The organism is Microcella humidisoli (assembly GCF_024362325.1).
Taxonomy (GTDB): domain Bacteria; phylum Actinomycetota; class Actinomycetes; order Actinomycetales; family Microbacteriaceae; genus Microcella; species Microcella humidisoli.
Genome location: NZ_CP101497.1, coordinates 227,265 through 283,923, shown reverse-complemented (window position 1 = coordinate 283,923; position 56,659 = coordinate 227,265). Strand labels below are relative to the sequence as shown.

General features: G+C 71.3%; 54 protein-coding genes and 1 tRNA gene (2 of these 55 only partly in view). 43 read left to right on the top strand and 12 right to left on the bottom strand.

Translation table 11 applies throughout. The annotated features are described in order from the left end of the window. From hydA to NNL39_RS01215, 16 genes are all read left to right on the top strand, one after another. Positions 1–994: the 3' portion of a dihydropyrimidinase gene (gene hydA, locus NNL39_RS01290; RefSeq protein ID WP_255159913.1), read on the top strand. Its footprint begins 470 nt before the window's first position; only the last 994 of its 1,464 coding nucleotides appear in the window; the start codon falls outside the window, past its left edge; it ends in the stop codon at positions 992–994. A gap of 28 nt (positions 995–1,022) precedes the next feature. After that, on the top strand, positions 1,023–2,039 hold the full coding sequence (locus NNL39_RS01285) for a TIGR03842 family LLM class F420-dependent oxidoreductase (protein WP_255159912.1): 1,017 nt from the start codon (positions 1,023–1,025) through the stop codon (positions 2,037–2,039). Further along, entirely contained in the window at positions 2,036–2,959 is a 924-nt protein-coding gene (locus NNL39_RS01280; RefSeq protein WP_255159911.1) for an ABC transporter permease, read from the top strand. The genes NNL39_RS01285 and NNL39_RS01280 overlap by 4 nt, the downstream gene beginning before the upstream one ends. Further along, positions 2,956–3,762 (top strand): ABC transporter ATP-binding protein, encoded by an 807-nt coding sequence (locus NNL39_RS01275; protein WP_255159910.1) that lies wholly within the window; start codon positions 2,956–2,958, stop codon positions 3,760–3,762. The genes NNL39_RS01280 and NNL39_RS01275 overlap by 4 nt, the downstream gene beginning before the upstream one ends. After that, positions 3,762–4,589, top strand: a complete 828-nt coding sequence (locus NNL39_RS01270) for an ABC transporter permease (protein WP_255159909.1) — start codon at positions 3,762–3,764, stop codon at positions 4,587–4,589. The genes NNL39_RS01275 and NNL39_RS01270 overlap by 1 nt, the downstream gene beginning before the upstream one ends. 85 nt (positions 4,590–4,674) lie before the next feature. Beyond that, positions 4,675–5,817, top strand: a complete 1,143-nt coding sequence (locus tag NNL39_RS01265; protein ID WP_255159908.1) for an ABC transporter substrate-binding protein — start codon at positions 4,675–4,677, stop codon at positions 5,815–5,817. Between the two features lie 89 nt (positions 5,818–5,906). Next, positions 5,907–7,142 (top strand): FAD-binding domain-containing protein, encoded by a 1,236-nt coding sequence (locus NNL39_RS01260; protein WP_255159907.1) that lies wholly within the window; start codon positions 5,907–5,909, stop codon positions 7,140–7,142. A gap of 59 nt (positions 7,143–7,201) precedes the next feature. Continuing rightward, positions 7,202–8,569, top strand: coding sequence for an aspartate aminotransferase family protein (locus NNL39_RS01255; RefSeq protein ID WP_255159906.1), 1,368 nt, complete (start codon positions 7,202–7,204; stop codon positions 8,567–8,569). 157 nt (positions 8,570–8,726) lie between these two features. Continuing rightward, positions 8,727–9,257: a YceD family protein gene (locus tag NNL39_RS01250; protein WP_255159905.1), complete on the top strand. Its 531-nt coding sequence runs from the start codon at positions 8,727–8,729 to the stop codon at positions 9,255–9,257. Positions 9,258–9,323: 66 nt separating this feature from the next. After that, positions 9,324–9,527: a 50S ribosomal protein L32 gene (gene rpmF / locus NNL39_RS01245; RefSeq protein WP_255159904.1), complete on the top strand. Its 204-nt coding sequence runs from the start codon at positions 9,324–9,326 to the stop codon at positions 9,525–9,527. Positions 9,528–9,540: 13 nt separating this feature from the next. Then, positions 9,541–10,233: a ribonuclease III gene (rnc, locus tag NNL39_RS01240; RefSeq protein ID WP_255159903.1), complete on the top strand. Its 693-nt coding sequence runs from the start codon at positions 9,541–9,543 to the stop codon at positions 10,231–10,233. A gap of 16 nt (positions 10,234–10,249) precedes the next feature. After that, complete coding sequence (gene mutM / locus NNL39_RS01235; RefSeq protein ID WP_255159902.1) at positions 10,250–11,215, top strand: bifunctional DNA-formamidopyrimidine glycosylase/DNA-(apurinic or apyrimidinic site) lyase; 966 nt, start codon at positions 10,250–10,252, stop codon at positions 11,213–11,215. After that, entirely contained in the window at positions 11,212–12,954 is a 1,743-nt protein-coding gene (locus NNL39_RS01230; protein WP_255159901.1) for a LuxR C-terminal-related transcriptional regulator, read from the top strand. Before mutM ends, NNL39_RS01230 begins: the two co-directional genes overlap by 4 nt. A 48-nt stretch (positions 12,955–13,002) precedes the next feature. Next, positions 13,003–13,530, top strand: a complete 528-nt coding sequence (locus tag NNL39_RS01225; protein ID WP_255159900.1) for a hypothetical protein — start codon at positions 13,003–13,005, stop codon at positions 13,528–13,530. A 3-nt stretch (positions 13,531–13,533) separates the two neighbouring features. Next, positions 13,534–16,914 carry a hypothetical protein gene (locus NNL39_RS01220; protein WP_255159899.1) on the top strand — a complete coding sequence of 1,127 codons (3,381 nt, stop codon included), beginning with the start codon at positions 13,534–13,536 and terminating at the stop codon, positions 16,912–16,914. Next, entirely contained in the window at positions 16,911–17,846 is a 936-nt protein-coding gene (locus tag NNL39_RS01215) for a hypothetical protein (protein WP_255159898.1), read from the top strand. The genes NNL39_RS01220 and NNL39_RS01215 overlap by 4 nt, the downstream gene beginning before the upstream one ends. Here the strand turns inward: NNL39_RS01215 and NNL39_RS01210 are convergent. Continuing rightward, positions 17,843–18,928 (bottom strand): GNAT family N-acetyltransferase, encoded by a 1,086-nt coding sequence (locus tag NNL39_RS01210; protein ID WP_255159897.1) that lies wholly within the window; start codon positions 18,926–18,928, stop codon positions 17,843–17,845. The two genes, NNL39_RS01215 and NNL39_RS01210, sit on opposite strands and share 4 nt — an antisense overlap. 124 nt (positions 18,929–19,052) lie before the next feature. Between NNL39_RS01210 and NNL39_RS01205 the strand changes: the two genes are divergently transcribed. Beyond that, positions 19,053–22,823 (top strand): chromosome segregation SMC family protein, encoded by a 3,771-nt coding sequence (locus NNL39_RS01205; protein WP_255159896.1) that lies wholly within the window; start codon positions 19,053–19,055, stop codon positions 22,821–22,823. Between the two features lie 6 nt (positions 22,824–22,829). Here the strand turns inward: NNL39_RS01205 and NNL39_RS01200 are convergent, their stop codons facing one another. After that, positions 22,830–24,110 carry a nicotinate phosphoribosyltransferase gene (locus NNL39_RS01200; protein ID WP_407665158.1) on the bottom strand — a complete coding sequence of 427 codons (1,281 nt, stop codon included), beginning with the start codon at positions 24,108–24,110 and terminating at the stop codon, positions 22,830–22,832. Between the two features lie 111 nt (positions 24,111–24,221). Between NNL39_RS01200 and NNL39_RS01195 the strand changes: the two genes are divergently transcribed. From NNL39_RS01195 to NNL39_RS01165, 7 genes are all read left to right on the top strand, one after another. Further along, positions 24,222–24,719, top strand: coding sequence for a hypothetical protein (locus tag NNL39_RS01195; RefSeq protein WP_255159894.1), 498 nt, complete (start codon positions 24,222–24,224; stop codon positions 24,717–24,719). 74 nt (positions 24,720–24,793) lie between these two features. Next, positions 24,794–26,287 carry a cryptochrome/photolyase family protein gene (locus tag NNL39_RS01190; protein ID WP_255159893.1) on the top strand — a complete coding sequence of 498 codons (1,494 nt, stop codon included), beginning with the start codon at positions 24,794–24,796 and terminating at the stop codon, positions 26,285–26,287. A 40-nt stretch (positions 26,288–26,327) separates the two neighbouring features. Then, positions 26,328–27,173, top strand: a complete 846-nt coding sequence (gene murI / locus NNL39_RS01185; RefSeq protein ID WP_255159892.1) for a glutamate racemase — start codon at positions 26,328–26,330, stop codon at positions 27,171–27,173. Continuing rightward, on the top strand, positions 27,170–27,919 hold the full coding sequence (rph, locus tag NNL39_RS01180; protein ID WP_322972921.1) for a ribonuclease PH: 750 nt from the start codon (positions 27,170–27,172) through the stop codon (positions 27,917–27,919). The genes murI and rph overlap by 4 nt, the downstream gene beginning before the upstream one ends. Before the next feature lie 2 nt (positions 27,920–27,921). Then, positions 27,922–28,515 (top strand): RdgB/HAM1 family non-canonical purine NTP pyrophosphatase, encoded by a 594-nt coding sequence (gene rdgB / locus NNL39_RS01175; RefSeq protein WP_255159891.1) that lies wholly within the window; start codon positions 27,922–27,924, stop codon positions 28,513–28,515. Between the two features lie 23 nt (positions 28,516–28,538). Continuing rightward, complete coding sequence (locus NNL39_RS01170; protein WP_255159890.1) at positions 28,539–29,243, top strand: metal-dependent transcriptional regulator; 705 nt, start codon at positions 28,539–28,541, stop codon at positions 29,241–29,243. Between the two features lie 105 nt (positions 29,244–29,348). Then, positions 29,349–30,542: an Nramp family divalent metal transporter gene (locus tag NNL39_RS01165; RefSeq protein ID WP_255160851.1), complete on the top strand. Its 1,194-nt coding sequence runs from the start codon at positions 29,349–29,351 to the stop codon at positions 30,540–30,542. 20 nt (positions 30,543–30,562) lie between these two features. Here NNL39_RS01165 and NNL39_RS01160 read toward each other — a convergent pair whose 3' ends face one another. From NNL39_RS01160 to NNL39_RS01150, 3 genes are all read right to left on the bottom strand, one after another. Then, positions 30,563–31,357, bottom strand: coding sequence for a DedA family protein (locus NNL39_RS01160; RefSeq protein ID WP_255159889.1), 795 nt, complete (start codon positions 31,355–31,357; stop codon positions 30,563–30,565). A 55-nt stretch (positions 31,358–31,412) separates the two neighbouring features. Beyond that, a tRNA-Leu gene (locus NNL39_RS01155) sits at positions 31,413–31,493 on the bottom strand. A 27-nt stretch (positions 31,494–31,520) separates the two neighbouring features. Further along, the gene (locus NNL39_RS01150; protein ID WP_255159888.1) at positions 31,521–32,654 is read right to left on the bottom strand and encodes a PucR family transcriptional regulator; all 1,134 of its coding nucleotides are present in this window, start codon (positions 32,652–32,654) and stop codon (positions 31,521–31,523) included. Between the two features lie 140 nt (positions 32,655–32,794). On the opposite strand from NNL39_RS01150, the gene gabT reads away from it, so the two are divergent. Both gabT and NNL39_RS01140 read left to right on the top strand, forming a co-directional pair. Continuing rightward, positions 32,795–34,147, top strand: coding sequence for a 4-aminobutyrate--2-oxoglutarate transaminase (gene gabT / locus NNL39_RS01145; RefSeq protein ID WP_255159887.1), 1,353 nt, complete (start codon positions 32,795–32,797; stop codon positions 34,145–34,147). 72 nt (positions 34,148–34,219) lie between these two features. Beyond that, complete coding sequence (locus tag NNL39_RS01140; RefSeq protein ID WP_255159886.1) at positions 34,220–35,680, top strand: NAD-dependent succinate-semialdehyde dehydrogenase; 1,461 nt, start codon at positions 34,220–34,222, stop codon at positions 35,678–35,680. A 90-nt stretch (positions 35,681–35,770) separates the two neighbouring features. On the opposite strand, the gene NNL39_RS01135 is transcribed toward NNL39_RS01140, so the two are convergent. Next, a complete protein-coding gene (locus tag NNL39_RS01135; protein WP_255159885.1) occupies positions 35,771–36,547 on the bottom strand; it encodes a ZIP family metal transporter in 777 nt (258 codons plus the stop codon). A 248-nt stretch (positions 36,548–36,795) separates the two neighbouring features. Between NNL39_RS01135 and NNL39_RS01130 the strand changes: the two genes are divergently transcribed. The 4 genes from NNL39_RS01130 (at position 36,796) to NNL39_RS01115 (ending at position 41,175) form a co-directional block, all read left to right on the top strand. Next, complete coding sequence (locus NNL39_RS01130; RefSeq protein ID WP_255159884.1) at positions 36,796–37,791, top strand: hypothetical protein; 996 nt, start codon at positions 36,796–36,798, stop codon at positions 37,789–37,791. Positions 37,792–38,078: 287 nt separating this feature from the next. Continuing rightward, on the top strand, positions 38,079–39,383 hold the full coding sequence (locus NNL39_RS01125) for a CpaF family protein (RefSeq protein WP_255159883.1): 1,305 nt from the start codon (positions 38,079–38,081) through the stop codon (positions 39,381–39,383). Next, the gene (locus tag NNL39_RS01120; RefSeq protein WP_255159882.1) at positions 39,380–40,240 is read left to right on the top strand and encodes a type II secretion system F family protein; all 861 of its coding nucleotides are present in this window, start codon (positions 39,380–39,382) and stop codon (positions 40,238–40,240) included. Before NNL39_RS01125 ends, NNL39_RS01120 begins: the two co-directional genes overlap by 4 nt. Further along, positions 40,237–41,175 (top strand): type II secretion system F family protein, encoded by a 939-nt coding sequence (locus tag NNL39_RS01115; RefSeq protein WP_255159881.1) that lies wholly within the window; start codon positions 40,237–40,239, stop codon positions 41,173–41,175. The genes NNL39_RS01120 and NNL39_RS01115 overlap by 4 nt, the downstream gene beginning before the upstream one ends. On the opposite strand, the gene NNL39_RS01110 is transcribed toward NNL39_RS01115, so the two are convergent. From NNL39_RS01110 to NNL39_RS01100, 3 genes are all read right to left on the bottom strand, one after another. Further along, positions 41,172–41,489, bottom strand: a complete 318-nt coding sequence (locus NNL39_RS01110) for a hypothetical protein (RefSeq protein ID WP_255159880.1) — start codon at positions 41,487–41,489, stop codon at positions 41,172–41,174. The two genes, NNL39_RS01115 and NNL39_RS01110, sit on opposite strands and share 4 nt — an antisense overlap. A gap of 289 nt (positions 41,490–41,778) precedes the next feature. Next, entirely contained in the window at positions 41,779–43,395 is a 1,617-nt protein-coding gene (locus NNL39_RS01105; RefSeq protein WP_255159879.1) for a GTPase family protein, read from the bottom strand. Beyond that, on the bottom strand, positions 43,392–45,146 hold the full coding sequence (locus NNL39_RS01100) for a dynamin family protein (protein ID WP_255159878.1): 1,755 nt from the start codon (positions 45,144–45,146) through the stop codon (positions 43,392–43,394). The genes NNL39_RS01105 and NNL39_RS01100 overlap by 4 nt, the downstream gene beginning before the upstream one ends. Before the next feature lie 106 nt (positions 45,147–45,252). Here NNL39_RS01100 and NNL39_RS01095 point away from each other — a divergent pair, with 106 nt between their 5' ends. The 8 genes from NNL39_RS01095 to NNL39_RS01060 all read left to right on the top strand — a co-directional run bounded on the left by NNL39_RS01095 (position 45,253) and on the right by NNL39_RS01060 (position 50,301). Next, positions 45,253–45,426, top strand: a complete 174-nt coding sequence (locus tag NNL39_RS01095; protein ID WP_255159877.1) for a hypothetical protein — start codon at positions 45,253–45,255, stop codon at positions 45,424–45,426. A 15-nt stretch (positions 45,427–45,441) separates the two neighbouring features. Further along, entirely contained in the window at positions 45,442–45,840 is a 399-nt protein-coding gene (locus tag NNL39_RS01090; protein ID WP_255159876.1) for a TadE/TadG family type IV pilus assembly protein, read from the top strand. Next, entirely contained in the window at positions 45,815–46,294 is a 480-nt protein-coding gene (locus NNL39_RS01085; protein WP_255159875.1) for a hypothetical protein, read from the top strand. Before NNL39_RS01090 ends, NNL39_RS01085 begins: the two co-directional genes overlap by 26 nt. Then, entirely contained in the window at positions 46,294–46,761 is a 468-nt protein-coding gene (locus NNL39_RS01080; protein ID WP_255160850.1) for a pilus assembly protein TadG-related protein, read from the top strand. Before NNL39_RS01085 ends, NNL39_RS01080 begins: the two co-directional genes overlap by 1 nt. A gap of 30 nt (positions 46,762–46,791) precedes the next feature. Further along, the gene (locus NNL39_RS01075) at positions 46,792–47,379 is read left to right on the top strand and encodes a 3'-5' exonuclease (protein WP_255159874.1); all 588 of its coding nucleotides are present in this window, start codon (positions 46,792–46,794) and stop codon (positions 47,377–47,379) included. Between the two features lie 25 nt (positions 47,380–47,404). Beyond that, positions 47,405–48,736, top strand: coding sequence for a hypothetical protein (locus NNL39_RS01070; protein ID WP_255159873.1), 1,332 nt, complete (start codon positions 47,405–47,407; stop codon positions 48,734–48,736). After that, a complete protein-coding gene (locus NNL39_RS01065; protein WP_255159872.1) occupies positions 48,733–49,497 on the top strand; it encodes a type 1 glutamine amidotransferase in 765 nt (254 codons plus the stop codon). The genes NNL39_RS01070 and NNL39_RS01065 overlap by 4 nt, the downstream gene beginning before the upstream one ends. Positions 49,498–49,578: 81 nt before the next feature. Then, the gene (locus tag NNL39_RS01060; protein ID WP_255159871.1) at positions 49,579–50,301 is read left to right on the top strand and encodes an SDR family NAD(P)-dependent oxidoreductase; all 723 of its coding nucleotides are present in this window, start codon (positions 49,579–49,581) and stop codon (positions 50,299–50,301) included. Here NNL39_RS01060 and NNL39_RS13000 read toward each other — a convergent pair. The 3 genes from NNL39_RS13000 to NNL39_RS01045 form a co-directional block, all read right to left on the bottom strand. Further along, positions 50,298–50,822 (bottom strand): collagen-like domain-containing protein, encoded by a 525-nt coding sequence (locus NNL39_RS13000; RefSeq protein ID WP_322972920.1) that lies wholly within the window; start codon positions 50,820–50,822, stop codon positions 50,298–50,300. The two genes, NNL39_RS01060 and NNL39_RS13000, sit on opposite strands and share 4 nt — an antisense overlap. Positions 50,823–50,909: 87 nt before the next feature. Continuing rightward, positions 50,910–51,977 (bottom strand): glycosyltransferase, encoded by a 1,068-nt coding sequence (locus tag NNL39_RS01050; protein WP_255159870.1) that lies wholly within the window; start codon positions 51,975–51,977, stop codon positions 50,910–50,912. Then, positions 51,974–52,903, bottom strand: coding sequence for a hypothetical protein (locus NNL39_RS01045; protein WP_255159869.1), 930 nt, complete (start codon positions 52,901–52,903; stop codon positions 51,974–51,976). The genes NNL39_RS01050 and NNL39_RS01045 overlap by 4 nt, the downstream gene beginning before the upstream one ends. Positions 52,904–52,995: 92 nt before the next feature. On the opposite strand from NNL39_RS01045, the gene prfB reads away from it, so the two are divergent. The 5 genes from prfB to NNL39_RS01020 all read left to right on the top strand — a co-directional run. Beyond that, positions 52,996–54,105 carry a peptide chain release factor 2 gene (gene prfB, locus NNL39_RS01040; RefSeq protein ID WP_255159868.1) on the top strand — a complete coding sequence of 370 codons (1,110 nt, stop codon included), beginning with the start codon at positions 52,996–52,998 and terminating at the stop codon, positions 54,103–54,105. A gap of 28 nt (positions 54,106–54,133) precedes the next feature. Continuing rightward, positions 54,134–54,508, top strand: coding sequence for a VOC family protein (locus tag NNL39_RS01035; RefSeq protein ID WP_255159867.1), 375 nt, complete (start codon positions 54,134–54,136; stop codon positions 54,506–54,508). A gap of 75 nt (positions 54,509–54,583) precedes the next feature. Then, positions 54,584–55,354 carry a cell division ATP-binding protein FtsE gene (ftsE, locus tag NNL39_RS01030; protein ID WP_255159866.1) on the top strand — a complete coding sequence of 257 codons (771 nt, stop codon included), beginning with the start codon at positions 54,584–54,586 and terminating at the stop codon, positions 55,352–55,354. Beyond that, entirely contained in the window at positions 55,351–56,265 is a 915-nt protein-coding gene (gene ftsX, locus NNL39_RS01025) for a permease-like cell division protein FtsX (RefSeq protein ID WP_255159865.1), read from the top strand. The genes ftsE and ftsX overlap by 4 nt, the downstream gene beginning before the upstream one ends. A gap of 79 nt (positions 56,266–56,344) precedes the next feature. After that, a protein-coding gene (locus NNL39_RS01020; protein ID WP_255159864.1) for a GNAT family N-acetyltransferase crosses the window boundary here: on the top strand, positions 56,345–56,659 show its beginning. Its footprint extends 321 nt past the window's final position; only the first 315 of its 636 coding nucleotides appear in the window; it begins with the start codon at positions 56,345–56,347; its stop codon lies off the right edge, out of view.

The window sequence follows — 56,659 nt, the reverse complement described above, 5'->3', positions numbered from 1 at the left end:
CAAGATGTTCATGGCCTACCCGGGCGTGTTCTACGCCGACGACGCGCAGATTCTGCGCGCCATGCAGGTGGCCGCCGAGCACGGGCTCATGACGATGATGCACGCCGAGAACGGCCCGGCGATCGACGTGCTCGTCGCCCAGCTGCTCGCCAAGGGCAAGACCGACCCGTACTACCACGGCGTCGCGCGCGCCTGGCAGATGGAGGAGGAGGCGACGCACCGGGCGATCATGCTCGCCCACCTCACGGGGGCCCCGCTCTACGTCGTGCACGTGAGCGCCAAGCAGGCGGTCGAGCAGCTCGCCGCCGCCCGCGACATCGGGCAGAACGTGTTCGGCGAGACGTGCCCGCAGTACCTCTACCTGTCGCTCGAAGAGCAGCTGGGCGCGGTGAGCGAGCAGTACGGCGCTTTCGAGGGCGCCAAGTGGGTCTGCTCGACGCCGCTGCGCTCGCGTGCCGAAGGGCATCAAGACCACATGTGGCAGAGCCTGCGCACGAACGACATCCAGATGGTCTCGACCGACCACTGCCCGTTCTGCATGAAAGACCAGAAAGAGCTGGGCCTCGGCGACTTCTCGAAGATCCCCAACGGCATCGGCTCGGTCGAGCACCGCATGGACCTCATGTACCAGGGTGTCGTCACCGGTCAGATCACGCTCGAGCGCTGGGTCGAGATCACGAGCACGACGCCCGCGCGCATGTTCGGCCTCTACGGCACGAAGGGCGTCATCGCTCCCGGAGCCGACGCCGACATCGTCGTCTACGACCCCAACGGCCACACCTCGATCGGCATGCCCGTCGACGAGAACGGCAACCCCACGGGCCGCAAGCACCACATGAACATGGATCACGCGGCATGGGAGGGCTTCGAGATCGACGGCAAGGTCGACACGGTCGTCTCGCGCGGCTCGGTCGTCATCCAGAACGACCAGTTCCACGGGCGGGCCGGGCACGGGCAGTACCTGCGCCGCGGCCTGAGCCAGTACCTGGTCTGAGATCCGGCGAACGAAGAGAAGAGCATCCATGGATTTCGGAGCAGTACTCCAGACCAACCCGCCCGCCAGCCGCACGGTGCACCTCGCCAAGCTCGCTGAGCAGTACGGGTTCAGCCACGTGTGGACCTTCGACAGCCACATCCTGTGGCAAGAGCCGTACGTCATCTACTCGGCGATCCTCGGGCAGACGCACCGCGTGAAGGTCGGCCCCTTCGTCACGAACCCCGCCACGCGCGACTGGACGGTCACGGCGAGCGTGTTCGCGACGCTCAATGAGATGTACGGCAACCGGACGATCGTCGGCATCGGCCGGGGCGACTCGGCCGTGCGCGTCACGAATGGCAAGCCCACGACGCTTGCCGAGCTGCGCGAATCGATCCATGTCATCCGCGAGCTCGGCAACTCGCGGGCGGTTGAGCACAACGGCTCGACGCTGCAGTTTCCGTGGAGCCACGGCAGCGAGCTCGAGGTGTGGGTGGCCGCGTACGGCCCGCTCGCGCTCAAGCTCACGGGCGAGGTCGGCGACGGGTTCATCCTGCAGCTGGCCGACCTCGACATCGCGAAGTGGATGATCGAGACCGTGCGCACGGCGGCCGACAACGCCGGGCGCGACCCGATGAGCATCAAATTCTGCGTCGCGGCGCCAATGTACATCGGCACCGACTGGGATCACATGCGCAACCAGGTGCGCTGGTTCGGCGGCATGGTCGGCAACCACGTGGCCGACATCGTGGCGAAGCACGGCGACTCGACCGACGTGCCGCGCGCGCTTACCGAGTACATCGCGGGGCGCCAAGGGTACGACTACAACACCCACGGCAAGGCCGGCAACGACCACGTCGACTTCGTGCCCGACGAGATCGTCGACCGCTTCTGCGTGCTCGGCGACGCGAAAGACCACATCGAGAAGCTCGAGGCGCTGCGCGACCTCGGCGTGGACCAGTTCGCAGGCTATCTCCAGCACGACAACAAGGAGGAGACGCTGCGCGTCTACGGCGAGCACGTCATCCCGGCGCTCAACGGCAACAAGCAGGCGAAGGTATGACCGACGCCGCCACCCTGCTGGCCCCGCCTCGGCGGCGGCGTGCTGGTCGGGGTGCGCGGCTGCGGGCTGCCGGCTACGGCCTGCTCGGCATCGTGGCGCTCGCCGTGGTGTGGGAGCTCTACAAGTGGCTCGGCCCCGTCGACGGCCTCGTCATCGGCGACGTGCGAGTGCTCCCACGCACGAGCGACCTCGCGATGCCGCACGTGTGGGACATGGTCGCCCGGCTGTTCGAGCCGGTCACGCGAGCCGAGGGCGCGCGGGTGCTGTGGCTCGAGATCGTGCTCGCGGCGAGCCTGACGCTCGGCATCGCGGCCGCCGGCTGGGTGGTCGGCGTCGTCGTCGGCATGGCGTTCGCCCTCATCATGCAGCGGTGGATGCTCGCCGAATCGGCCCTGTTGCCGTGGATCGTGCTCAGCCAGACCGTGCCGCTCATCGCCTTCGCGCCGCTCGTGAAGAGCTGGGGCTCGCGCATCGAGATCGGCGCCTTCGAGTGGCAAGACTGGATGAGCGTCGCCGTCATTGCGAGCTACCTCGCCTTCTTCCCGGTCGCCGTCGGTGCGCTCAAAGGACTGCAGGCGCCCGATCGCCTGCACCTCGAGCTCCTGCACACCTACTCGGCCGGATGGTGGCCGACGATGCTGCATCTGCGGCTGCCCTCGGCCGTTCCGTACCTGCTGCCCGCGCTGCGCCTGGCCGCCGCCAACGCGGTCGTCGGTGCCGTCGTCGCGGAGGTGTCGACGGGGTTGCAGGGCGGCATCGGGCGGCTGGTCATCCAGTACGCCGGTCAGGCCAGCGGCGACCCCGCAAAGGCCTGGGCGCCCATCTTCGGCGCGATCGCCCTCGGGCTCATCGCCGCCGGCTCGGTGGCCCTGCTGGGGCTGCTCGTGAAGGACTACCGCCGCACCGAAGGAGCATCATGACCAACGCGGTCAGCGTCACCGGCGTCGACAAGGTCTTCGAGTCGACGAACGGGCAGGTCGTCGCGCTCAGCGAGGTCGACCTGACGGTTGCGCCAGGCGAGTTCGTCTCGCTCATCGGGCCCTCGGGATGCGGCAAGAGCACCCTGCTGCGCCTCATCGCCGACCTCGAGTCGCCGACCGCGGGCACCGTCGAGGTCTTCGGCACGAGCGCCCCCCAGGCGCGCCTCGACCAGCGCTACGGCATCGCCTTCCAGCAGGCGGGCCTGCTGCCGTGGCGCACGGTCTCGGCGAATATCGCCCTGCCGCTCGAGCTCAGCGGCAGCCCCAAGGCGGAGGTGCGCGCGCGCGTCGACGAGCTCATCGCCCTCGTGGGGCTCGGCGACTTCGGCGACCGGTTTCCCGACCAGCTCTCCGGCGGCATGCAGCAGCGCGTCGCGATCGCCCGCGCGCTCGCGAAGAAGCCCGAGCTGCTGCTCATGGACGAACCCTTCGGCGCGCTCGACGAGATGACGCGCGAATACATGCAGACCGAGCTGCTGCGCATCGCGGCCGAGACGGGCGCTGCGGTCGTCTTCGTGACGCACTCGATCCCCGAGGCGGTGTATCTCAGTGACCGCGTCGTTGTGATGTCTCCCCGCCCGGGCCGCATCGCCGAGGTCGTGCCGATGTCGCTCGGTAGCACCGGAAGCCGCGCCGACGATCTGCGGGAGGACGGCAGCTTCTTCGAGATGATCACCGCCGTGCGCGAGGCACTGCACGGCGGAAGTCCGGCATCCACCCCACGCGGAGTCGAGAACCGCTGATGTCGACCGCCACGCGCACGCGCACCCCACCCCGCCCGCGGGGCCGCACTGCGAGCGTCGGCCCGACGGGCCGCACAGCAAGCGCGGCCGAGCGCGCGATCGCGCCCGTCGTGCTCGGAATCGTCGTGATCGGCACGTGGCAGCTGCTCGCCGGCAGCGGCCTCGTCGAGGCCTACCTGCTGCCGAGCCCGGCGGCGATCATCGCCGAGATCATCGAGTTCTGGCCGTCGATGCTGAGTGCCGGCGCCATCACGGGCCTCAACGCACTCGTGGGCCTCGTGGCCGGCTCGCTGCTCGGCGTCGTCGCGGCGCTCATCGCCTCGACCAGCCGACTGATCGACGGGATGCTCGCGCCCGTCGTCGCCGCCCTCGCGGTCATCCCGATCGTGGCCCTCGCCCCCGTGCTCAACACGATGTTCGGCGCCGACTCGCAGACCGGGCGGCAGCTCATCGCGAGCCTCGCGGCCTTCGTTCCCGTCTTCATCACGACGGCGCGCGGGCTGCGGCAGACGCAGCCGGTGCATCGCGAGCTCATGACGAGCTTCGCCGCGACGCCGTGGCAGGTCATGCGCACGATCACCCTGCCGACGGCCGTGCCGTACACCTTCACGGGAGTCCGGCTCGCCTCGTCGCTCGCCGTGATCTCGGCGCTCGTCGCCGAGTACTTCGGCGGCCCGCGCGGCGGCCTCGGCGGTCTCATCTCGACCTCGGCGGCCTCGAGCGCGTATCCGCGCGCCTGGGCCTACGTCGTCGCCGCCATCGTGCTGGGGCTGGCGTTCTACCTCGTCACCCTCGCCCTCGAACGTTGGGCCTCACGTCGACGGTGACGTGACACCCGGAACGTCCCCGGCTCTCGCCGGGGCCGACCTGCACCACCCCCGCACCGTCGAGAACACCGAAAGGACACAGCACATGATGAACCGCACACGTCGCTTCGCGACGTTCAGCGCGATCGGTCTCACCGCCGCGCTCGCGCTCTCCGCCTGCTCCCCTCCCGCCGAGACCGAGGGTGAGGGCTCTGACGAGCTCACGCCCATCAAGCTGCAGCTGCAGTGGCTGCCGCAGGGCCAGTTCGCGGGCTACTTCGCCGCCGTCGACCAGGGCTACTTCGAAGAGGCCGGCCTCGACGTCGAGATCATCCCCAGCGGCGGCGACATCGTGCCGCAGGATGCCCTCGCCAACGGCGATGTCGACTACGCGATCGCCTGGGTGCCGAAGGTGCTCGGCTCGATCGAGGCCGGCGCCAACGTCACCAACATCGCGCAGATCTTCCAGCGCTCGGGCACGCTGCAGGTGGCGTGGGCCGACAGCGGCATCGAGTCGGTCGCCGACTTCGAGGGCAAGAAGATCGGCTCGTGGGGCTTCGGCAACGAGTGGGAGATCTTCGCGGCCATGGCCGCCGAGGGCCTCGACTCGACCACGGTCGAGATCATCACCCAGTCCTTCGACATGAACGCCTTCCTCGCGGGCGACATCGACGCGGCGCAGGCGATGACGTACAACGAGTACGCGCAGGTGCTCGAAGCGGTGAACCCCGACACCGGTGAGCTCTACACGCCCGAGGACCTCACCGTCATCAGCTACGAAGACACCGTCGGCGCCATGCTGCAAGACGCGATCTGGGCCGACACCGAGCGCCTCGAAAGCGACACCGAGTACCAGGAGACGACGGTCGCGTTCCTCAAGGCCGTCATCAAGGGCTGGGTCTACGCTGCCGAGAACCCTGAAGACGCCGCCCAGATCGTGGGCGCCGCCGGCTCGAGCTGGGGCCCGAGCCACGAGCTGTGGATGGTCAACGAGACCAACAAGCTCATCTGGCCGGCTCCGAACGGCATCGGCTTCATCGACCCCGACGCGTTCGCCGCGACGGTGGCCGCTGCGCTGAGCGCCGTCAACGAGACGGGCGCGAGCCTCATCACGGCCGAGCCGCCCGCAACCGCCTACACGAATGAGTACATCGAGCAGGCGCTCGCTGAGCTCGCCGAAGAGGGCGTCGACACGACGGGCGAGGGCTTCTCGCCCATCGAGGTCGAGCTCATGGAGGGCGGCAACTAGCCACTGCTCTGCCGACAACCGCTGAGGCGGCGGGATGCTCGCATCGGGCATCCCGCCGCCTCTCAGCGTCCCTGCCGCACGATGGGGCCATGACACCCGAGGCCACGCGCGACGAGGGGCTCGCCCGGCTCGCCGACTTCGTTCCCCGTGCCGGTCGTGCCTACGCGGCTGAGCGCAACACCGACCGCGGCCCGCAGGATCGCTCGAACGTGTCGACCCTCTCGCCCTGGGTGCGGCACCGCCTCGTCACCGAGCGCGAGGTCGTCGAGGCCGTGCTGCACCGGCACTCGCTCGATGCGGCGGGCAAGTTCGTGCAGGAGGTCTACTGGCGCACCTACTGGAAGGGCTGGCTCGAACTGCGGCCGAGCGTGTGGGCGCGCTACACCGCGTCGGTCGCCCCGGCACTCGACGCCCTGAGCGCCGCCGAGCGCGTGACCTACGACGACGCCGTCGCCGGCCGCACGGGGATCGAGGGCTTCGACGACTGGGCGCGCGAGCTCGTCGAGCTCGGCTACCTGCATAACCACGCGCGCATGTGGTTCGCGAGCATCTGGATCTTCACGCTGCGGCTGCCCTGGCAGCTCGGCGCCGACTTCTTCCTGCGCCACCTGCTCGACGGCGACCCGGCCTCGAACACGCTGAGCTGGCGGTGGGTCGCGGGCCTGCAGACGGTCGGCAAGACCTACCTGGCCACGACGCAGAACATCGAGTTCGCCACCGAAGGGCGGTTCCGGCCGCGCGGGCTCGCAACGAGCGCCCCCGCGGTCGAGGATGACGCGCCGCTCCCGACCCCCGGCCCGGCGCCGCGCCCGGCGCCGCTGCCGAGCGGCCGCGTGGCCCTGCTGCTGCACGAGGACGATCTGCACGCCGAGAGCCTCGAGCCGATGCTGAGCGTGGCCGGCGCCGAGGTGGTCGCGGTCGCGAGCCCGACGGCGGGGGAGGCGCGGTCGCCCGCGGCCGATCCGGCGCGCGCGGTCGTGGCGGGCTTCACCGCGGCGGCGCTCGCCGACGGCCACGCACGGGCCGGCGCGCACTACGGGGTCGAGGCCAACGCGCTCGACGGGCTCACGGCATCCGCGATTCTGCCGTGGCTGCGCGCCCACGACGCGACGGCGCTCGTGACCCCCTACGCACCCGTCGGGCCGGTGCGCGACCGTCTCGACGGCCTCGAGCGCGACCTCGCGGCGGAGGGCATCGCGGTCTCGCGCATCCTGCGACCGTGGGATGCTCGCGCGTGGCCGCACGCGACGCGCGGGTTCTTCCCGTTCCGCGAGCGGATCCCTGCACTTCTGCGCGAGGAGCAGATCGGGCGCGATCCTCGCTGAGCGGCGCAAACCGGCGATAATGGCGCTATCCCATTCCTGCGACTCAAGGACCGATAACCATGACCGACACTCTGAACCGGTCACACACCGCTGCACCCGCTCACGACCCGGCCGACGGCGCACGCGCCTACGACCTCGACCGCGAGTACGTCTTCCACTCGTGGAGCGCGCAGGGGGCGCTGAAGCCCTTCGTCGTCGCGAGCGCCGCGGGCTGCGACGTGCACACCTACGACGGCGAGACCTACCTCGACTTCTCGAGCCAGCTCGTCAACACCAACATCGGCCACTCGCACCCGAGGGTCGTCGAGGCGATCCAGCACCAGGCGGCGCAGCTCGCGACCGTCGCGCCCTCGCACGCGGCCCTCGTGCGTGGCGAGGCGGCGCAGCGCATCGTCGAGAAGGCCGGGCCTGGCTTCAGCAAGGTCTTCTTCACCAACGGCGGCGCCGACGCGATCGAGAACGCGATCCGCATGGCGCGCCTCACGACGCACAAGCACAAGGTGCTCTCGACCTATCGCAGCTACCACGGCAACACGGGTGCCGCCATCGCGGCGACGGGCGACTGGCGCCGTATGCCCAACGAGTACGCCTACGGCCACGTGCACTTCTTCGGTCCCTTCACCTACCGCAGCGAGTTTCACTCCGACACCCCCGAGCAGGAGTGCGAGCGCGCCCTGCGCCACCTCGAGCGCACGATCGTCGCCGAGGGCCCCGGCACGATCGCGGCGATCCTGCTCGAGTCGGTGCCCGGCACCGCGGGCATCTTCGCGCCGCCCGTCGGCTACCTCGAGGGCGTGCGCGCGCTCGCCGACAAGTACGGCATCGTCTGGATCGCCGACGAGGTCATGGCGGGCTTCGGCCGCACGGGCGACTGGTTCGCGTGGCAGAACGAGACCATCAACCCGAACCGGGCGACCCCCGACCTCATCGCCTTCGCGAAGGGCGTCAACTCGGGCTACGTGCCCGTGGGCGGCGTGGTCATCAGCCCGAGCATCGCCGCGGCGTTCGACGAGCGCGTCTTCCCGGGCGGGCTCACCTACAGCGGGCATCCCCTCGCGATGGCCTCGATCGTCGCCTCGATCGATGCGATGACCGATGAAGGCATCGTCGAGAACGCCAAGATGATCGGTGAGCAGCACCTCGGCCCCGCGCTGCGTGCGCTCGCCGAGAAGCACCCGATGATCGGCGACGTGCGCGGCCTGGGCGTGTTCTGGGCGCTCGACCTCGTCACCGACCGCGCGACGCGCGAGCCCGTGGGCGCTGACGTCATCGGCCGCCTTAAGGCCGAGCTCATGGCCCGCAAGGTGCTGCCGTTCGCGGCCGACAACCGCATCCATGTCGTGCCACCGTGCATCGTGACTCCCGAGCAAGTCGCAGTCGCCATGCAGGCGTATGACGGCGCATTCACGGCGGTTGCGCAGAACTAGCGACGTACCGTGGCAACGGCCGCGGGCACTCCTTGCGATCGGGCAGGGGATGCTCGCGGCCGTTGCTCGTCTCCCGGGCCCGCACGGCCCCGGCCCCGCGGGTGCGCCACCGGCCCCGCGCATCGTGGAGCGCGCTACCCCGGTAGACTGGGGCGCTATGCCTCCCGCCCCGAACCCCTACCGCGTGAACGTGCGCGATCTCATGCACCGCCCCGGCGAGATGCGCGAGAAGCAACTGACGTTCGGCGTGCCCGAGCAGCTGGGCGCCGCGGCGGTCATCGTCGGTGCGGGCACCGAGCTCGAGCTCGACCTGCGGCTCGAGGGCCTGCACGACGGCATTCTCGTCTCGGGCGAGGTGCGCACGACCGCGTCGGGTGAGTGCGTGCGCTGCCTCGACCCCGTCACGGTGGCGGTCGAAGTCGAATTCCAGGAGCTTCTCGCGTATTCTCGAGACGAGGCGTACGACTACCAGGTTCACGATGATCACGTGGATTGTGAACCGGTGGTTCGAGACGCTGTGGTGCTGTCGCTCCCGTTCCAGCCGGTGTGCCGCGAGGATTGCCCTGGTCTCGACCCTGAGACCGGTGAGCGCCTGGCGGATTCCGGCCCGCGGGAGCCCCGCGTGGTCATCGATCCGCGGTGGGCGGCGCTCGAGGGCCTGGCCCTCGAGAACGACGATTCGAACTAGGCCGCACCACCCCCGAACCTCACCAGCACGCGCGCGCGTGCGGGTCTGACAGAGAGAAGAACCACCATGGCTGTTCCCAAGCGGAAGATGTCGCGCTCCAACACCAACTCGCGTCGCTCGCAGTGGAAGGCGTCTGTGCCGACCCTCGTGAAGACCGTCGAGAACGGCAAGGTCGTCTACAGCCTTCCCCACCGCGCCAAGGTGGTCGAGGACTCGGCCGGCACGCCCCTGTACATGGAGTACAAGGGCCGCAAGGTCGCCGACGTTTGACGAACCTGTCGGCGTGACGCCGTCAGACGATCGAACCCAGCTCGAGCACGCGCTCGGGCTCACAATCGACCCCGAACTGCTCGATCTCGCGCTCACCCACCGCTCCTGGGCGTACGAGAACGGCGGCGTGGCGACGAACGAGCGCCTCGAGTTTCTCGGTGACTCGATTCTGGGGCAGGCCGTCACGGTCATGCTCTACACGACCTACCCCGAGCTGAGCGAGGGCGATCTCGCCAAGCGCCGCGCATCGCTCGTCTCGTCGGTCGCCCTCGCTGAGGTGGCCCGCGCGATCGGGCTCGGCGAGCACCTCAAGCTCGGCAAGGGCGAAGAGCTCACGGGTGGTCGCGAGAAGTCATCCATCCTCGCCGACACCGTCGAAGCACTCATCGGCGCCGCGTATCTCGACCTCGGCGGCGATGCGGCGACCGCGCTCGTGCTGCGCCTCGTCGACCCGCTGCTAGCCGACCCCGACCGCTTCGGTGCCGCCATGGACCCGAAGACCTCGCTGCAAGAGCTCGCCGCGCACCTCGGCCTCGGCATGCCCGTCTACGTGATCGAGGAGCACGGCCCCGACCACTCGAAGGTCTTCACGGCCACCGTCGTGCTCGCCGAGGAGGCCATCGCCACGGGCGAGGGCACGAGCAAGAAGCAGGCCGAGATGGGCGCCGCCCTCGAGGCCTGGACGACACTGCAGTCGCGGCGCTGACGAGCGATACTGAACCGTGCCCGAGCTGCCCGAGGTCGAGGTCGTGCGCCACGGCCTGCAGCCTGCCGTCACGGGCGCGACGATCGACGCCGTCGAGGTGCTCGATGAGCGCTCGCTCAAGCGCCACAGCGGCCCCGCCGAAGACTTCATCGAGCGACTGACCGGCGCCCGGCTGCGCGGCGCCGTGCGCCGCGGCAAGTTCCTCTGGCTGCCGATCGAGAGCGGTCGTGCTGATGGCACGGATGCTCCTGCCGAGGCTCTCGTCGCCCACCTGGGTATGAGCGGGCAGGTGCTGCTGCGCGACCCGGCGGCCGAGGCCGCGGCGCTCACGCGTATCCGGTTCGCGTTGACGCATCCGGTGCACGGCCCGCTGCGGGTCGACTTCGTCGATCAGCGCATCTTCGGGTCGATGGCGGTGGATGCGCTGCTGCCGACGCGCGACGGCGCGGCGGCCGGATACGGGCTGCCGCTCGCGAGCATCCCGAGCCAGGTCGCCCACATCGCGCGCGACCCGCTCGATCCTGCCTTCGACGAGCGGCGCTTCCTGCGCCGGCTCGCCGCGAAGCGCACGACCGTCAAGCGCGCGCTGCTCGACCAGACGCTCGTGAGCGGCATCGGCAACATCTACGCCGACGAAGCGCTGTGGGCCGCGCGCGTGCACTACGACCAGCCGACCGAGTCGCTCTCGACGCGCAAGGCACGCGAGTTGCTCGAGGAGGTGCGCATCGTGCTGCGCCGCGCGCTCGACGAGGGCGGCACGAGCTTCGACGCGCAATACGTCAACGTCAATGGCGCCTCGGGCTACTTCAGCCACTCGCTGCGCGCCTACGGCCAGCAGGGCAAGCCCTGCGCGCGGTGCGAACGGCCCATCGTGCGCGAGCAGTTCATGAACCGCGGCTCGCACTTCTGCCCGCGCTGCCAGCGCATCCGCTCCGCGGCGACGCTGCCGCGCATCCGCCGCCTCCGATCGGCGGCGGAATGAGTCGACGGGACGATCTCGCGATCGTGCTCGACGCGATCATCGCGGCCGAGCCCGATGCCGCCATCGCGCACTGCCGCGCTTCGCCCCTCGGCACACCGGGCGAGCGCGAGCACGACTACCGCCGGGCGCTCGAGAGCGTCGCCCTCTTCATGGCCGCACGATTCGACGACGCGGAGGCGAGCGCCGAGGCGGCACTCGCTCGCTGCGCACCGGACGATGCCGTGCTGCTCGTCACCGCGCGCGCCGCGCGCTCCCTCGCGCAGTCGGGCCGGCCGCATCCCCTCGGGCTCTCCGGCGGGTGGGCGGTCGAGGGCGCGAACCCCTCGAGCGATGTGCTGGTCGAGGCCATCGCGGCTATCCCCGCGCTCGCCCCGTACGCGCGTGATGTCGACCGCGACCTCGCGCGATTCGCGTGCTACCTCGTGGCCGAGGCGGCGCTCGCGAGCGCGCGCCTGCACCGCGCAGACGACGCCCTCGTCGCGGCAAGGGCCGCACTCGGGGGCGAGCTGACACACGACGCGACCGGCGAGGTCTTCCTCGAACGCGACGGACGCGCGCATCCGTACGGCGTCGTCTTCGGAATCCTCACCGTTCGCATCCTGACGTTCAGCGGGCGGATCGCCGAGGCGGTGGCCGAGGTCGAGCGGCTGCCCGAGTCCGAGCTCGTGCTCGTGCGCCAGTTGCGCTCGGCGACCGAGATTCTCGTGCGCGGCAACGCCGCCGAGCGCTCCCACGTGCGCGCTCTCGCCGATGCGCTCGACGCGGAGAGTCCGGTGCCGCGCGACTACCTCACTCGGGGGTGCTTCCTGCTCGCAGCCTTCGGGCTTGTCGCGCTGGGCGACACCCGGGCGGCGGCGCGCAGCGCCCTGATCGCCGGCGGAGACCTCGCCGTATCGAAGCTCACGATCGTAGACCGCGCACTGTGCCTGGAGCTTCTCGTGGCCACGGCCGCTGATGAGGCCGATGCCGATGCCGCGGAGGCGTGGGCGGCGCTGGCCCAGCCGTTCCTCGACGACCCGATCGCGGCGTCGACCGTGCACCGCATTCTCGCGCGCCTGGCGCTGCTGGCGGCAGAACCAGGGAGGGCCCTCCCGCTTGCCGAACGGGCGATCGTGCTCGCCGACGCCGAAGGGCGCGTCGTCGAAGCAGCCGAAGCCGAAGTGCTCGCGGCGCGCGCCCGGCGTGAAGCGGCCGAGACCGGCTCAGGAGCCGCGCGGCTCGTGGCCCTCGCCGCCGCGGCCGAGGTCACGGGGCACCTTGCGGCGCGGCGAGCCGCCGTGCGCGAGCTGCGGGCATCGGGGCGTCGGCTGCCGCCCGTCGCAGGAGCAGGGTGGAACGGGCTCTCGACGCGCGAGCGCGAGGTCGCGGTCATGGTCGCCGACGGCCTGCGCAACGTCGAGATCGCCGCGGCTCTGCACCTCTCCGAGCACACCGTGCGGGGCCACGTCTCGCGCGTGCTCGCCGCCTTCGCCGCTGCCTCGCGATTCGTCGTCGCGGCGCGCATGGCCGAGCTCTTCCCCGGCGATCTCGAACCACCGACCGCAGCGCTCACGCCGCAGCTCACCGCCGTTGCCGAGCGCGTCGCCGTCGGACTCGGCAATGCCGAGATCGGGCGCGAGCTTGGGGTCAGCACCAAGACGGTCGAGAAGTACGTGGCCGAGATTCAGCGCCGGTGGCAGGCCGGGTCGCGCGTCATGATCGCGCGGCTCGTGCGCAGCATCCCGAACCGCAGCGAATAAGACGCAACCCCACTGTCGCGCACCCACCGCCGGTTGGATCATGGCGCTATGGCTCGCACAGCGCTCTCGACTCTCGGCTCCGTCGCTCTTCTCGCCGCGCTCGCCCTGGCGGGATGCGCAACCGGCGGCACTCCGAGCACTGACCCCGAAGGCGGAACGACCGATGGCGGGGCTCCCGACGGCGAGTCGACCGGGGGTGCCCTCGACTGCTCGGCGGCGACCACCGACGGGTACGACCTCTTCCTCGATCCCGCGCTCACGGTCGATCCGGTGCTCGACGTCTACCCCCTCGAGGCGGGCGACACGATCTCGTTCACGTACGCCGCGCACGACGACGACGCCTTCCCGACCTACGGCTGGCTCTCGACCTACATCACGTCGGAGGGCGATGTCGCGCCGTCGACGGGGTCGTTCTTCTTCGACGAGGAGGGCGGCGTCTTCACGTTCGTCGGCCCGGAGGCCGTCGCCGGCATCGATGGGGGCCCTTACACGGGGTTCCTCGACATCGAAGTGACGGTCGACACGACGACGACCGTCATCGGCCGCCTCTGCGTGCAGTACGCCCTGACCGAGTAGCCCATGTCGGGTGACGCTCGCCGGCCGGTGCTCTCGCGCCCGTGGTTCGCCGCGGTCGCGATCGTCGTCGCGCTGAGTCTCGTCGTCGCTGCCGGGGTCGTCGCACTCGTCAGGTTCGGTTCGCCGTTCGATGCGCCGCCCGCGCAGGCCGAGCGCGCCCCGAGCGCGTTTCCGCTCAGCCTCACCCCGGTGTCGTCTCCGGCGGTCGGCCGCGGAGGCACGATCGCGGTCGAGATCGCCGGTCAGTCGCCGGAGCCGATCGAGCTCGTCGAGCTGTGGGATGGCGATCGCCTGGTCTTCTCGATCGACGACCTCGAGTCGACCGAGATCGCCGACGGCTCGTTCGTCCTCCGTCTCGAACTCGACCACGTTCCGACCGTCGCCGGAGACCGGCCCTTGCTGGCCCGCGCCATCACGGCGTCCGGTGAGGCGGCCAGCTCGGCTGTGTTGCCGACCTCGGTGCTCGACCTGCCCGTCGACCTCGGTCTGCAATCGCAACTCGCCGCGGGGCTGGATGCTCCGCCTCCCGTCACTCGCCTGCGCGCGGCCCCCGGCGACACCCTCGAGTCCATCGCGGGTCGACTCGCGGTCGCCCCCAGCGAACTGCTCCCGAGTATTCGCGTGGCGTCGGTGGACGAGACCCTGCCCGCCGGAACGCCCGTGATGGCACCCGTGGCTGCCGTCTCGATCGCCGACGACCCCACGCAGTACCGACTCCCGCCGAGCGACTGGCTCACCCGCATCACGGCGACCCTCGACGGCTGCGACGTGGTCGTGACGGCCACGAATCCCGACGAGGAGTTGTGGATCTACGGCGGCCCCGAGCAGCGCAAGCTCGGCGAGGTGCGCCCGGGCGAACCCGCGCGGCTCAGCGCGGTGCCGGTCGGACTGCTGACCCTCGTGGCGTTCCTTCCGCGCGTGACCGATGACGTGAGCGGGATCAACGGGCCATCGCTCCCCGTCTCGATCACGGTTCCCGAGGAGTGCGCCGACCTCGGATGGTCGGGTGACGCGATCATCGTCAACGGTGCCTTGAGCTCGTCGATCGACGTGCCCGACCCCTACCTCTACGTGTCGATCGACCGCGGGCCGTGGCAACGGGTTCCCGCGGCCGAGGGGCAGTTCCTGCCGTCGAGTGTGGCCGCCGATCTGCGATCGTTCCTCTCCATCGAACCCTCCGACCAGATCGATCTCGAGCTGTGGCACCGGGCCGGCGGCGAGGCCGTGCAGGTCGGTTCGGGGCTCTTCTGTCGGGCGAGCATCCAGCCGCCGTCGACCGACGGGTCGACCGCCTCGGGCGGTCCCTGTCAGCCGGTCGGCGCGACCCAGCCCGGAACAGCTGCGCCCGCGCGCGGTCTCACCCTGACGGCATCGCTCGAGGGCGCCTCCGGAGCCGATGCCTATCTCAGCGTCCTCACTGATCCGCTCGCTGAGCAGCGCGTCAATCTCGCCGGGGATACGCCCGTGACGCTCACCATTGAGAGTCTCGACCCGGCCCTGCGCACCGCGCTCGTGCAGGTCTCCATGGCGCCCATCAGCAGCGCGTCGACCGGGCTGCCGACCCAGGGTGTGCTGCGCACCATCACGGTGCCGTTGACGCCGACCGCCGACGGCTCATCAGGCACGACGACGATCAGGCCATGGCAGTGGCGCTCGCTCAAGGCCGGCGGCGACTCGGGCGTGCTCGATGATGCCGGGTCGCTCGTGCTCGACGACGCCGTCGCGGCGTCCCTGGCCGCCGCCGCGCTCGCGGCCAACGACGGCCTGGTGACGGATCTCGCCGTGCGCGCCCTGGCGGTGGCCGATCCCCGTGGCACCGGCAGCGAGGGCTACGCGTCCCGGTCCGTGACGATCGACATGACGCAGTCGGAACCGTGGACCGACGAGACGGCACCGCAGCTCGTCGACCCCACGATCGAGTTTCGACCCGGTATCGCTCAGTCGGCGACGAACCAGGCCTACCGCGGTGCCTGCTTCGACATCCAGAGCTACCCGCCCGCCGACGTGTGGCTCGCGGAGCCGTGGTCGGGGCCCCTCGCCGAGACGCCGGCCGGCACCGTGTATCCCGGTGCTCCCGAGCCGGGAGACACGGTGTACTCCGGCGGCAACGCCGCGCGCAGCGACCTCGCTCTCGCGCAGATCTCGTACCCGACCGACGACTGGATCTACTGCGAAGAGGCCCGCACCGATTTTCGCAACAGCGCCGAGCTGGCGATCTACGCCGCCGAACAGGATGCGAAGCCGAAGTGCGGCTTCGTCTGCGTGCTGCAGACCACGCTCATGGGGGCCTTCGTGGGCTTCCTGGTCGGCGGGCCCGCTGGCGCCGTCGTCGGAGCATCGATCGGGCTCGGCGCCGGGCTCGTGAGCACCGTGTCACCGGGTGTCTACGAGGCGCTCACCGAGCTCTGGGACACGGTCGCCGGCATCTACAACGCGATCTACACGACGGCGATCGACGTGCTCGATGCGCTCAACCCGGTGTGCCTCGTCGCGGGGGCCGCCTCGGACGACGCCGAGCAGGCCTGCGACTCGATCACGAACCTCGCCGTGGCGGTGGCGTTCACCTATGCCACCGGCCTGCCCCCGCAGCTGCCCATGCACGAGAACATCGCGGCCGTCGCCTCAGGGGACATGAAGGCGGTGCTCGTCGTCGCGATGGACTACGGGCTCTCGCAGTTCGGCCTGAGCTGCGAGACCTTCACGGTGCCGGCCGACTCGGCCGGGTCGGTGACCGCCGTCGCCGAGCTCTACGGCGATCCCGACGTCGACGCCACGCTCGGCACCGCGACCGCCCCCGACGGCTCGCTCTCGGCGTGCCAGGCCATGGCGAGCGTGCTGTACGCGACCGTGCGGCGTGGACTCGAGGCCGAGCAGGGCAAGCTCATCTCGAGCGCGTTCCGCGTCGGATACATCCCCGGCCTCGTCTACCGACCCGTCGGCGACGCCCCGCCGACCATCGTCGTGACGGGCGACGTGCCCGGCGCGCTGCCGGGCGGCACGAGCTGTCCCATCACCGCGAACACGACCCTCGTCATGAACGGCCGCTCCTACGAGCTCGCTCCCGCGATCGAGCCGGCCGTCGTGCGCCGCGCCGCGAGCTATGAGCAGGTGGCCGGCATCACCTCGACGTGGTCGGGTACCGTGCCCCTGCCGGTGCTGCCCGACTGGGACTTCGTCGCCGGCCCTCCGGCGCCGCTGGTGCGGTCGATCAGCCAGGCGGCCGACGGAGCGCCGTATCTCACGGTGCAGGTCGACTCGCCGTGCTTCGGCGAGACGGTCACGATCACCCGCGCCCGGTTCGGATCGGGCCCGCTCGCCTTCACCACCGACGGGCGGGGCGTCGCGTACTACTACCCCCAGCACGGATTGACGGACACGCCGTGATCGCCGCCCTGCTCGTCTCACGCATCGCCCTCGGCACGGCGGTCGTCGGAACGCTCGCGCTCGGCGCCGCGATCCTCGTTCCTCCGGCGACCCCGCCGGCTCGGGTCTGGTTCGACCAGCCGCTCGACGGCTCGGTGCTCGCCGCGGGCGAGCACACCATCCGGGTGCACCTGCGCGACGATGCTCCGCTGCTGCGTCTCGTGATCACGCGCGACGGGCAGCAGGTCGGGGCTCCCGGCGACGACACGCTCGACCGTGTTGTCGATGCTCCGGCTCGGGCGGCGTGGATGGGGGAGTTCACGTGGGACTTCGAGCCCGGCACCTACGTGCTGCAGCCGCTGCTCGGCGCCGATGACGACGACCATTCGCCCGTGACCGTCATCGTGGTCGGCGACCTCGGTGACCCCGGCGTGGCACCCACCCCCGAGCCATCGCCGACCCCGACACCCACGGTCACGCCCTCACCCACGCCGAGCGCGACCGCCTCCGCCGCCCCCTCGACGGCGCCGAGCGCCACCCCGAGCAGCTCGCCGAGCGCCGCCCCGAGCGCCTCGCCCTCGCCGAGCCCGAGCCCGAGCATCCCACCGGTGCTCACCGGGTCGGTGAGTCGCGTCGCCGGTATCGACGACTGGAACAGCACGTTCACAGGGTCTGGCATTTCACCCGCGGGCGCGATCGTGAACGTGCAGGTCAACGTGCGCAACAACGACACCGGCACCTTCGGGGGCTGGTCGTCGACTCCGTGCGTCACGAGCGGCAGCGCGACCGCCCCGTTCACCTGCACGGTCAGCAACCACACCATCCCCGCCTGGGGGCGTCAGGGAAGCTACTACCCCTCCTACCTCGTGGTGTACCGACTCGAGGTCGTCTTCCAGGGCCGCACCTACTACGGGCCGGGAGGCAACTGGACGACCGCGTTGCGGGTCGGCTAGGCCGACCCGAGCAGGTCTTTCCGCCACGCGCCCTCGTACACGAAGGGCACGAAGCCGAGCGCCTCGTTGACCGCGAGCATGTGCCGATTCTCCTCGGCGTTGTAGGTGATGATCGAGGGATGCCCGGGCGACACCTCCTCGAGCCAGAGAACGTTCGCGGCCTTCAGCAGCATGCCGAGTCGGTGCCCCCGGTGCTCGCGCAGCACGATCGTGTCCTCCTGGCCGACGGTGCGCTCCCGCTCCGCCGGCGCGGTCATCTCGGTGAACCCGACGAGCGCGCCTGACGGCACGTGCTCGACCGCCGCGACGATCGAGGTGCGCGGGCTCTCGGCCTCCTTCGCCTCGTCCTCGAGCAGTCGCTCGACCGTCCACGGGTCTTCGGGCTCTTCGAGCCCCGCGGTCGGCGCGTCGGTGCTCATGCGAGTCAGCAGATGCGCGATGTCCTCCCGCCATACGGGCGGCGTGGGGCCCGCCCAGGTGTGCACGCGATAGTCGGGCCCGGCGGCGGCCCGCGCCGCATCGTGGGCAGCCTGCAGCACGTCGCTCTCCAGGGGCAGGGCCAGTCGGCTGCCGCGCTCGACCTGCTCGAGCGTGTAGCCGAGGCTCTGCAGCAGGCGCACCTCCGGGGTTCCCGCGGGCACCGATCCGAAACCCGTGGGGGAGGGGATCCGGATTCCCCCGGTCTTCCACGAGGGGGCGTAGACGATCGCGCGGGTCTTGCCCTCGCTCAGCGCGATGCCCTCGAGGTGCTGGGCGAGGGCCTCTCCGACGCCGTGGCCCCGAGCATCCCGCAGCACCTCCGCCATAAGCCAGACGGTGTCGGCCGCCTCCTCGGTGCGGGTCTCGTAGATGCCGCGCGCCACGAGCCGCCCGTCGAGGCGCGCCGCGAACATGCGCTTGGGCTCGAAGGTGGTCTTCTGCCAGCCGGGCAGCAGCTCGGCAGCGGTCGCGGTGAGATCGTCGGTTCCGGAGTCGTCGCGCCAGACGGTGTTGCGCACGTCGACGCACGCGAGAAACTCGGGCGCGTCGGGCGCGTCGAGCGAGTCGGGGATCGTGACTTCGGTGACGGTGATGGTGGTCATGAGGCATCCTCCTGGTGGTGGCCAGCCCGCCAGACTAGCGCCGCGCGAACCGATACGGTAGCCCTGACCGGTTTGCGCCGTGCGACGGTCGACATCGACGACCGTGCCGGGAAGGGGGCAGCGCGTGCACCTCAAGAGCCTCACCATCAAGGGCTTCAAATCGTTCGCGCAGCCGACCACCTTCCAGTTCGAGACGGGCGTCACGTGCATCGTGGGGCCCAACGGCTCGGGCAAGTCGAACGTCGTCGACGCGCTCGCCTGGGTCATGGGCGAGCAGGGTGCCAAGACCCTGCGCGGCGGCAAGATGGAAGACGTCATCTTCGCCGGCACCACGACGCGCGGCCCGCTCGGCCGCGCCGAGGTGCAGCTGACGATCGACAACGCCGACGGCGCGCTGCCGATCGAGTACAGCGAAGTGACGATCTCGCGCACGCTGTTCCGCAACGGCGGCAGCGAGTACGCCATCAACGGCACCGCGTGCCGCCTGCTCGATGTGCAAGAGCTGCTGAGCGACTCGGGTCTCGGTCGCGAGATGCACGTCATCGTCGGGCAGGGCCAGCTCGACGCGGTGCTGCACGCGAGCCCGGATGACCGGCGCGGCTTCATCGAAGAGGCGGCCGGAATCCTCAAGCACCGCCGCCGCAAAGAGAAGACCGTGCGCAAGCTCGAGGCCATGCAGGCCAATCTGACGCGCCTGAGCGACCTGGCCGGCGAGATCCGGCGTCAGCTGACCCCGCTCGGCCGCCAGGCGGAGATCGCGCGCGAGGCCCAGACGATCGCCGCGATCGTGCGGGATGCCCGGGCTCGTCTGCTGGCCGACGAGGTCGTCGCCCTGCGCACGGCGCTCGCCGACCACGCCCGCAGCGAGAGCGAACGCACGAGCGAGCGCATCGTCGTGCAGAGCCAGCTCGACCAGACCCGCCTGCGCGTGCAGCGCATCGAGGCCCGGCAGGTGGGCGACGCGGTCGACGAGGCCCGCCGCGTGGCCTTCGAGCTCGAGCAGGTGCAAGAGCGCGTGCGCAGCCTCGCGAGCCTCACGCAGCAGAAGCTCACCCTGCTCAGCCAGCAGGCCGAGCTGCCGGGCATGTCGACGACGATCACGCAGTCGCAAGTCGACGAGGCGCGCGCCGAGGCCGTCGCCCTGCGCGCTGGCGTTGCGACGGCCGAAGAGCTCGTCGGCGAGGTCGCCGCCCGCACGGCGACCGCGCGCGCCACGCTCGATGCCCTCGATGAGGAGATCGCCGCACAGAGCGCCCTCGTCTCGCAGCACGACCTGCAGCTCGCCGCCCTTGCGAGCCGTGTCGACGTCGCGCGCTCGACGCTCGCCGCCGCGCGGGGCGAGCTGCTGCGCCAGCAGAACGCGCTCGAGGCCGCCGTCGCGCGGCAGGAGGCCACGCGCGCCGAGCTCGCCGCCCTGCCCGCGCTCGACGAGGGTGACGGATCCGAGGCGGCGCGCGCCCTCGACGCCGCACTCGCCGAAGCCGACGACCGCGTCGCCGCGCTCAGCTCCCGCACCGACGTCGAGCGCGACGCCCTGCACACGCTCGAGCGCGAGCGGGATGCGCTCGCGGCCCGCGTCAGCGCGCTCTCGCAAGCGGTCGACTCGGGCGATGGTGCGACGGGACTCGTCGGCTCCGCGGGCATCCGCGGCCTCGTGAGCGATCACCTGCAGGTGCGCGCAGGCTTCGAGGCGGCGATCGCCGCGGCGCTCGGCACACTCGCCGAAGCCGCGCTCGCCGATGATCTCGAGGCAGGCCTGCGAGCGCTCGAGCGCGCGCACGCCGCCGAGGCGGGTCGGGTCGACGTCGTGCTCGCCGAGGTGTCGGGCCGGGCATCCGCCCCCCTGACGCCTGTTGCGGGGCTCACGGCCGCCGCCGACGTCGTCACCGCACCCGCCGGTGTGCTCAGCCTGCTCGCCCGCACCTTCATCGCCGACGACCTCGAGGCCGCGCGCGCCGCCTGGCCGGCCGTCTCGGCGCTCGAGGGCGCCGACTCGATCAGCGTGGTGACGCGCGCGGGCGACGTGCTGACGCGCTCGGTGCTGCGCGGCGGCTCGGGCGCGGGGCGCAGCCGCCTCGAGCTCGCCGCCGAGCGCGACGCCGCGTCCACCGCCCTCACCGAGGTGTCGACGGGCATCGAGCGTGCCCGCGGCGCTCTTGACGAGACCCGCGCGGCCCTCGCCGCCGCGAAGCAGTCGGCCACCGAGGCCCTCGCCGCGGTGCGTGATCAGGATGCCCAGCGCGCGGCCCGCAGCGAGCAGGTCTCGCGCGCGCGGGCCCAGGCCGAGGCCGCCGAGGCCGAAGCAGCGCGGCTCGCCTCGGGCGTGGATTCTGCCCAGGAGTCGGTGCGCGAGGCCGAGTCGGGGGTCGAGCGCGCGCAGGCCGAGCACGAGGAGTTCGCCGCGCGCCCCCGCCCCATGCTCGACGCGACGGCGCGCGACGCCTTACTCGCCGACCTCGAGGCGGCGCGCGCCGCCGAGCTCGAACGGCGCATTGAGCTCGAGACCGCGCGCGAGCGCGTGCGCGCGGCGGTCGAGGCGGCCGAGCTGCTCGACAAGCGCCGTGTTGCCGAGAAGGCCGCGGCTGACGAGGCCGCGCGCCGTGCGGTGCTGCGCCAGCGCCAGGTGCAGCGGGCGACCGCGGTGGCCGCCGCCCTGCCCGCCGTGCAGGCTTCGATCGACCGATCGGTCGCCGAGGCCCGGGTCGCGCTCGCCCAGCGCGAGAGCGAGCGCGCCGCGCAGAACGACGAGCTGCTCGAGCTGCGCCGCACGGAGAGCTCGCTACGCGAACGACTGGCGGCGATCACCGAGGGCGTGCACGGCCTCGAACTGCAGATCTACGAGAAGAAGCTGCACCTTTCGCAGCTGCTCGAGCGCGCGGGCGACGAACTGGGGCTCGTCGAAGAGGTGCTCGTGGCCGAGTACGGCCCCGAGGTGCCCGTGCCCGACGACGACGCGCTCACCGAGGCCGCCAAGGCTGTCGCGGATGCGATCGCGGCCGAGGCTGCCGCGCGCGTCGACCCCGACCCCGATGCGCCCGCGTTCGACCCGACTTCCGACGAAGAGGCCGCGCGGGTCGCGGAGATCGTGGCGCAGGCCGCCGCGCATCCGTTCGCGGTTCAGGAAGGTGCGGGTGCAGACGCCTCAGCTCGGCGTGTCGGCAGGGCCGAGGGGGTCGACGACAGCGACCTTCCTGATCCGCGAACAGAGCCCGCGGGCAAGCCCTTCGACCGCAGCGAGCAGCAGGCCCGCCTCGCGCGCGCCGAGCGCAAGCTCAGCCAACTGGGCCGCGTCAACCCGCTCGCGCTCGAGGAGTTCGCGGCGCTCGAGCAGCGCCACAAGTTCCTCACCGAGCAGCTCACCGACCTCGCGAACACGCGGCGCGACCTGCTGACGATCATCGATGAGGTCGACGCGACCATGCAGACGATCTTCGCCGCGGCCTTCGCCGACACCCAGGCCGCCTTCGACGTGGTCTTCCCGATCCTCTTCCCGGGCGGCACGGGCAGCCTCACGCTCACCGACCCCGAGAACATGCTCACGACGGGCATCGAGGTCACGGTCAAGCCCGCCGGCAAGAAGATCGAGCGCTTGAGCCTGCTGAGCGGTGGTGAGCGCTCGCTCGCGGCCGTCGCCCTGCTCATCGCGATCTTCAAGGCCCGCCCGAGCCCGTTCTACATCATGGATGAGGTTGAGGCGGCGCTTGACGACGCCAACCTCGGCCGCCTGCTCACGATCTTCCGCGACCTGCGCCAGAGCTCGCAGCTCATCATCATCACGCACCAGAAGCGCACGATGGAGATCGCGGATGCGCTCTACGGCGTCAGCATGCGGCAAGACGGCGTGAGCGCCGTCGTCGGGCAGCGCGTGCAGGCCCCCGACGAGCGCGCGAGCTGAGCGATCTCAGACCGAGATCGTCGGCAGCGCGGGCTCGCCTCGGCTGAGTCGCAGCGCGGCGGCGGGCAGCTCGGCGACCGCGGCCGCGCGGTGCTCGCGCGCCGCCGCCACCCCAGCGGGCCCGAGCCAGCGCGCATCGGGCTCGCCGTCGGTCATGAGCGCGACGGTCAACGCGCGCGCCGTGAGATCGGCCGGGGTGGGCGCTTCGGGCAGCCCGTCGCGGTCGTCGTCGACGACGATGCGCTCGGCGACCGCCACGCCGCCGCGCAGCAGCCGCTCGGCCCGCTTGGCCCCGCCGATCGAGGCCTTGCCGGTCGACGCCTTGGCCACGGGCATCCATTCGCCGTCATCGCCGTCGCGGCGGGCCACGAGCTTGTAGACGAAGCCCGCGGCGGGCGATCCCGATCCGGTGACGACCGAGGTGCCCACGCCGAAGGCGTCGACGGGCGCGCCGCGCAGTGCCGCGATCGTGTGCTCGTCGAGGTCGCTTGTGACGGTGATGCGCGTGCCGGTCGCCCCCAGCCCGTCGAGCTGCGCGCGCACCTCGCGCACGAGCGCGGGCAGGTCGCCCGAGTCGAGGCGCACCCCGCCGAGGCCCGTGCCCGCGACGCGCACGGCGGTCTCGACGCCCTGCCGCACGTCGTAGGTGTCGACGAGCAGCGTCGTGCCCGGGCCGAGCGCGGCCACCTGCGCGCGAGAGGCCTCCTCCTCCGAGTCGTGCAGCAGCGTGAAGGCGTGCGCCGCCGTGCCCATCGTCGGAATGCCCCAGGTGCGCCCCGCCTCGAGGTTCGAGGTCGCGCTGAACCCCGCGATGTAGGCCGCGCGCGCCGCGGCGACGGCCGCCGACTCGTTCGCCCGGCGCGAGCCCATTTCGGCGATCGGATGCCCGTCCGCGGCCGCGACCATGCGTGCGGCCGCCGTCGCCACGGCCGAGTCGTAGTTCAGCACGCTCAGCACGATCGTCTCGAGCAGCACGGCCTCGGCGAAGGTGCCGCGCACCGTCAGCAGCGGCGAGCCCGGCACGTACACCTCGCCCTCGCGGTAGCCCTCGACCTGGCCGGTGAAGCGGTAGTCGGCGAGGAAGGCGAGGGTCGCGTCATCGACCACGCGCTCGTCGGCGAGCCAGTCGAGCTCGGCCCGCCCGAAGCGGAACGCCGTGATCGCGTCGAGCACACGCCCCGTGCCCGCGAGCACGCCGTAGCGACGCTCGCCCGGCAGTCGCCGCCCGAACACCTCGAAGACGCAGTCGCGGCCCGCGCGCCCCGAGCGCAGGGCGGCCTCGACCATCGTGAGCTCGTAGCGGTCGGTGCGCAGCGCGGTCGTCACGCGCCCAGCCTAGGCGCGCCTCCGCGCAGAATGACCCTCGCGCCGTGGTCGAAACCGTGGAATGCTCCGTTCATGGACGACTACCTCTGGGTTCTCAAAGGCGATGAGCTCGACCTGATGCGTGAGCTCGAACCGAAGCGGCTGCACGAGCTCGACGAGGACGAGCTGCTCGCGCTGCACCGGCGCGTGCGCCGGGCGCGCAACAAGCACGTCTCGAATCACCGCCGCGGCGCGGCGCGCAAGGTCACGAAGACCGGCTCGCGCGGCAAGGCCGAGTACAAGACGGCGAAGAGCCGCTTGCGGGCAGAAGCCTTCGAAGAGGCCCTCGCGATCGTGAGCGAGCGTCTCGCGACCGTCGCGCACGAGACGGCCGAAGAGCTCAAGCGTGAGCGTCTCGCCCGCGCGCAGGCCGGTCGCGGAACCGGCCCCGAGTCGGTGACCTCGCACGATGGCGGTGTGGGCAGCGCCGGTCGTGCGCGCAGCCACCAGGGCACGACGGGCGGCGCCAAGCGCGACGCCTCGAGCCGCTCGCAGGGGGCGAAGCGCCAGGCGAAGCGCGACGGCCGCTGACGCGTCTGCGTGAGGGCGCACGCGCCCGCCTCACCTTCGGCCTGCTCCCGGCTCGCTCGGGCTAGCCTGCCCGCATGACCGCCCTCACCCGTTGGCTCACCGCCGAGCAGCTCGGTCCCGCGTTCGACAACGGAGGTCCGATCGTGCTGGTCGAGAACACCGACGTGTTCCGGCGGCGCCCGAGCCACCGGCAGAAGGCGCACCTCTACATCACGGCGCTGCGGCACCGCGCGCGCGAGCTGGGCGAGCGGGGCACGTTCCTGCAGGCGAGCAGCTATCGCGCTGCGCTGCGGGATGCGGGGCTCACGGGCGAGCGCCTCGAGGCGATCGACCCGCCGTCGTGGGCCGCGCGGCGCCTGGTGCGCGAGCTCGGGGCGAGCATCCTGCCGTCGCGGGGCTTCGTGACGAGCGAGGCGGACTTCGCCGCCTGGGCCGCCGGCCGGAAGCCCACCCAGCTCGTCATGGACCGCTTCTACCGCGAGGTGCGCGAGCGCACGGGAATCCTCATGACGCCCGCCGGGCCATCGGGCCAGGAACCGCAGGGCGGCCAGTTCAGCTTCGACGCCGACAACCGCCAGCCGCCGCCGAGGGGAGCCGCGACCCTGGGCCTGCCCGCGCCCTGGCAGCCGGTCGAGGACGACATCGATGCCGAGGTGCGTGCCGAGCTCGACGGCCTCGAGGCCGAGGGCGTGCGCTTCCTCGGCCGCGACGGCCCGCGCCGGTTCGCGGCGACGCGCGCCGAGGCGCTCGCCGCCCTCGACGACTTCGTCGAGACCCGCCTGGGCGACTTCGGGCCCTACGAAGACGCCATGATGCTCGGCGACGACACCATGGCGCACGCGCGCCTGAGCGTGCCAATGAACCTCGGCCTGCTGCATCCGCTCGAGGTCGTCGAGCGCGTCGTCGCCGAGTACGCGGCCGGGCGAGCGCCGCTGAACAGCGTCGAAGGTCTCGTGCGGCAGCTCATCGGCTGGCGCGACTGGGTGTGGCACCTCTACTGGCACCTCGGGCCCGACTACACGCGGCGGTCGAACGCGCTCGCCGCGCACCAGCCGCTGCCCGCCCACTGGTGGCGGCTCGACGGATCGACGACGGAAGCCCGCTGCCTCTCGCACACCCTCGACACGGTCGGGGGCACGGGCTACGCGCACCACATTCTGCGCCTCATGGTGCTCGGCAACGCCGCCCTGCAGCGCGGGTACGACCCGGCCGAGCTCACGTCCTGGTTCCAGGGCGCGTTCGTCGACGGCACGCCGTGGGTCATGCCGGCCAACGTCGTCGGCATGAGCCAGTGGGCCGACGGGGGAGTCGTGGCGACGAAGCCCTATGCGGCGGGCGGTGCCTACATTCAGCGCATGTCCGACTTCTGCGGGTCGTGCCGCTTCAACCCCAAGGTGCGTGTCGGCCCGGACGCCTGCCCGTTCACCGCGGGGTACTGGGCGTTTCTCGATCGGGTCGAGCCGAGCATCCGCGGCAATCACCGCATGGCGCAACCGCTCGCGGGGTTGCGGCGCCTCGCCGACCGCGAGCAGGTCGTGGAGCAGGAGCGCGCCCGGGGCGCGCTCTGAGAACACAGCCGCGAGCGGGGCGCGCTCTAGACTGGCGGGCGTGAGCAGCGCGCCGATCGGAGTCTTCGACTCAGGAGTCGGCGGCCTCACCGTGGCCCGCGCGATCATCGACCAGTTGCCGCGCGAGCGCCTCATCTACGTCGGCGACACCGCCAATGGTCCGTACGGCCCGCTGCCGATCGCCGAGGTGCGCGAGCACGCGCTGCGCATCATGGACGAGCTCGTCGACCAGGGCGTCAAAGCGCTCGTCATCGCGTGCAACACCGCGAGTGCCGCCATGTTTCGGGATGCCCGCGAGCGGTTCGAGCAGGGCCACGGCATCCCCGTGGTCGAAGTGATCCAGCCCGCCGTGCGCCAGGCCGTGCGCCGCACGCGCACGAAGCGCATCGGCGTGATCGGCACTACCGGCACGATCCGTTCGGGCGCCTACGCCGACGCGTTCGTCGCCGACCCCGAGATCACGCTTACGAGCGTCGCGGCACCGCGCTTCGTCGAGTTCGTCGAGGCCGGCATCACGAGCGGCCCTGAGCTCTTCGCCGTCGCCGAGGAGTACCTCGCCCCCCTCAAGACCGCCGACATCGACACGCTCGTGCTGGGCTGCACGCACTACCCGCTGCTCGCGGGCGCGATCCAGTACGTCATGGGCCCCGAGGTCTCGCTCGTCTCGAGCGCCGAAGAGACCGCGTACGACGTCTACCGCCAGCTCGTGGCCCACGGCCTCGAGACCACGGCGACGGATGCCCCGCACCACATATTCGAGGCCACGGGCCCCGACACCGAGCGCTTCCGGTCGCTCGCCCACCGCTTCCTCGGCCCCGAGATCGGGCATGTCGAGGCGTTTCCCACCGGGACGATCCCGGCTCAAACACTGAAGGGCTCGTCATGACCACGATCGCCGAATCCGCCGGCCTGCGCGCCGACGGCCGCACAGCATCCCAGCTGCGCCCCATCACGATCGAGCGCGGCTGGAGCGCTCAGGCCGAAGGCAGCGCCCTCATCAGCTTCGGCAACACCAAGGTGCTGTGCACGGCGAGCTTCACGAACGGCGTGCCGCGCTGGCTGACCGGCAAGGGCAAGGGCTGGGTCACGGCCGAGTACGGCATGCTGCCCCGCTCGACGAACGACCGTATGGACCGCGAGGCCGTCAAGGGCAAGGTCGGCGGCCGCACCCACGAGATCTCGCGCCTCATCGGTCGCAGCCTGCGCGCTGTCGTCGACATGAAGGCGCTCGGCGAGAATACGATCGTCATCGACTGCGACGTGCTGCAGGCCGACGGCGGCACGCGCACGGCCGCGATCACGGGGGCCTACGTCGCCCTCGCCGACGCGATCGAGTGGGGCCGCGAGCGCGGCTTCATCGCCAAGAAGGCCGTCGCCCTCAAGGATTCGGTGAGCGCCGTGAGCGTCGGCATCATCGACGGCACCCCGCTGCTCGACCTCGCCTACGTGGAAGACGTGCGGGCCGAGACCGACATGAACGTCGTCGTCACCGGGTCGGGCCACTTCGTCGAGGTGCAGGGCACGGCCGAGGGCGCGCCCTTCGATCGCGCCGAGCTCGACGCCCTGCTCGACCTCGCCCTCGGCGGTTGCATCGACCTCGCGGCCGAGCAGCGCGCCGCGCTCGGGGCGTAGTCGTGCGCGTCGTCGTCGCGACGCACAACGCGCACAAGGTCGCCGAGCTGCAGCGCGTCCTGGGGGCGGCCCTGCCGAGCCTCGAGTTGCTGCCTTACGACGGCCCGGCCCCGGTCGAAGATGCCGACAGCTTCGCGGGCAACGCGCTCATCAAGGCCCGCGCGGCGGCCGCCCACACGGGCCTGCCGGCCATCGCCGACGATTCGGGCGTGAGCGTGGATGCCCTCGCCGGCGCCCCCGGGGTCGACAGCGCCCACTACTCGGGTGAGCGCGATGACACGGCCAACCTGCGGCTCGTGCTCACGAACCTCGGCGACGAGTCGAACCGTGCCGCGCAGTTCACGTGCGCGGCGGCCCTCGTCGACCCGCGCGACGGCGTTGCCTTCGAGCACGTCGAGCTCGGGGTGTGGCCCGGCACGATCGCCCTCGAACCCGCGGGAGTCGGCGGCTTCGGCTACGACCCCATCTTCATCCCCGAGGGGCTCAGCGTGACGAGCGCCGAGATCAGCGCCGACGAGAAGAACGCGATCAGCCACCGCGGGCGCGCCTTCGCGGCGCTCGCCCGGGTGCTGGCCGCGCGCTACGGCGCGGCGTAGGCCGTCACTCGTAGGCTGAAGTCATGTCCTCGTCGCCCATCGCCCGCACGGTGCCCCGCACCACGGTTGACGCCGCCGACGACTACCTCAAGACGATCTACTCGCACACCGAGTGGCAACCCGACCCCATCACGCCGAACCAGCTCGCGACCCGGCTGGGACTCGCCCCCTCGAGCGTCACCGAGATGGTCAAGAAGCTGCACGCCGCCGGGCTTGTCGACCACCGGCCCTACGGCCCCATCACTCTGACGCCGGCGGGCGAGCAGCGCGCCCTCGCGATGCTGCGCCGGCACCGGCTGATCGAGACCTGGCTCGTGCGCGTGCACGGGTACGGCTGGGATGAGGTGCACGACGAGGCCGAGGTGCTCGAGCACGCGCTCAGCGATCGCCTGCTCGACGCGATCGACGCCCAGCTCGGGCGGCCGCAACGCGACCCGCACGGCGACATCATCCCGGCGGCCGACGGCTCGCTGCGTCGACCGGATGCCGTGCGCCTCGACCAGGCTCCGTTCGGCTTCGCGGGGCGCGTCGTGCGCATCAGCGACCGCGACCCCGACGTGCTACGCGTGCTCGACCAGCTCGGCATCGAGCTCGATGAGCCCGTCTGGGTGGGCGAGTCGCCCGAGGGCGGCGCGGGCGTCGCGATCCTGCGCCGCGCGGGCACCGAGATCGTCGTCTCGCCCGCGGTCGCCGGGTCGGTGTGGCTCGAGGCTCGCCCCGAGGTCTAATATTTCGGTGTGCCGAAAAATCCGGATGCGCTTCCGCCGACCGATGTGCCCCCCACCCGCGACGCACGGGTGATCGCCGCCCGCGGCGGCCTCATCATCGCGCCGATGCTGGGCCCCGCGATGGTTGCGGGCGTCGCCTACCTCGACCCCGGCAACGTCGCCGCGAACATGACGGCCGGGGCGCTGTTCGGCTACCTGCTCGTGTGGGTCGTCGTGACGGGCAACATCATGGCCTGGCTCATCCAATACCTCTCGGCCAAGCTCGGCATCGTCACGGGGCTGAGCCTGCCCGAGGCGCTCGGGCAGCGCTTCCGACGCCGCCCCGCGCGGCTCGCCTACTGGGGTCAGGCCGAGCTCGTCGCCATGGCCACCGACGTCGCCGAGGTCATCGGCGGCGCGGTCGCGCTCTCCCTGCTGTTCGACCTGCCGCTCGTCGTCGGTGGCGTCATCACGGGCATCGTGTCGATGCTGCTGCTCGTCGTGCAGAGCCAGCGCGGCGGCGTGCGCATCTTCGAGCGCGTCATCACCGGGCTGATCCTCATCATCGTCATCGGCTTCTGCGCGGGGCTCGTGATCGGTCCGCCCGACCCCGCGGCTGCCGCGGCCGGTCTGCTGCCGCGGTTCGACGGCACCGAGAGCGTGCTGCTCGCGACGAGCATCCTGGGCGCCACGGTCATGCCGCACGCGATCTACGCCCACTCGGCCCTCACGCGCGACCGCTTCGGCCAGGTCGCCGCCGGAGGCGAGCGCACGACCGTGCTGCGGGCGACGCGCATCGACGTGACGATCGCGCTCGCCATCGCCGGCTCGGTCAACGTCGTCATGCTTCTCGTCGCCGCGGCCAACCTGCAGGGCGTCGAGGGCACCGACACGCTCGAGGGGGCGCACGCGGCGCTCGGGGCCGCGCTCGGTCCGGCCGTCGCCCTGCTGTTCGCGATCGCGCTGCTCGCGAGCGGGCTCGCCTCGACCTCGGTGGGCGCCTATGCCGGCGCGGAGATCATGAAGGGGCTGCTGCGCGTGCGCATCCCGCTTCTCGTGCGGCGCGTCATCACGATCATCCCGGCGCTCGCGCTGCTGGCGTTCGGCGTCGACCCCACGCTCGCCCTCGTGCTCAGCCAGGTCGTGCTGAGCTTCGGCATCCCGTTCGCGCTCATCCCGCTCGTGCGGCTGACGGCCGACCGGGCCCTCATGGGCGAATCGGTCAACCGGATGCTCACCACCGCGCTCGCGATCGTGTGCGCCGGGCTGCTCATCGCGCTCAACGTGACGCTGCTCGTGCTGCTCGCGATCGGCGGCTGACCGCCCGCGGCCGCACGGCCTCAGCTCGGCGGCTGCTTCTCGTGCTTGCCGTCGTGCGGGCCCACGCCGTAGCCGGCCTTCGGGTGCTCGGCCTCATGGCGCCCGTCGTGCGCCGACTCGTCGACCCAGATCTCGACCTCGGGCACGGGCTCGCCGGCCGCCGCGGCCTTGGCCTCCTGGCGCTTCTCCCACTGCTCGCGACCGAGGTGCCACGCGATGCCCGCCACGGCCATGCCGATGACGACGAGGAACACGATCTCGATGTACTCGGTGACGACCTCGGCGACGCCGGGGATGTGGGCGGCGCCCCAGCCGATGAGCGGCAGCCCGACACCCCAGAGGAAGGCGCCGAGGATATTGAAGAAGAGGAACTTCTTGTAGGGCATCTTGCCCACGCCCGCGGCGACGGGGGCGATCGTGCGCACGACGCCGATGAATCGGGCGATCGTGACGGCCCAGCCGCCGTAGCGGGCGAAGAAGTACTCGGTGCGCGCGACGCTCTTCTTACTGAAGAAGCCCGCTGACTTGCGCTCGAAGATCGGCGGCCCGGCCTTGTAGCCGATGTAGTACCCGAGCTGATCGCCGAGCACGGCCGCGATGAAGATGCACAGCACGACGAGCCAGATGGGCTGGGGGATGACCCCGGTGAAGGTCAGGATGCCCGTGATGAGCAGGAGGGTGTCGCCCGGCAGCAGGAACCCGATGAGCAGCCCGGTCTCGATGAAGACGATGGCGCACACGAGCAGCAGGCCCCACTGACCGGCGCCGGTGATCCATGCCTCGACGTCGAACAACCCGAGGTCCATGGGCATCATGCGGCGGCTCCGTCGATCGTGGGGAAGGTGGCATCAGGGTACCCCGTCAACCTCGTGCGGAAGGAGGGACTTGAACCCTCACGCCCGAAGGCACAGGAACCTAAATCCTGCGTGTCTGCCATTTCACCACTCCCGCGAGTGCCGCCAGTCTAGAACCGCGCGGTCACGCCCGCCCGATGGCCTGCAGCGCCGTCCAGACCTCGGCGCGGGCCGGGAACGCGTCGAGGTCGCGCTCGAGCAGTTCGGCCGCGCGTCGCAGGCGCGCCCGAACGGTGTGCCGATGGATGCCCAGCCGCAGCGCCGCCGCCTCGGCCACGGCGTCGCACCGCAGCCAGGTGCCGAGCGTGCCGATGAGGTCGTCGCCGGTCAGGGCGTCGTGCTCGAGCAATGGCTGCACGAGCGCGGCCGGATCGTCGGGGTCGCGGGGTGCCGGCGCGAGCGCGGGGGATGGCTCGCTGGCGACGAGTGCCGCCTGCACGGCCGAGCGCAGGGCCGCGAGGCGCCCGGCGGTCTCGGCCGCCTCGGCGACGAGCGCATCCGTGTCGGCGACGCCGGCGAGGCCGGCGAGGGCGACGACGCTCGTGACGACGGCGCGCTCGGCGTCGTCGTGCGGCGAACCGGGGCCGATCGCGAGCACGCCGGTGAGGGCGGTGGCGGCGCCGACGGTCTGCAGGCTCCAGTCGTCGACCGCGCGTGCGGCGCGACGGCCCGCGCGCAGCATGCCGAGCGCTTCGTCGAGCACGGCCGCGGGGGGCGTCGTTCCGAGCACGTCGCCGTTCGCGCCGACGATGCCGGCCTCGGCGCCGATGCGGCGGGCGAGCTCGGCGACGACGGCCGCGAGGCCGGTCGGGCGCAGGGCGGCGACGGCGATGGCGCGCTGCGTCTCGAGCGTCCAGCGCACGCGCGCGTAGCGCTCCTCCGCATCGAGGTCGGCGACCGCGCGGGCCACGGCGATGAACGGCGTGCGGTAGGGCACTTCGAGCAGGGCGATGCCGTGCGCGGCGCAGGCCTCGGCGAGGGCATCCGGTGTGCCATCGCGGATGACCTCGGTGCCGAAGCCGACGGCGGGAACCCCCGCCTCGGCGAGGCGCGCGACCCAGGGGGCGATGTCGTCATCGCTCGCCCACTGCGTTCCGGTGGTGAGCAGAGCGTCTCCGGGGGAGAGGAAGGGAGTCGGGTCGGCGAGGTCGCTCGAATGCACCCACCCCCACGCGCGGGCGCGGGCTGAATCGTCGGCCCAGATCAGCCGAAGCTGCAGCTCGCGGCGAGCAAGCACGGCGTCGAGGGTGACGGGCATGCGCGGGTTCCTTGCATTCGGGAGTCGCGGACGGGGACGCGCCGACCCTACCTCCTGCGTGTACGCGATGTCGAGTGTTTCGGCCCATCGTGTACAGCGCGTACACGCCACCGGCGGTCGCGCGGCCCTACTCTTGCGGCATGAGCATGACGATCGACGCCCCCACGATTCTCGGCGGGCCGAGCCTGCCGCAGCGCCGCGAGCTCGTGACGAGCATCCCGGGCCCGAAGAGCGAGGCCCTCATCGCGCGCAAGCAGGCCGCCGTCTCGGCCGGTGTCGGCACCATGATGCCGGTCTACGCGGTCGCCGCTGGCGGTGGTGTGATCGTCGACGTCGACGGCAACTCGCTCATCGACCTCGGCTCGGGCATCGCCGTCACGAACGTCGGCAATGCCGACCCGCACGTCACCGCGGCCGTCATCGAGCAGGTGCAGCGCTTCACGCACACGTGCTTCACGATCACCCCCTACGACGGCTACGTCGAGGTCGCCGAGGCGCTCAACCGACTGACCCCGGGCGACCACGCCAAGCGCACCGCGCTCTTCAACTCGGGCGCCGAGGCCGTCGAGAACGCCATCAAGATCGCGCGCTACTACACGGGCAAGTCGGCCGTCGTCGCCTTCGACCACGGCTACCACGGCCGCACCAACCTCACGATGGCGCTCACCGCCAAAGCCATGCCCTACAAGGCCGGCTTCGGCCCCTTCGCTCCCGACGTCTACCGCGCGCCCATGTCGTACCCCTACCGTGACGGGCTCAGCGGTGCCGAGGCGGCTTCCCGCGCCATCCACATGATGGAGCGCCAGATCGGCGCCGACCGCCTCGCGGCCATCATCATCGAGCCCATCCAGGGCGAGGGCGGCTTCGTCGTGCCCGCCGAGGGCTTCCTCCCCGCGCTGCAGGCCTGGGCCAACGCGAACAATGTCGTCTTCATCGCCGACGAGGTGCAGACGGGCTTCGCCCGCACCGGTCAGATGTTCGCGAGCGAGCATGAGGGCATCGTGCCCGACCTCATCACCCTCGCCAAGGGCATCGCGGGCGGTCTTCCGCTCGCGGCCGTCACCGGCAAGGCCGAGATCATGGATGCTCCCCACGCGGGCGGCCTCGGCGGCACCTACGGCGGCAACCCCATCGCGACGGCCGCGGCCCTCGGTGCCCTGAAGGCCTACGACGAGCACGATCTGCTCGGGCGGGCGCTCGAGCTCGAGACGATCATCCGTGACGAGCTCACCGCCCTTCAGGCGCGCGACGCCCGCATCGGCGACATCCGCGGACGCGGCGCCATGATGGCGATCGAGCTCGTCGACGAGAACGGGGCTCCGGATGCGGCGCTCACCGGTCGCGTCGCGAAGCACTGCCACGTGAACGGCGTCGTGGTGCTCACCTGCGGCACCGACGGCAACGTCATCCGCCTGCTGCCGCCCCTGTCGATCGGCGACGACCTGCTGCGCGAGGGCATCGGCGTCATCGCCGAGGCGCTCGCCGCCAACTGAGCCACCAGCACCACTCCATCCATCCGCGGATCCGCCACCACCGCATCCGATCACCAGCGAAAAGGGAATCCCATGATCACCGAAGCCGAACTGCTCGCGAAGGTCCCCCGCGGCCTCTACATCGACGGCGCGTGGATCGACGCCGAGGGCGGCGCGACCATGACCGTCACCGACCCGTCGACCGGCGCCGTGCTCGCCGAGATCGCGAGCGCCTCGGTCGCCGACGGCAAGAAGGCGATGGATGCCGCGGCCGCCGCCCAGGCGAGCTGGGCCGCGACCGCGCCTCGCGTGCGTGCCGAGCTGCTGCGCAAGGCCTGGGAGCTCGTCATCGAGCGGGCCGACGAGTTCGCCCTGCTCATGACGCTCGAGATGGGCAAGCCGCTCGCCGAGTCGCGCGGTGAGGTCACCTACGGCGCCGAGTTCCTGCGCTGGTTCAGCGAGGAGGCGGTGCGCATCACGGGCCGTTTCGGCGAGAACCCCGAGGGCACGGGCCACATCGTGGTCTCGCACGCTCCCGTCGGGCCGTCGTTCCTCATCACGCCCTGGAACTTCCCGCTCGCCATGGCCACGCGCAAGATCGCGCCCGCGATCGCCGCCGGCTGCACCTCGATCATCAAGCCCGCCGCGCTCACCCCGCTCACGACGATGTACTTCGTCAAGACGCTCGAAGACGCCGGCCTGCCGAAGGGCGTCGTCAACGTCGTCACGACGGCCAAGTCGGGTGCCCTGTCGGCCGAGATCATCGCCGACCCGCGCCTGCGCAAGCTCAGCTTCACCGGCTCGACCGAGGTCGGCCGCGTGCTCATGAAGCAGGCCGCCGACGGAATCCTGCGCACCTCGATGGAGCTCGGCGGCAACGCCCCCTTCGTCGTCTTCGCCGACGCCGATCTCGACAAGGCCATCGACGGCGTCATGCTCGCGAAGTTCCGCAACATCGGCCAGGCGTGCACGGCCGCCAACCGCATCCTCGTGCAGCGCGACGTGGCGGAGGAGTTCAGCCGCCGTGTCACCGAGCGCGTCGCGTCGATGAAAATGGGCCGCGGCACCGAGGAGGGCGTGCAGATCGGCCCGCTCGTCGACGACAACGCGGTGCAGGGCTCGCACGAGCTCGTCGAGGACGCGGTCGCGCGCGGTGCGACCGTCACGACCGGCGGGCAGATCCCCGACCGCGACGGCTCGTTCTACCCGGCCACGGTCATCACGGGTGTCGTCGCGGGCACGCGTCTGCTGACGGAGGAGATCTTCGGCCCCGTGCTCGCGATCGTTCCCTTCGACACCGAGGACGAGGCCGTCGAGCTCGCGAACGCGACCGAGTACGGGCTCATCTCCTACGTCTACACGCAGGATCTCGCGCGCGGCATGCGCATGATCGACCGCCTCGAGACGGGCATGATGGGCCTCAACGCGGGCGTCATCTCCAACGCCGCGGCGCCCTTCGGCGGCGTGAAGCAGTCGGGCATCGGTCGCGAGGGCTCGCTCGAGGGCATCGACGAGTACCTCACCACGAAGTACACCTTCGTTCCGAAGAGCTAGGTGTCGTGACCGTCGGGCGCTCGCCCGACGGCATCCTCTTCCGCTGCCGGGCGCTGTGGTGGCCGCCCGGCAGCGGATCTCTTCTGCGCGCTACCCGAGCTGGTAGAGCGCGAACGCCAGGGCGAAGCCGAGCGCCGACCACAGTCCCGTGAACGAGCGGTCGGCCGCGAACGCCTCGGGAATCATCGTGTTGGCGACCATCGCCAGAATGCCGCCCGCCGCGATCGTCGTCACGACGGCGACCACTTCGGGCGCCGCGCCCGCGAGCAGCCCGAAGCCGAGCATCGCTGCGATGCCCGACACGAGGGCGATGCCGCCCCACACCCCGAACACGTACCGCGCGCTGCGGCCCTCGTGCTTCATGCCCGCCGCGCTCGCGAGCCCTTCCGGCACGTTCGACACCGCGACGGCGACGAGCAGCGGGATGCTCACCGCACCGCCCTGCGCGATCGAGAGCCCCAGCACGAGGCTCTCGGGCACCCCGTCGAGCAGCGCCCCGATGGCGACGGCGATGCCGACGCTCGCGCTCGCGGCCGCCGCCGGGGCTGCGTGCACGCCCGGCTCGCTCTGCAGTGCGATGGACTGCTTGCGCGCGCGAGCGCCCCGTCGCGCGAGGGCGAGGTCGGCGAGCACGTAGATCACGGCGCCAGCGAGGAAGCCGCCCAGGGTGGGCAGCAGCCCGCCCACCTCGTGCGCCTCGGCGACGAGCTCGAACGCGAGCGTTGAGATGAGCGCACCCGCGCCGAACGCCATGACGCCGGCTACGACCCCGGTCGGCACCCGCACGACCCAGCCGATCGCGGCCCCGAGCACGAGGAAGCTCGCGGCGGCGAGCCCCACGGCCCCGGCGGCGAGTGCCTCGAGCATGCGCGCCTCCTCGTCGTGGGTTGCCCGCAGGGGCAGTCGCGCTCAGCCTAGGGCCGTGCCCCTTCGCGAGCCCGAGATCGTGCTTTCTCGGTCGCACATCAGGCCGCACCCGCTGGCTGCCGTCTGCCCTGAGACCATCCGTCGGTCCCGAATCACCTGGTCCTCCCCACGACTTCCCAACACGGGACCGATCGACAGAGTGCGCGACTCGTGCGGCGTGCGTTGGACGCGGCACAACGCTGTGCGGCATGACTGCAGACCCTGCTGGCCTCGACCTGCTCGATCCATCGTGGGCGGTGCGGGCATCCGTTCGCGGCGACGGGATGCCCTACGCTCGCACCCGGCGTGTCGACATCGACCATCCATTCCACGGCGTCGCGACGCGCCGGGTCGACCTCGATGACGTCGTCCAGCGGGCTCACGCGCTGTCGCTCTGGCTGCCGAGCGATGCGGCGTTCAGCCATTCGACGGCGGCGCGGCTGCGCGGGCTCCCCCTGCCACTCGCTTTCGCCCGCGAGGCACTCGTACACGTGTCGTTGCCGAGACCCCGGCGTGCACCGAAGGGCAGAGGGACGTGCGGCCACAGCATCGATCTGCCATCCGCGCGGGTCGAGCACTGTCTGGTCGTGTCGGCAAGCAGCGGCGAGCAGCTGCCGCTGCGGATCGTCGACGAGCCGCTCACGCTCCTGTCCTGCGCGACACAGCTGCAGGTACCAGACCTGATCGCGCTCGCCGACGCCATGCTGCGGCGCGCGACCGTCGAGGGGCGGACCGATCCGATGGTCGCGGCGCTCGCCATCGGGCGCGGGCGCCCGGGGTTCGCGCGGCTCGCACGCGCCGCGCCGCTACGTCGCGGGGGCGTCCGGTCGCGGGCCGAGACGCTGCTGCGCCTCATGATCGCGATCGCGGGGCTTCCCGAGCCGGTGGTCGCGCATCCCGTGCACTCGTCCGACCGGTCACCCGAGCGATGGACCGCCGAGGCCGACCTCGCGTGGCCGGAGTTCGGGGTGCTCGTCGAGTACGAGGGCGATGTTCACCGCACGTCCCGTCGACGCTTCACGACAGACGTGCGCCGCTTCGATCGATATGCCGATGAGGGATGGCGCGCGGTGCGCGCGACTCGCGACGATGTGTTCGCCGACCCACGCGAGTTGATGAGTCGACTGGAGCGGCGCTTGCGAGACGGCGGATGGCGTCCCCCTCGCGCGTGGCGGCTGCGAGAGGTGACGCCTGCGAGGGCGTGAGTGAGGCAGCCCGAAACCGCCCGCCCGAATGCCTGTCGTCGCCTCGAGTGCCATGGCAGGGCTGCGACCCAAATGACTCGCCGACACCATCGATCGGTCCCGAATTGAGTAACCCGGCCCAGGCGCCCGCTAACCGGGACCGATCGATGCCGCTTGCACGTGCGCGGGCCGTCAAGGCTCGGAGGGTCACTCCATAGGCGCCCGGGCCAGCCGGGCAGAGCAACCACAGCCCGCTCCTTGTGGAGAATCCCTCACCCCGACGGCACCCCCTCACCAGAATGACCCGCATGTCAGCCGCCCACAGCGTCATCACCGAGCGTGTGCGCGAGCGGGTGCGGGCCGAGCGCCTCGACCTCAGCGCCGACCCGACCGCTGCCGAGCGCCTCGTGCGCGACGAGCTGCGCGTCTACGCCGAGCGCTCGCTCGCGGGCAGCCTGCCGAGCCTCGGCGACGAGCAGGCCGCGCTCGGCCGCGTGCTCGCCGATCTCACCGGCTACGGCCCGCTGCAGCCCTACTTCGACGACCCGACGGTCGAAGAGATCTGGATCAACGCCCCCGACGCCGTGTTCATCGCCCGCGCGGGCGTCACCGAGCGGGTGGATGCTCGCCTCACCGACGAGCAGGTGCGCACGCTCGTCGAGCGCATGCTGCAGAGCACGGGCCGCCGCGTCGATCTGAGCAGCCCGTTCGTCGACGCGAGCCTGCCCGACGGCTCGCGCCTGCACGTCGTCATCCCTGACGTCACGCGGCAGCACTGGGCCGTCAATGTGCGCAAGTTCTCGCAGCGCATCCGCAGCCTCGTGCGCCTGGTCGAGCTCGGCTCGCTCACGCCGCTCGCGGCGGAGTTCCTGCGCATGAGCGTGCTCGCCGGCAGCAACATCCTGGTCAGCGGGGCCACGCACTCCGGCAAGACGACGTTGCTCGGTGCGATGCTCGCGAGTGCCCGCCCCGCCGACCGCATCGTCACGGTGGAGGAGACCTTCGAGCTCGACCTCACGGCTGCCGACGTCGTCGCCATGCAGTGCCGCACGCCCAACCTCGAGGGCACCGGCGAGATCACCCTGCGACGCCTCATCAAAGAGGCGCTGCGCATGCGCCCCGACCGCCTCGTCGTGGGCGAGGTGCGCGAGGCAGAGTCGCTCGACCTGTTGATCGCGCTCAACTCCGGCTTGCCGGGCATGTGCTCCATCCATGCGAACAGCGCGCGGGATGCTCTCGTCAAGCTCTCGACCCTCCCACTCCTGGCGGGCCGCAACATCGACTCGGCGTTCGTGGTGCCCACCGTCGCGAGCGCGATCGACCTCGTCGTGCACTGCGAGATGGTGCGGGGCGGCTCTCGCCGGGTGGCGGAGATCGTGGCGCCGACGGGTTCGGTCGTCGCCGGGGCGATCGAGGCCGAGTCGATCTTTACCCTCCGTGACGGAGCGCTCGAGCCGACCGGCTCGCTGCCCGCGCGCGCCGAGCGGTTCGCGGGCGCTGGACTCGACCCGAGCATCCTGCTGCGAAGCGAGACGCACCCCGCCGAGCAGAACGATACGCGCGGCCCCCGCTGGAGCGACCGCGCGGAACCGGAGAGCGAGTCGCGCGCGTGACCCTCGCCGTCGGGTTCCTGCTCGCGGCCGGGGTGCTGCTCGTCGCCTCGCCGTGGCTGTGGCCGCGCCGCGAAGGGTCGAGCACCGCGCGCGATCCGCTCGCCCCGCTTGCCGATCTGCTCGCCCGCGCGGGCGTCGCCTCGGTCTCACCGTTCGTGCTGCTCGGCGTCGTCGCGATGGCGGGCATCGCCGGAGGAGCCCTGACCCTGCTGCTCGTGCCGGTGGTCGCGCTCGCGCCCGTCGCGGCGGTCGTCGCGGCGACGGTGCCCCTGCTCGTGCTGCGCGGCCGCGCCGCCGCCCGCCGCCGGGCTCTGCGTGCCGTCTGGCCCGACGTCGTCGACCACTTGCTCTCGGGCGTGCGTGCGGGTCTCAGCCTGCCGCAGGCTATCGCGGCGCTCGCCGACTCTGCGCCCGAGCCCGTGCGGGCGCCGTTCCGCACGTTTCGCCGCGACTACCTGCGCACCGCCCAGTTCACCGAGTGCCTCGACGCGCTCAAGGCGACGCTCGCCGATCCGGTGGCCGACCGCATCGTCGAGACGCTGCGCATGGCGCGCGAGGTCGGCGGCACCGAGCTGCCGAGCGTGCTGCGCTCGCTCTCGCACTACCTGCGCGCCGACGCGGCCGTACGAGCCGAGGTGGATGCGCGCCAGTCGTGGGTGCGCACGGCGGCCCGACTCGGCGTCGTCGCGCCGTGGATCGTGCTGCTCCTGCTCAGCACGCGCCCCGAGGCGGCCGCGGCCTACAACTCGACCGGGGGAGCGGTGCTCGTCGTCGGCGGCCTCGCCGCCACCCTCGTCGCCTACCGGCTGATGATCGCGCTGGGGCGACTGCCCGAAGAGGGGCGGTGGTTCCGATGACGCCCTTGATCGGTGCTGCTTTGCTCGCCGGCCTCGGACTCGGCGGCGGACTGTGGCTGCTCGTCTCGGCATCGCCCCGCATCGGGCGGCCGCGACTGGCCTCGCGGCTCGCGCCGTACCTCGTCGACGTGTCGGCCGAGGCGCGAGCGATGACAGCCGCGCGCCGGTCGGACCCGCTGCCGGTGCTCGGTGCGCTGCTCGCCCCGGTCGTGGAGTCTGCGCGGGGTGCGCTCGATGCGGTGCTCGGCGGCGAGGCGATCATCCGCACGCGCTTGCGTCAGTCCGGCTCGCCGCTCACCTTTCAGGGGCACCGCACGCGGCAGCTGTTCGGGGCCCTGCTCGGCGCGGCGTCCGGCATCGCCCTCGCCATCCTCGTCGCGCGTGATGGCGTGCCATTCGTGCCCGCCGCCATCGGAGCGGTCGCGGCCGGCGGCATCGGCGGCATCGCCGCGGTGGATGCCCTGCTGGCGCACGCCGCCCGCCGCCGCTCGGCACGCATCGCCGAAGAGTTCCCCACCGTCGTCGAATTCCTCGCGCTCAGCGTCGCGGCCGGAGAGAGCATCCTCGAAGCCCTGCGTCGCGTCGCCCGCACCGGGTCGGGAGAACTGGCGGGCGAGCTCGATCGCGTCGTGCAGCGAGCCGCCGCGGGTCAGCCGCTCGCGACCGCCCTGGCCGAGGTGCGCGACGACTTGGCCGTGCCCGCCGTCAGCAGGTTGATCGACCAGGTGCTCGCCGCTCTCGACCGCGGAACTCCGCTCGCCGAGGTGCTGCGCGCCCACGCCCTCGACGCACGCGACGAGTCGAAGCGGCGCCTGCTCGAAGCCGCCGGAACGCGCGAGGTCGCCATGCTCGTGCCCCTCGTGATGCTCATCCTGCCGGTCACGGTGCTCTTCGCCGTGTGGCCGGGGCTCATGGTGCTGCAGCTCGGGTTCTAGGTCGAAGGCGCGTCGCTCTCCACGCAGCCGTTCAGAGCCGTGACGAACTGTTCGATCTCTTCCGCTGACAGGTGCGACAGGTCATTGCTGAACCAGTTCATCCATACGTCGCGCGCGTCTGACTCGTTGATCGAGCCGCCCTCGTCCAGAAGTTGGGCGAACGACTGAGCCTCATGCCAATACTCGTCGATCGGCGCCCAGTCGGGCTTTCCGGGCTGGAGCCCCTGCGGGTCGAACTCGGTGAGCACGGCGAGCACTCTCAGGACGAGTGCGTCGTAGCGCCGGGCCTCGGTGATGATCTCGGCATCTGACATGAGCGCCATTCTGCACCGCACCTCAGACGTCAGAGGCACGGCCAGGCCAGTAATCCCTGTTCACGACCGACCTGGTGCCGTCCGACTCTCGGGATGCTGTGTGGCGCCCTCGGCTGACACTCGTCGGGTCGCTAGTTCGGCACCTCCTGGATCGGACCCATGTCGCGTCCACCCGGAGAACTCGTGTGAGCACCGCGTGTCGAATGCCCAAGGCAGGGTGTCGGGAGGTGGTGCGGGTTGGTGCGACACGCGTGATCCAAGACCGCGACCGCGAGCCTGACTGAGTCGGCTAGCGGCGAGCAACCCCGAGCGCCGCTGCCACTGCGCGGGCGCGGTCGAGCTCGGCGGCGACGGGCGCGACCACCTCCCGCTGCACGACCTCGTCGACGGAGGCGAGCAAGCGTTTGCGCGTGCGACGTCTCCGCCTGGCCGCCGTCAGGGCGCTGAGCACGGCCGACAGCAGCCCGAGCAACACTCCGACGAGCACGGCGGCGATGATCACGAGCGTGGGAATAGCCCAGCCCTCGAGCGGGCCTTCTTCGACGCGGGGAATGAGCAGAGCGGGCATCCCGAACGTCGGCAGCAGGGATGCCCCGACGAGCCACAGGGCTCCGAGTACGCCAGCCACGATCGTGACCCATTGAACGACGCCGATGATCGCCCACCACCACGAGCCCTTAGCAGGCAGGGGGGTTCGCGCGATTGCGCGGTCGAGGTCGGCGGGCAGAGCATCGAGCGCGCCCTCGGCGGCGGTGCGCACGGCGGCCTTCCATGGGCCCGCGAGGCCCGCGGCGGCGGTGTCAGCGAACGAGCGCACGGCGAGCGAGAGTTTCGCTTGAGCGCCCGCGCTGAGCAGCGGCATGCTCGTGCGGTGCACGTCGGGGTCGACGTTCTTGTCAGAGCCGCGGCGCTTCGGGCCGAGCCCGAGGCGCGTGAGCGGGTCGGCGCGGAGGCGGCCGATCCACGAGACGAGCGGCCAGCCCGTGACCTGACCGGCGCGCTTTCGGTACGAGCTCGCGACGGCGGCCGCGACGACGTCGACGCCCGCCGCCGTGCCGACCTCGTCGCGCACGCGCACCGATGCAGGAGTATCAAGGCGAGCAGCCGAGCCCGGGTCGTCGATGCGCGCGGCGAGGGTCTGCACGTCGGCGGTGAGACGAGCATCCCGAGCCTTGCGGGCCGCGGCGAGATCGCCGATCGCGGTCTTGAGCGCATCCACCCCCTCGAACGTGCGCGCGCTCACGGGCAGCACGCGAGCGCGAGGCAGTCCGTCGCGCGAGACGATCGACTGCAGCGATGAGACGACGGATGCTCGGTCTCCCGCCGCGAGCAGATCCACTTGGTTCAGCACGACGAGCGTGACCGCTGCGTGCCGGGCGTGCGGCGCGATGAACTCGGCGTGCAGCACGTCGTCGGCATACTTCTGCGGGTCGACAACCCAGAGCAGGGCATCCACTTGGCCGGCCAGTCGCTCGGCGATCGCGCGGTTGCCCGCCTCGACAGAATCCACGTCGGGCAGATCGACGAGCACGAGCTTGCCCGCGCGCGGATCGATCGGCTCGACGCGCTCGATGCGCTCGCGAATCTGCAGCCAGTCGAGCAGGTCGGCGGCACCCGTAGCGTCCCACGTGACGGCGAGGGCTTGCGACGTCGTCGGACGCCGAACGTGCGCCTTCGCCACCTCGTCGCCGACGAGCGCGTTCACCAGGCTCGACTTGCCCGACCCGGTCGCGCCGAAAACGCCCACGACCGTGTGCTCGGGCGAGCGCGCACGACGCGCCTCGGTCTGCAACAGGAGTGCCCGCGCTTCGTCGGCGATCGCACTCGGGATGCGCCCCGTGCCCGCCTCGGTCACCGTCCGCAGAGCGGCGATCCGCTCGTCGAGGGTCGGTCTTGTTGCACTCACGCGTCTGCCGCCCGCGCCACGTCGTCGAGCAGCGCCCGCGACTCGCGCCGCAGCGACTCGGGTGCCGAGCCGAATCGCAGGGATTCGAGTGCCGTGCCCAGGCGATCGGCCTCCGAGTCGAAGAGCGCTTCGACCCGCCGCTGCAGATCGCTGCGGGCTTCGGCCGCGAGCCGGCGCACGGCGTCTTCGCCGAAGATCGTCTCGAGCAGCTTCTGGCCGATGACGGCCGAGCCGCCTGCGATCGCGAGCTCGCCGCCCGTGAGTCCTCCGGTCGAGGCGAACACGACGATCATGAGCGCCACCGTCACGACGTTGAGCCCGAGCGACACCACGCGAGCCCGCACGCGCTTGGTGCCCGCGTTGTCGTGAATGAGTTGCATGAGCGCGCCCTGCCACTCGCGGATCATCGCCGCTGCGCGGTCGCGCAGCTCGGGGCTCTCCGCGGCGAGGTACGGGTTGAGTTCGGCGACCATGCGCCCCGGCAGGGTGCGTTCGAGGTCGGACCAGGCGGCGGCGGCCGCGCGCCCCGCCTGATCGATAATGACCGCCTGCAGCCCGCTCTCGATCTGCGTCTCGACCGCGATGACCGGGCTCGGCTTGCCGGTGACCCACGCCGTGATGCTGTCGCGCGTGCGGGCGTACCACGACTCAATGCTGCGGAACACGTCGGATGTCCCCACGAAGTCCTGCCACCGCGCGAGCACCTCGCCGCGCAGCAGCGCGCCGTCGCTCGTCGCCGCATCGACGGCGTCGATCGCCGCCTGGTAGTGCGCGTCGGCGGCGGCTTCGGCACCGTCGAGCCAGTCGAGTTGCTGCTGGCGAGCATCCGCAATGCGGGCCACGCGCTGGTCGAGATCGCCGATGGCGCCGCTCAGCGTGCGGGCCGCAATGCGGGCTCGGGATACGCGGTCGCCCGCAATGCCCTCGAGCCACGCGCGCGGGCCGGCGACCGCACTCGCCGGCAGCATGCCGAGGTCGTCGAGGGGCTGCTCGTCGATCGTGAACACGGGCGCGTCGGCCAGCCCCCGAGCGGCGAGCATGGCGCGCAGGTCGGGCAGCACTTCGTCGGTGGCTCCGGGCGGCACGCGGTTGAGCACGACGCCGACCGTGATCTGCCGCGCGGCGGCACCCTCGAGCAAGCGCCAGGGCACGGCGTCGGCGTAGCGGTTGGCGGTCGTGACGAACAGCCACAGGTCGGCGGCGGCGAGCAGCTGCGCGGCGAGGGCGCGGTTCTCGTCGGCGACCGAGTCGATGTCGGGGGCGTCGATGATCGCGAGCGAGCGCGGCACGGCCTCGTGCTCGAGCAGCATGAGTTCGCTGATGCGCGCGGCCTCGGGGGTGTCGCCCGCGGCACTCGCGGGAGTGCCCGGCGCGCTCACCCGACCGCGCACGCGCGCGAGCCCCGGCAAGATGCGGTCGCTCGCGAACCAGCCGGCATCGACGGGAGAGTGCACGAGTATCGGTTGCCGCGTCGTCGGGCGGATGACGCCTACGCGGGTCGTCGCCACTCCGAGCAGCGCGTTGACGATGGTCGACTTGCCCGATCCGGTGGAGCCGCCGACGACCGCGAGCAGAGGAGCGTCGAGGTCGGCGAGCCGCGGGCGGATGTAGTCGTCGATCTGTCGCACCGCAGCGGCCGCAGCCTCGCGTTGCTCAACGATCCCGTCGAGGTGCAGGCTCAGGCCGACGTCGGCGAGCGATGCCCGCAGTCGTTCGAGCGACACGGTCGCGGGCGCTCGGGTGTCGGTCACGACTCAAGCATGCCGGGCGCCGGCAAGGTTGGCGACCTCTTGACGGCAGGCGCGCGTTGTGGACAGCTCCGACGCTCACCGTCGCACGACGAGCAGAATCGCGCGCATGCGCAGAATCCTCGACTTTTTCGCCCGAGCGAACGACGACCGCGGAGACGTTCCCGGCTGGGTGCTCATCACCCTCATGACCGCGGGGCTCGTCATCCTCATCTGGGCGCTCGCCGGCCCCGCGCTGCAGGGCGTCTTCCAGCAGGCGATCGACCGCGTCACCGGTTTCTGACGCCGGCCCTCGCCGATGGATGCCCTGCGCGCGCGCCTCGCGAACGACCGCGGCTCGGCCGCGGTTGAGTTCGTGCTCGTCGGCGTGCTGCTCACCCTCGTGACGCTGAGCGTGCTGCAGGTGGCGTTCGCCCTGCACGTGCGCACGACCCTCATCGACGCCGCCGCCGAGGGGGCCCGGTACGCGGCGCTCGCCGACAGCTCCCTGCCCGCCGGCATCGAGCGGAGCCGCGAGCTCATCACCGCGGCGCTGGGGGAGGGCTACGCGCAGAGCATCTCGGCCGGCACGGGGGCATACGGAGGGCATCCCGTGGTCATCGTCACCGTGCGGTCGCCGCTGCCGCTCATCGGCATGGTCGGCATCGACGACACCCTGGAGGTGAGCGGGCGTGCGGCCCTCGAGCCCCTCCGATAAGAGCGCAGAACGCGGCGGCGGATGCGATGACCGCGGCTCGGCCTCGCTCGAGTTCCTCACCGCGGGATTGCTCATGCTCGTGCCGCTCGTCTACCTGATCCTCACGCTCGGCACCATCCAGTCGGCGTCACTCGCCGCCGAAGGAGCCGCCCGTCAGGCCGCCCGGGTGTTCGTGCAGGCGGATTCCACGGCCGCAGGCTCAGCCGCCGCGAAACGGGCGCTCGCCATCGCCTTCGCCGACCACGGGCTCGAGACGACCGCGACGAGCATCGCGATCACGTGCGAGCCGCGACCCGACCGCTGCCACACGCGCCGCGGCTGGGTGACCGTGCGCGTCGAGGCGAGCGTGCCCTTACCGCTCGTGCCGCCACTGTTCGACCTGCGCGTGCCGCTCGCCATCCCCATCGAGGCGAGCGCCACCCAGCAGGTCTCCCGATTCTGGGGCGCGGGGTGATGCGGCGGCGCGCGCTCGGCAGCGGCTCGCGGCTCGACCCCCGCGACGACCGCGGCTCGACACTGCCGCTCATCGCGGGCTACGGCGCGCTCGCCCTCGCGGTCGTGCTGCTCGTGACCGCCGCGACCTCGCTGTATCTCGAGCGCAAGCGCCTCTTCACGCTCGCTGACGGCGCCGCGCTCGTCGGCGCCGAGTCGTTCGACCTCGACGACGTGCGCGTGACGCCCGAGGGCGTGCTGCGCCCGCGCCTCACCGACCAGCAGGTGCAGCAGGGCGCGCGGCAGTACCTGGCCGAGGCACCCGCGGGCGGGCTCGAGAACCTTCAGCTCGTCGCCGCGAGCACGCCCGACGGTCTGAGCGCTCGCGTCACCCTCGCCGCCGACTGGCGGCCGCCCGTGCTCGCGATCCTGCTGCCCGAGGGCCTGCGGCTCGAGGTCACCGCGACGGGCCGCAGCGTCTTCGACTGAACCGTGGAGCGCGCCCACCAGAATGGGCACGTGAGCACCGATCGCCCCGAGAAGCCCGTCACCTACATCAGCGTCGACATCGAGGCGGCTGGTCCGAGCCCGAGCGGGTTCGCGATGCTCTCGGTGGGGGCGTGCGTGGTCGATCCCCGCAGCGTCGACGCCCCCGACACCGAGCCGGGCTTCTACGTCGAGCTGCAACCCGACCGCGAGGGGGTGCTCGACTCGGCGATGAGTGTCGGGGGCTTCACGCTCGACGGGCTGCGCGCATCCGGAACCGCCCCCGAGGCGGCGATGCAGCAGTTCGCCGACTGGATCGACACCGTCACCCCCGCCGGTCACCGCCCCGTGATGGTCGGCTTCAACGCGGTCTTCGACTGGATGTTCGTGGCCGACTACTTCCACCGCTACCTCGGCCGCAACCCCTTCGGCCACTCGGCGCTCGACATCAAGGCCTTCTATCTCGGAGTCACGGGCTCGAGCTGGGCGGGAACGAGCATGAACTTCGTCGCCGAACGCTATGGGCTGAGCATCACCCTGACGCATAATGCACTCGACGACGCGCGCGATCAGGCGGCCCTCTTCCGGGCTGTGCGAGGCGAACTGGCGTCGCGCGACTGACCCCTTTCGCCCCCGGAGGCCCGCGATGACGCTCCAGACGAATCAGCCCGACGACGACATCGCGCGCATCCGCGAATCGGCCGCCCGCCTGGGGGTGCAGCTCGATGAAGAGGCCGCCCTGCAGTGGCTCGCCGCGATCGCCGCCGACGCCGCGAGCGACGAGCACATCGTCACCCACGAGAGCGGCACCTTCGGGCACCGCGTGACCATGCTCGACTTCACGCCGCGCGACCTCGAGCGCTTCCGTCGCATCGGCCAGGTCGTCGAGGTGACCGGCCCGCCCGAGATCGCGGAGAGCGCGCTCGCGCTGAGCGGCTCGGCGGCGCAGTCGAAGATCCAGTCGTTCCCCGGCGACTGCGACTACTTCCAGCGCCTCAACATCAAGGCCGCGTCGCGCGAGGAGGCGTGCCGAATCATGGCCGACCTCATGCGCGCGGCCGCGCGGCGCACGTACACGGCCGACGCCTTCCAGTTCCTCGAGGGCAAGCTCGGCAGCTACCCCGTCGACTGCGAGCACGGCGGTCAGCCGCGCAAGCGCGGTAGCCCCATCACGTGGACCCCGGCCGAGATCGAGGCCGAGCGCATCGAGCTGACGCTCGCCGACGGCAGCGTGCAGACCCTCACCTGGTACGAGGCCGCCCTCGACCCGGGCTGGTGCAAGCTCGACTGGGTCGTCACCGACCCGCAGCGCAAGTCGCTCTCGAACGCGAGCAACGTCATCGACGTGACGTGGGAGGGGCCCGACGGCGAGATCGTTCCGCTCGACGGCTACCTCGACGCGTACTTCCAGGAGGTCTACCTCGAGGCCGACGATCTGCCGACCTTCACCAAGGTCGTGCAGCACGTCAGCGACGACGCGCTCGACGAGTACGTCGAGCGGCTCGAAGAGGAGGTGCGCAAGTACCTCACGAAGCAGGTGAACTACGGCAAGGCCGCCAAGCGCATGTACAACATCTTCCGCCTCTCGGGCCGTCACATCGATGCGGCCTACGTGCGCGAGCTCTTCGACGAGCCGGCGACGATCCTGTATCAGGTGTGGTCGCTCATCTCGACGCTCGACAATGCCACGCAGCCCGGCACGAGCATCCCGATCGACGCGGTGCGCGACCAGGCCGACGCGCTCATGCTGCAGGTCATCCAGATGCTCGACGGCGATGAAGAGGCCGAGATCGTGAGCGCTCTGCTGAGCCTGCGGCGCACGCTCGAAGACCAGTCGGCGGGCGAGCGTCGCACGAGCGATGTCGAGGCGGCGCAGAACCGTGTCATCAACCTCGTCAACACCTTCTTCCGTGACAAACTCGAAGGCGTGCCGACCATCCGCGATTACATCCGCGCCATGCAGGGCGAGCACGCGTGAGCGCAGCCCCCGAGGTGCTCGTCGTGCTGCATGACGTCGACGACAACCTCAACGAGCTCGCCGCGCCGCTGGCCGAGGCCGGTCTGCGCATCGTGACCTGGGACGTCGAGCGCGACCCCGAGGGCGCTCCGTCGCTGGATGCTCTCGACCGGTTCAGCGGCATCGTCTCGCTCGGCGCCTACGCCGGAGTGCCCGACGAGCCCAAGCACCCCTGGATGACCCACGAGAAGCGCGTGCTCGAGCACGCCCTCGAGACGGGGATGCCCGTGCTGGGCCTCTGCTTCGGCTCGCAGCTGCTCGCCGCCGCGGCCGGTGCGCCGTTCAAGCCCTCGCCGGTGCCCGAGCTGGGGTGGACGAGCGTGCGCCTCACCGACGACGCCGCGAGCGACCCCGTGCTGGCGCCCCTCGTGGCATCGGCCGCGCGCGGCGCGACCGGTGCCGACGAGGTCGAGGTGTTCCACTACCACTTCGACAGCTACGAGCTGCCGGAGGGCGCGGTGCTGCTCGGCGAGACCGACGGCATCGTCGAGGCGTTCCGGGTGGGGGAGTCGGCGTGGGGACTGCAGTTCCACCTCGAGGTGGGGCTGGCGACGCAGCTCGCGTGGATCGCGGGCGGGCGCCGCGTCTACGAGCGCGAGGGCGTCGACCCGACCGAGCAGGAGCGCTTGAGCCACGAGAACTGGCGGCTCTACCGCGAGCAGGCGCACGAGGTCGGCGCGGCGTTCGCGGCCCAGGTTCGGCAGTACGCCGAGCGCGCCTGAGCGTGAGCGCCCCTGAGCGCGAGCGACACGCGGCCTGAGCGCCCTCTGCATGCTCCCAGAGAGCCGACGTAGCGTGGCCGCATGACCGATCTCGCGGGTGCCTCCATCATCGTCCTCGGAGCGACGGGCGGCCTCGGCCGCGAGTTCGCCCGCCAGCTCGCCGCGTCGGGCGCGCGCCTCACCCTGACGGGGCGCTCGATGCTCGCCCTCGACGACCTCGACATCGACGGCGCCGCGCTCATCCCCGCCGACCTCACCGACGCCGGTGAGGCCGAGAAGGTCGTCGCCGCCGCGAAGAACGCCTACGGCCGCGTCGACGGCGTCATCGTCGCCTCGGGCGCCGTCGCGTTCGGCCCCCTCGTCGACACGAGCGACGAGACCCTCGAGGCACTGTGGGCCATCAACGTTCTCGCGCCGATGCGCGTGCTGCGCGCCGCCGCTCCGGCCCTCGCCGAGAGCGCCGCGGCGGGCGGGTCACCGTTCGTCGTCTCGATCAGCGGCGTGGTCGCCGAGACCCCCACGGCCGGCATCGGCGCCTACAGCGCCGTCAAGTCGGCCCAGGCCGCAGCGCATCAGGTCGCCGCGCGCGAACTGCGCCGGGCGGGCATCCGCGTGCTCGATGCGCGCCCCGGCCACACCGAGACCGAGCTCTCGAAGCACCCGATCTCGGGGGAGCGCCCCGCGTTCCCCGTCGGCTACGCGCCCGCCGCCGTCGTCACGCGCATTCTGGATGCCGTGCGCGCCGACGAGAAAGACCTCCCGTCGAGCGCGTTCCAGGGCCTGCCGACCGCGCAGGTGGTCTAGACCGGTTCGGTCGGTCCGGTCGGTCCGGTCGCGCCGGTGGGTCCGATTTCTCCGGTCGGGCCGGTCGGGCCCGTCGGGCCGATCTCTCCGGTCGGGCCGATTTCTCCCGTCGGGCCGGTTGCGCCGGTCAGCCCGGGGTCGGTCGTGCCGCCGGTCGGGCCTGTCGGTCCGACGGTGCCGGTCGGGCCGGTCGCTCCCGGCAGCCCTTGATCGCCCGTCGGGCCAGCACTGCCCGTGGGGCCGGTGGGTCCGACCCCGCTCCCAGAACCCGAGGGCCCTGTGGCTCCCACCGCGCCGTCGTTGCCGTCGGCACCGTTCGATCCGTTGCGGCCGTCGATCCCGTCGCGCCCGTCCTCGCCGTTCACGCCATTCGTGCCGTCCTGGCCGTCGGAGCCGTTCGAACCGTCTCGGCCGTCGTCACCGTCGGCCCCGGCCGGGCCCGCCGGGCCCATGGGCCCGGGCATCAGCAAGTTGACCCCGGTCGTGAGCGCCGCGGTCGCCGCGGCGGTTCCGAGGACCAACAGAACATCGCGACGACTCGGCATTAACGACTCTCTCTTTCGGGTTCGATCAGCCTAGCTTCACGCCGGCTTCGAGCGAAGGTTTTCTCAGGCACCGAGGTCCGACCGCATGAGCTCCAAGTGGTCGCGGTGCTCTGCGGGAATGCCGTCGAGGGCCAGCAACCGCTCGACCTCCGCACGCGCGAGTGCACGATGGCCGATACGCCACGCTGCGTCGGCGCGCTCGAAGGCCGCCGCCCAGCGGTAGACCTCGGCGTCCACGAACAAGGTGTCGTCGGGAAGCTCGAGGGCCGCGGCTGCACTGGCGAAGACCCACGCAGCATGGTGCTGACGCACCAGCCGATGCCGCCGGGCGAGCCGGTAGAGCGGTTCGGCACGCTCGGGGCGGACATCCCACGCCCGAATCATGGCGTCGGTCGCTGTCGGTGACGCGGTCACCTCTTCGATCAGGGCCGCCTGGTAGAGCGACCAGAAGACCTCTTCGGCCCAGCCGCCCATGGTCGCCCGTCGTCGGTACTGCTGCAGCGCCAACTCGTGCTCGCCGGCGTCTCGATAAGTCTGCGCCAGGTAGAAGACCGTGCGGCTGGAATCGGGGTGCTCGAGCAGGTCGAGGCCGAGCATGGCGACGTCGCGCTCGAGCTTCACCTGATGCGATGAACCGTCGGCGACGTGCGTGATGCGCAGGCCGTCGAACCATTCGGTGCGATAGGGAGTGGTGCTCGAGAGGTGCTCGTGCGTGCGCCCCACGTAGTGCCACGGGCGATTGCCGCGAACCAGGTAGGGCATGCGGTACGAGACCCCGCCGTCGACCGGCACGAGTGCGGCGTCCGCCGAGAATGCCGCGAGCTGTTCGGCCAGGTCGTCGTCGGCATCGACGATCATGTCGGCGTCGAGCAGCAGCAGCCAGTCGGCGCCCTCTGTCGCCCAGTCGACGAGCTCGGAACGGTTGTGCCCGAAGTCGAACCACGGGCTGCGCCGGAGCTCGCCCGCAACCCCCGCGAGGGAGGTCTCGATGAGCGCGACGGTGTCGTCACTCGACCCGGTGTCGATGATGCGCCACGAATCGATGAGCGGAAGGATCGAGGCAACGGCGCGCTGGATGATCGGCGCCTCGTCGCGCACGATCATGGCCAGTCGCAGGCCAGGGACGGTCATGCGGGTACCCCGGGCACCCGTCGTACGGGGCCGAGCCGTTCGAGCACGCCCGCAATCGGCAGCCGCGCCAGCCAGGCGTCGCGGTCGGCCACGCCGAACGTCACGAGGAGGTCGCTGCCCTCGAGGGCGGCACCCGCGACGAACTCGACACCGAATCCGGTGAGACGCAGGCGGGGCGATGCCCGAGCGACGAGACCGTCGGCGCTGATGGTCACGAAGCGGTGCACGTAGGCGCGTCCGTCGGGCAGCAGGTGGCTCTCGTGCACCACGAACAGGCTCTCGCCCGAGTCGAGCTCGACCGCGCCCGACCCGCCGCGCGTTCCTGGTCCGAGCCCGCTCGCTCCACGATCATCGAGAGTGGTCTGCCCCGTCGCGGGGTCGATCGAGATGATGCGCAGGGGATCCCAGGAGTACACCGCGCGAACGGCGCCCGATGTCGGCCACGGCGCCCAGTTCTTCTCGTGCCGACCGGGCCGCGGACTGTCGACGAGCACCTCGGCGACGCGATCGTCGCCTTGCGGCACGAGCAGCGCGATGCGGCAGACTCCCGATTCGTCCACATCGCGCACGGTTGCAAGCCCAGAGATGCCCGCGTCGCTGGCGAACAGCCGGACGTCCTCCCAACCCTGCACGGGGAAGGACGACGGCATGCGGTCGGTGCGGATCTGTAGCAGACGAGGGTTCTGACTCTGACCGTCGAACAGGTCGATGAGCACGGTCTGCGACCGAATCGCGGTGTCGGTCATCTCGTAGCGCCCTGCGTCGGTCAAGCGGTAGTTGGCGCTGCGCACCCCGATCGTCGTCGTGCCCGCCGTGCGCACGATCGACGGGTTGAACCGCGACCACCCCGGTTGCACGGGCGGAGTGATCGGTTCGAACCTGACCGCAGGGGCCCACTGTGCCAGCAGCGGGGGGACGGTCGCCATGCGGGCCACTGTAGCGCCGGAGCAGCCACTCAGGGCTGCGCGGTGACTTCTCGCCGACCAGCGCACGCGCCCGCCGGTAGGCTGAACCCGACATGATCGATCTGGATTTCGCCGAGCGCATCGCCGCCGCCCGCAGCACCTTCGCCGACATCCGCGCCGTCGTTGACGTCGACCGGCTCGAGGCCGACATCGCCGTGCTCAACGAGCAGGCGGGCGCGCCCGACCTGTGGGACGACACCGCGAACGCGCAGAAGGTCACGAGCGCGCTGAGCCACCGGCAGAGCGAGCTCAAGCGCATCACCGAGCTGCAGGCCAAGCTCGACGACCTCGACGTGCTCATCGAGATGGCGCGCGAGGCCGATGACGACGACGCGGCCGCCGAGGCGGCGAGCGAGCTCGATGACATCGAGAAGGCGCTCGCCGACATGGAGGTGCAGACCCTCCTCGACGGCGAGTACGACGCGCGCCCCGCCGTCGTCACGATCCGCGCGGGAGCGGGCGGCGTCGACGCGGCCGACTTCGCCGACATGCTGCTGCGCATGTACCTGCGCTGGGCCGAGCAGCACAAGTACTCGACGACCGTCATGGACATCTCGTACGCCGAGGAGGCGGGCATCAAGAGCGCGACCTTCGAAGTGGATGCGCCCCACGCCTTCGGCATCCTCAGCGTCGAGGCGGGAACCCACCGCCTCGTGCGCATGTCGCCGTTCGGCGCCGCGGGCAAGCGGCAGACGAGCTTCGCCGCGGTCGAGGTCATCCCGCTGCTCGAGGAGAGCGCGGAGATCGAGGTGCCCGAGTCGGACATCCGCGTCGATGTCTTCCGCTCGTCGGGCCCCGGAGGGCAGTCGGTCAACACGACCGACTCGGCCGTGCGCATCACCCACCTGCCGACCGGCCTCGTCGTGTCGATGCAGAACGAGAAGAGCCAGATCCAGAACCGCGCTGCAGCGATGCGCGTGCTGCAGTCGCGCCTCCTCATCATGCAGAAAGAGCAGGAGGCGGCGACCAAGAAAGAGCTCGCCGGCACCATCACGGCGAGCTGGGGCGACCAGATGCGCTCGTACGTGCTCGCGCCGTACCAGATGGTGAAAGACCTGCGCACCGAGCACGAGGTCAACAACCCCTCGGCCGTGTTCGACGGCGACCTCGACGGCTTCATCGCCGCGGGCATCAAGTGGCGCAAGCAGCGCCCGGTCGACTAACCGACCGCGCGGCCGTAGAGTGCTCGCCATGGTGAGCATCAACATCGTCGAGATCCCCGCGCGTCGCCTCGAGCAGGCGCGCGACTTCTACGCCACGGTCTTCGCGATCGAGCTCGAGCTGACCGAGGTCGACGGCCAGCGCATGGTGTTCTTCCCGAACGATGACCCGGCCGCTGCCGCGATCGCGATCACCGAAGGCGACGACTACAGGCCGAGCGGCGAGGGCATCCGGCTGTACATCACGGTCGACGATGTCGAGGCCGTGCTGGCTCGCGCCGTGGCGGCGGGCGGCGAGATCGCCGCCGAGGTCGACGTCGTCGAGGGCTGGGGCGCGTACGCATCGTTCCGTGACCTCGAGGGCACGGTCATCGGCATCACCCAGCCCGAGCCCGACGCCGGCTAAGCGCGCCCTGAGAAGCGCGCCCGCGCGGGTGTCGTACCCGCCCGGGGCGCGGGTCGCGGCTTACGCTGACCCACGATGATTCGATTCGACGAGGTCTCCAAGGTCTACCGCGGAACAGCGAGGCCGGCGCTCAACGGCGTCAGCCTCGAGATTCTCAGCGGTGAGTTCGTGTTCCTCGTGGGCGCCTCCGGTTCGGGAAAGTCGACCTTCCTGCGCCTCGTGCTCAAAGAGGAGAAGCCGTCGGCCGGAGCGATCCACGTGCTCGGGCAGGATCTCGGCCGCATCTCGAGCCGCAAGGTGCCGTACTTCCGCCGCAACCTCGGCGTCGTCTTCCAAGACTTCCGTCTGCTGCCGAACAAGACGGTCTTCGACAACGTCGCGTTCACGCTGCAGGTCATCGGCAAGAGCAAGGGCTTCATCCACGAGGCGGTTCCCGATGCTCTGCAGACCGTCGGCCTCGACGGAAAGGCGCAGCGTTTCCCGCACGAGCTCTCGGGCGGCGAGCAGCAGCGTGTCGCGATCGCGCGCGCCGTCGTCAACAAGCCCGCGATCATGCTCGCCGACGAGCCCACCGGCAACCTCGACCCCGAGACGAGCGCGGGCATCATGGCGCTGCTGGAGCGCATCAACGCCAACGGCACGACCGTCATCATGGCCACGCACGACGCGGGCATCGTCGACCGGCTGCAGCGGCGCGTGATCGAGGTCATCGGCGGCCGCATCGTGCGCGATGAGCGCGGCGGCGGCTACAAGACGCAGGCCAACCCTGTCGTCAGCCAGGGCTTCGGCATGGCGCCCAGTGCGTCGCCCTACCCGGCACCCGCGAGCACGGGAGGACCGTCATGAGGCTCGGACTCGTGCTCGGCGAGGTCGGTCAGGGCCTGCGTCGCAACCTCAGCATGGTCATCTCGGTCGTGCTCGTCACCTTCATCTCGCTGACCTTCGTGGGTGCGGCCATCCTCCTGCAGATGCAGATCACCCAGATGAAGTCGTACTGGTTCGACCGCGCGCAGGTCGCGGTGTACATGTGCACCGAGTTCTCGACCGTCGGCGGCTGCGACCAGCAGGCCGCCACGCCCGAGCAGGTCGCGCTTGTCGAGGCGCAGCTCGAGAGCGAGACGCTGGCCCCCTTCATCGACACCTTCTACTTCGAGACCCAGCAGCAGGCCTACGACAACTTCCAAGAGCAGTTCGCGGGAGACGCTGTTGCTGACCTCATCACCCCTGAGCTGCTGCCCGAAGCGTTCTGGGTCAACCTCATCGACCCCACGCAGAGCGCGATCCTCGCCGACGCGCTCGGAGGGCTCGCGGGGGTCGAGAGCATCGTCGACCAGCGCAGCTATCTCGACCAGATCTTCGACATCCTCAACGCTTCGAGCCTGACGGCCATCGGCATCGCCGCGCTCATGCTCGTCGCCGCCGCGCTGCTCATCGCCACGACCATCCGGCTCAGCGCGTTCTCGCGCCGCCGCGAGATCGGCATCATGCGTCTTGTCGGCGCATCCAACCGATTCATTCAGACACCGTTCATCATCGAGGGCGTCGTCGCGGCGCTGCTCGGCTCGGTGCTCGCAGGACTCGCCGTCGTCGGCATCGTGCAGTTCTTCGTGCAGGGGTACCTCGCCGAGACCCTGCCGCTCACCTCGTTCGTCGGGCTGTCGGATGCTCTGCTCGTCGTTCCCGTCCTGCTCGGTGCCGGCGCGCTGCTCGCGGCGCTCTCGGCCAACGTCGCCATCACCCGCTACCTGCGCGTCTGACGCCACGGTGTTCTCTGCCGTCGTCACCGACTTCTGGACTCGCGGGGTCTCGCTCTCAGCGCGGCCTGACCGCGTTCACGTGGTCGTCGATCCGACACTCACCGACGAGTGGGCGGTGTCGATCATGTCGGTTGAGGGTGGTCCCCGCATTCTGGCGGTCTCGCCGCCCCGCGCGAACGCAGTGGGCGTCACGCATGGTGACGAGTTGGAGGCCGACCAGGTCACCTCAGCGCTTCTCGCGGCGGGCGTCGCGCTCAATGCGCCCGACAACATCTTCCACGTCACGGCCGCTCACGGGCGGGCGCTCGCCACGGAACCGATCCGGCCGGGCGTGCGGGCGCTCACGCTCGATGATCACGCCGCGTTTGATCGCTTCACCGCCGATGCGCCCGAC

Coding starts and splice junctions, on each gene's coding strand:
- NNL39_RS01285 (WP_255159912.1), top strand. CDS start 1,023: ATGGATTTCGGAGCAGTACTCCAGACCAACCCGCCCGCCAGCCGCACG.
- NNL39_RS01280 (WP_255159911.1), top strand. CDS start 2,036: ATGACCGACGCCGCCACCCTGCTGGCCCCGCCTCGGCGGCGGCGTGCT.
- NNL39_RS01275 (WP_255159910.1), top strand. CDS start 2,956: ATGACCAACGCGGTCAGCGTCACCGGCGTCGACAAGGTCTTCGAGTCG.
- NNL39_RS01270 (WP_255159909.1), top strand. CDS start 3,762: ATGTCGACCGCCACGCGCACGCGCACCCCACCCCGCCCGCGGGGCCGC.
- NNL39_RS01265 (WP_255159908.1), top strand. CDS start 4,675: ATGATGAACCGCACACGTCGCTTCGCGACGTTCAGCGCGATCGGTCTC.
- NNL39_RS01260 (WP_255159907.1), top strand. CDS start 5,907: ATGACACCCGAGGCCACGCGCGACGAGGGGCTCGCCCGGCTCGCCGAC.
- NNL39_RS01255 (WP_255159906.1), top strand. CDS start 7,202: ATGACCGACACTCTGAACCGGTCACACACCGCTGCACCCGCTCACGAC.
- NNL39_RS01250 (WP_255159905.1), top strand. CDS start 8,727: ATGCCTCCCGCCCCGAACCCCTACCGCGTGAACGTGCGCGATCTCATG.
- rpmF (WP_255159904.1), top strand. CDS start 9,324: ATGGCTGTTCCCAAGCGGAAGATGTCGCGCTCCAACACCAACTCGCGT.
- NNL39_RS01230 (WP_255159901.1), top strand. CDS start 11,212: ATGAGTCGACGGGACGATCTCGCGATCGTGCTCGACGCGATCATCGCG.
- NNL39_RS01225 (WP_255159900.1), top strand. CDS start 13,003: ATGGCTCGCACAGCGCTCTCGACTCTCGGCTCCGTCGCTCTTCTCGCC.
- NNL39_RS01220 (WP_255159899.1), top strand. CDS start 13,534: ATGTCGGGTGACGCTCGCCGGCCGGTGCTCTCGCGCCCGTGGTTCGCC.
- NNL39_RS01210 (WP_255159897.1), bottom strand. CDS start 18,928: ATGACCACCATCACCGTCACCGAAGTCACGATCCCCGACTCGCTCGAC.
- NNL39_RS01200 (WP_407665158.1), bottom strand. CDS start 24,110: ATGGTCGAGGCCGCCCTGCGCTCGGGGCGCGCGGGCCGCGACTGCGTC.
- NNL39_RS01195 (WP_255159894.1), top strand. CDS start 24,222: ATGGACGACTACCTCTGGGTTCTCAAAGGCGATGAGCTCGACCTGATG.
- NNL39_RS01190 (WP_255159893.1), top strand. CDS start 24,794: ATGACCGCCCTCACCCGTTGGCTCACCGCCGAGCAGCTCGGTCCCGCG.
- rph (WP_322972921.1), top strand. CDS start 27,170: ATGACCACGATCGCCGAATCCGCCGGCCTGCGCGCCGACGGCCGCACA.
- NNL39_RS01170 (WP_255159890.1), top strand. CDS start 28,539: ATGTCCTCGTCGCCCATCGCCCGCACGGTGCCCCGCACCACGGTTGAC.
- NNL39_RS01165 (WP_255160851.1), top strand. CDS start 29,349: ATGCTGGGCCCCGCGATGGTTGCGGGCGTCGCCTACCTCGACCCCGGC.
- NNL39_RS01160 (WP_255159889.1), bottom strand. CDS start 31,357: ATGATGCCCATGGACCTCGGGTTGTTCGACGTCGAGGCATGGATCACC.
- NNL39_RS01150 (WP_255159888.1), bottom strand. CDS start 32,654: ATGCCCGTCACCCTCGACGCCGTGCTTGCTCGCCGCGAGCTGCAGCTT.
- gabT (WP_255159887.1), top strand. CDS start 32,795: ATGAGCATGACGATCGACGCCCCCACGATTCTCGGCGGGCCGAGCCTG.
- NNL39_RS01140 (WP_255159886.1), top strand. CDS start 34,220: ATGATCACCGAAGCCGAACTGCTCGCGAAGGTCCCCCGCGGCCTCTAC.
- NNL39_RS01135 (WP_255159885.1), bottom strand. CDS start 36,547: ATGCTCGAGGCACTCGCCGCCGGGGCCGTGGGGCTCGCCGCCGCGAGC.
- NNL39_RS01130 (WP_255159884.1), top strand. CDS start 36,796: ATGACTGCAGACCCTGCTGGCCTCGACCTGCTCGATCCATCGTGGGCG.
- NNL39_RS01125 (WP_255159883.1), top strand. CDS start 38,079: ATGTCAGCCGCCCACAGCGTCATCACCGAGCGTGTGCGCGAGCGGGTG.
- NNL39_RS01115 (WP_255159881.1), top strand. CDS start 40,237: ATGACGCCCTTGATCGGTGCTGCTTTGCTCGCCGGCCTCGGACTCGGC.
- NNL39_RS01110 (WP_255159880.1), bottom strand. CDS start 41,489: ATGTCAGATGCCGAGATCATCACCGAGGCCCGGCGCTACGACGCACTC.
- NNL39_RS01095 (WP_255159877.1), top strand. CDS start 45,253: ATGCGCAGAATCCTCGACTTTTTCGCCCGAGCGAACGACGACCGCGGA.
- NNL39_RS01090 (WP_255159876.1), top strand. CDS start 45,442: ATGGATGCCCTGCGCGCGCGCCTCGCGAACGACCGCGGCTCGGCCGCG.
- NNL39_RS01080 (WP_255160850.1), top strand. CDS start 46,294: ATGCGGCGGCGCGCGCTCGGCAGCGGCTCGCGGCTCGACCCCCGCGAC.
- NNL39_RS01070 (WP_255159873.1), top strand. CDS start 47,405: ATGACGCTCCAGACGAATCAGCCCGACGACGACATCGCGCGCATCCGC.
- NNL39_RS01060 (WP_255159871.1), top strand. CDS start 49,579: ATGACCGATCTCGCGGGTGCCTCCATCATCGTCCTCGGAGCGACGGGC.
- NNL39_RS01050 (WP_255159870.1), bottom strand. CDS start 51,977: ATGACCGTCCCTGGCCTGCGACTGGCCATGATCGTGCGCGACGAGGCG.
- NNL39_RS01045 (WP_255159869.1), bottom strand. CDS start 52,903: ATGGCGACCGTCCCCCCGCTGCTGGCACAGTGGGCCCCTGCGGTCAGG.
- prfB (WP_255159868.1), top strand. CDS start 52,996: ATGATCGATCTGGATTTCGCCGAGCGCATCGCCGCCGCCCGCAGCACC.
- NNL39_RS01035 (WP_255159867.1), top strand. CDS start 54,134: ATGGTGAGCATCAACATCGTCGAGATCCCCGCGCGTCGCCTCGAGCAG.
- ftsE (WP_255159866.1), top strand. CDS start 54,584: ATGATTCGATTCGACGAGGTCTCCAAGGTCTACCGCGGAACAGCGAGG.
- ftsX (WP_255159865.1), top strand. CDS start 55,351: ATGAGGCTCGGACTCGTGCTCGGCGAGGTCGGTCAGGGCCTGCGTCGC.